The sequence below is a fragment of the Litoribrevibacter euphylliae genome (assembly GCF_042646085.1).
Lineage (GTDB): Bacteria > Pseudomonadota > Gammaproteobacteria > Pseudomonadales > Litoribrevibacteraceae > Litoribrevibacter > Litoribrevibacter euphylliae.
In genome coordinates, this window is sequence record NZ_JBHRSZ010000004.1 from 115,343 (window position 1) to 173,013 (window position 57,671).

The 57,671-nt window shown below is 46.1% G+C and carries 51 protein-coding genes, 1 tRNA gene and 2 riboswitches (2 of these 54 running past the window's edge); of the genes, 28 read left to right on the plus strand and 24 right to left on the minus strand.

Going from position 1 to position 57,671, the window contains the following annotated elements:
• From ACFOEK_RS08040 to ACFOEK_RS08090, 11 genes are all read right to left on the minus strand, one after another.
• Window positions 1-1,439: the 5' portion of a response regulator gene (locus ACFOEK_RS08040; RefSeq protein WP_386718884.1), read on the minus strand. The gene continues 919 nt to the left of window position 1, outside the view; 1,439 of the gene's 2,358 nt are visible here — the first part of the coding sequence; its start codon is at window positions 1,437-1,439; its stop codon lies beyond the left edge, outside the window.
• Complete coding sequence (locus tag ACFOEK_RS08045; RefSeq protein ID WP_386718887.1) at window positions 1,426-1,899, minus strand: chemotaxis protein CheW; 474 nt, start codon at window positions 1,897-1,899, stop codon at window positions 1,426-1,428. The genes ACFOEK_RS08040 and ACFOEK_RS08045 overlap by 14 nt, the downstream gene beginning before the upstream one ends.
• A gap of 32 nt (window positions 1,900-1,931) precedes the next feature.
• Window positions 1,932-4,214 carry a methyl-accepting chemotaxis protein gene (locus ACFOEK_RS08050; protein WP_386718890.1) on the minus strand — a complete coding sequence of 761 codons (2,283 nt, stop codon included), beginning with the start codon at window positions 4,212-4,214 and terminating at the stop codon, window positions 1,932-1,934.
• Between the two features lie 16 nt (window positions 4,215-4,230).
• Window positions 4,231-4,770: a chemotaxis protein CheW gene (locus ACFOEK_RS08055; RefSeq protein WP_386718893.1), complete on the minus strand. Its 540-nt coding sequence runs from the start codon at window positions 4,768-4,770 to the stop codon at window positions 4,231-4,233.
• Entirely contained in the window at window positions 4,757-5,404 is a 648-nt protein-coding gene (locus ACFOEK_RS08060) for a response regulator (protein ID WP_386718896.1), read from the minus strand. Before ACFOEK_RS08060 ends, ACFOEK_RS08055 begins: the two co-directional genes overlap by 14 nt.
• A gap of 35 nt (window positions 5,405-5,439) precedes the next feature.
• On the minus strand, window positions 5,440-7,251 hold the full coding sequence (locus tag ACFOEK_RS08065) for a response regulator (RefSeq protein WP_386718899.1): 1,812 nt from the start codon (window positions 7,249-7,251) through the stop codon (window positions 5,440-5,442).
• Window positions 7,248-8,288: a chemotaxis protein CheB gene (locus ACFOEK_RS08070; protein WP_386718902.1), complete on the minus strand. Its 1,041-nt coding sequence runs from the start codon at window positions 8,286-8,288 to the stop codon at window positions 7,248-7,250. Before ACFOEK_RS08070 ends, ACFOEK_RS08065 begins: the two co-directional genes overlap by 4 nt.
• Before the next feature lie 456 nt (window positions 8,289-8,744).
• Entirely contained in the window at window positions 8,745-9,947 is a 1,203-nt protein-coding gene (locus ACFOEK_RS08075; RefSeq protein WP_386718905.1) for an Hpt domain-containing protein, read from the minus strand.
• A gap of 52 nt (window positions 9,948-9,999) precedes the next feature.
• On the minus strand, window positions 10,000-11,088 hold the full coding sequence (locus tag ACFOEK_RS08080) for an HD domain-containing phosphohydrolase (RefSeq protein ID WP_386718908.1): 1,089 nt from the start codon (window positions 11,086-11,088) through the stop codon (window positions 10,000-10,002).
• Window positions 11,085-11,837, minus strand: a complete 753-nt coding sequence (locus tag ACFOEK_RS08085; protein ID WP_386718911.1) for an Hpt domain-containing protein — start codon at window positions 11,835-11,837, stop codon at window positions 11,085-11,087. The genes ACFOEK_RS08080 and ACFOEK_RS08085 overlap by 4 nt, the downstream gene beginning before the upstream one ends.
• A gap of 348 nt (window positions 11,838-12,185) precedes the next feature.
• On the minus strand, window positions 12,186-14,060 hold the full coding sequence (locus ACFOEK_RS08090) for a sigma-54-dependent transcriptional regulator (RefSeq protein WP_386718914.1): 1,875 nt from the start codon (window positions 14,058-14,060) through the stop codon (window positions 12,186-12,188).
• A 533-nt stretch (window positions 14,061-14,593) separates the two neighbouring features.
• Between ACFOEK_RS08090 and ACFOEK_RS08095 the strand changes: the two genes are divergently transcribed.
• The 3 genes from ACFOEK_RS08095 (at window position 14,594) to ACFOEK_RS08105 (ending at window position 21,833) form a co-directional block, all read left to right on the plus strand.
• Window positions 14,594-18,685 carry a response regulator gene (locus ACFOEK_RS08095; protein WP_386718916.1) on the plus strand — a complete coding sequence of 1,364 codons (4,092 nt, stop codon included), beginning with the start codon at window positions 14,594-14,596 and terminating at the stop codon, window positions 18,683-18,685.
• A gap of 18 nt (window positions 18,686-18,703) precedes the next feature.
• Entirely contained in the window at window positions 18,704-19,564 is an 861-nt protein-coding gene (locus tag ACFOEK_RS08100) for a CheR family methyltransferase (RefSeq protein WP_386718919.1), read from the plus strand.
• 91 nt (window positions 19,565-19,655) lie between these two features.
• Window positions 19,656-21,833, plus strand: coding sequence for an EAL domain-containing protein (locus tag ACFOEK_RS08105; RefSeq protein ID WP_386718922.1), 2,178 nt, complete (start codon window positions 19,656-19,658; stop codon window positions 21,831-21,833).
• A 1-nt stretch (window position 21,834) separates the two neighbouring features.
• Here ACFOEK_RS08105 and bluB read toward each other — a convergent pair whose 3' ends face one another.
• Complete coding sequence (gene bluB / locus ACFOEK_RS08110) at window positions 21,835-22,578, minus strand: 5,6-dimethylbenzimidazole synthase (protein WP_386718925.1); 744 nt, start codon at window positions 22,576-22,578, stop codon at window positions 21,835-21,837.
• 43 nt (window positions 22,579-22,621) lie between these two features.
• Window positions 22,622-22,886, minus strand: a riboswitch (cobalamin riboswitch).
• A 183-nt stretch (window positions 22,887-23,069) separates the two neighbouring features.
• On the opposite strand from bluB, the gene cobU reads away from it, so the two are divergent.
• The 5 genes from cobU to ACFOEK_RS08135 all read left to right on the plus strand — a co-directional run bounded on the left by cobU (window position 23,070) and on the right by ACFOEK_RS08135 (window position 26,603).
• Window positions 23,070-23,618: a bifunctional adenosylcobinamide kinase/adenosylcobinamide-phosphate guanylyltransferase gene (gene cobU, locus ACFOEK_RS08115; RefSeq protein WP_386718928.1), complete on the plus strand. Its 549-nt coding sequence runs from the start codon at window positions 23,070-23,072 to the stop codon at window positions 23,616-23,618.
• A gap of 44 nt (window positions 23,619-23,662) precedes the next feature.
• Window positions 23,663-24,733 carry a nicotinate-nucleotide--dimethylbenzimidazole phosphoribosyltransferase gene (gene cobT / locus ACFOEK_RS08120; protein WP_386718931.1) on the plus strand — a complete coding sequence of 357 codons (1,071 nt, stop codon included), beginning with the start codon at window positions 23,663-23,665 and terminating at the stop codon, window positions 24,731-24,733.
• Window positions 24,734-24,847: 114 nt separating this feature from the next.
• Window positions 24,848-25,480: a histidine phosphatase family protein gene (locus ACFOEK_RS08125; RefSeq protein WP_386718933.1), complete on the plus strand. Its 633-nt coding sequence runs from the start codon at window positions 24,848-24,850 to the stop codon at window positions 25,478-25,480.
• Window positions 25,481-25,522: 42 nt separating this feature from the next.
• Window positions 25,523-26,278 (plus strand): adenosylcobinamide-GDP ribazoletransferase, encoded by a 756-nt coding sequence (locus ACFOEK_RS08130; RefSeq protein WP_386718936.1) that lies wholly within the window; start codon window positions 25,523-25,525, stop codon window positions 26,276-26,278.
• Window positions 26,279-26,285: 7 nt separating this feature from the next.
• On the plus strand, window positions 26,286-26,603 hold the full coding sequence (locus ACFOEK_RS08135; protein WP_386718938.1) for a hypothetical protein: 318 nt from the start codon (window positions 26,286-26,288) through the stop codon (window positions 26,601-26,603).
• A 2-nt stretch (window positions 26,604-26,605) separates the two neighbouring features.
• Here the strand turns inward: ACFOEK_RS08135 and ACFOEK_RS08140 are convergent, their stop codons facing one another.
• Both ACFOEK_RS08140 and ACFOEK_RS08145 read right to left on the minus strand, forming a co-directional pair.
• A complete protein-coding gene (locus ACFOEK_RS08140; RefSeq protein WP_386718941.1) occupies window positions 26,606-27,142 on the minus strand; it encodes an adenylate kinase in 537 nt (178 codons plus the stop codon).
• 155 nt (window positions 27,143-27,297) lie between these two features.
• Complete coding sequence (locus ACFOEK_RS08145) at window positions 27,298-28,146, minus strand: alpha/beta fold hydrolase (protein ID WP_386718944.1); 849 nt, start codon at window positions 28,144-28,146, stop codon at window positions 27,298-27,300.
• Between the two features lie 173 nt (window positions 28,147-28,319).
• A riboswitch (cobalamin riboswitch) is annotated at window positions 28,320-28,559 on the plus strand.
• A 30-nt stretch (window positions 28,560-28,589) separates the two neighbouring features.
• Between ACFOEK_RS08145 and ACFOEK_RS08150 the strand changes: the two genes are divergently transcribed.
• From ACFOEK_RS08150 to cobM, 13 genes are all read left to right on the plus strand, one after another.
• On the plus strand, window positions 28,590-28,775 hold the full coding sequence (locus tag ACFOEK_RS08150; RefSeq protein ID WP_386718947.1) for a CbtB domain-containing protein: 186 nt from the start codon (window positions 28,590-28,592) through the stop codon (window positions 28,773-28,775).
• A 109-nt stretch (window positions 28,776-28,884) separates the two neighbouring features.
• Window positions 28,885-29,676: a CbtA family protein gene (locus ACFOEK_RS08155; protein ID WP_386718950.1), complete on the plus strand. Its 792-nt coding sequence runs from the start codon at window positions 28,885-28,887 to the stop codon at window positions 29,674-29,676.
• Complete coding sequence (locus ACFOEK_RS08160; protein WP_386718953.1) at window positions 29,657-31,447, plus strand: AAA family ATPase; 1,791 nt, start codon at window positions 29,657-29,659, stop codon at window positions 31,445-31,447. The genes ACFOEK_RS08155 and ACFOEK_RS08160 overlap by 20 nt, the downstream gene beginning before the upstream one ends.
• Before the next feature lie 3 nt (window positions 31,448-31,450).
• Entirely contained in the window at window positions 31,451-32,086 is a 636-nt protein-coding gene (cobO, locus tag ACFOEK_RS08165; protein ID WP_386718956.1) for a cob(I)yrinic acid a,c-diamide adenosyltransferase, read from the plus strand.
• A gap of 14 nt (window positions 32,087-32,100) precedes the next feature.
• Complete coding sequence (locus ACFOEK_RS08170; RefSeq protein WP_386718959.1) at window positions 32,101-33,435, plus strand: cobyrinate a,c-diamide synthase; 1,335 nt, start codon at window positions 32,101-32,103, stop codon at window positions 33,433-33,435.
• Window positions 33,436-33,470: 35 nt separating this feature from the next.
• On the plus strand, window positions 33,471-34,643 hold the full coding sequence (locus ACFOEK_RS08175; RefSeq protein WP_386718962.1) for a cobalt-precorrin-5B (C(1))-methyltransferase: 1,173 nt from the start codon (window positions 33,471-33,473) through the stop codon (window positions 34,641-34,643).
• On the plus strand, window positions 34,640-35,443 hold the full coding sequence (gene cobK, locus ACFOEK_RS08180; protein WP_386718965.1) for a precorrin-6A reductase: 804 nt from the start codon (window positions 34,640-34,642) through the stop codon (window positions 35,441-35,443). Before ACFOEK_RS08175 ends, cobK begins: the two co-directional genes overlap by 4 nt.
• A gap of 11 nt (window positions 35,444-35,454) precedes the next feature.
• Entirely contained in the window at window positions 35,455-36,096 is a 642-nt protein-coding gene (locus ACFOEK_RS08185; protein ID WP_386718968.1) for a precorrin-8X methylmutase, read from the plus strand.
• A complete protein-coding gene (cbiE, locus tag ACFOEK_RS08190; RefSeq protein ID WP_386718971.1) occupies window positions 36,096-37,466 on the plus strand; it encodes a precorrin-6y C5,15-methyltransferase (decarboxylating) subunit CbiE in 1,371 nt (456 codons plus the stop codon). Before ACFOEK_RS08185 ends, cbiE begins: the two co-directional genes overlap by 1 nt.
• Entirely contained in the window at window positions 37,466-38,197 is a 732-nt protein-coding gene (gene cobI, locus ACFOEK_RS08195) for a precorrin-2 C(20)-methyltransferase (RefSeq protein ID WP_386718974.1), read from the plus strand. Before cbiE ends, cobI begins: the two co-directional genes overlap by 1 nt.
• Window positions 38,187-38,972, plus strand: a complete 786-nt coding sequence (locus tag ACFOEK_RS08200) for a cobalt-precorrin 5A hydrolase (RefSeq protein ID WP_386718977.1) — start codon at window positions 38,187-38,189, stop codon at window positions 38,970-38,972. The genes cobI and ACFOEK_RS08200 overlap by 11 nt, the downstream gene beginning before the upstream one ends.
• A 19-nt stretch (window positions 38,973-38,991) precedes the next feature.
• The gene (gene cobJ / locus ACFOEK_RS08205) at window positions 38,992-39,771 is read left to right on the plus strand and encodes a precorrin-3B C(17)-methyltransferase (RefSeq protein WP_386718980.1); all 780 of its coding nucleotides are present in this window, start codon (window positions 38,992-38,994) and stop codon (window positions 39,769-39,771) included.
• Between the two features lie 22 nt (window positions 39,772-39,793).
• Window positions 39,794-40,615 (plus strand): precorrin-4 C(11)-methyltransferase, encoded by an 822-nt coding sequence (cobM, locus tag ACFOEK_RS08210; protein ID WP_386718984.1) that lies wholly within the window; start codon window positions 39,794-39,796, stop codon window positions 40,613-40,615.
• Window positions 40,616-40,687: 72 nt separating this feature from the next.
• Here cobM and ACFOEK_RS08215 read toward each other — a convergent pair whose 3' ends face one another.
• Window positions 40,688-41,452 carry a LamG domain-containing protein gene (locus ACFOEK_RS08215; protein WP_386718987.1) on the minus strand — a complete coding sequence of 255 codons (765 nt, stop codon included), beginning with the start codon at window positions 41,450-41,452 and terminating at the stop codon, window positions 40,688-40,690.
• 451 nt (window positions 41,453-41,903) lie between these two features.
• Here ACFOEK_RS08215 and ACFOEK_RS08220 point away from each other — a divergent pair, with 451 nt between their 5' ends.
• Together ACFOEK_RS08220 and ACFOEK_RS08225 are read left to right on the plus strand one after the other, a co-directional pair.
• Complete coding sequence (locus tag ACFOEK_RS08220) at window positions 41,904-42,422, plus strand: adenylate kinase (protein ID WP_386718989.1); 519 nt, start codon at window positions 41,904-41,906, stop codon at window positions 42,420-42,422.
• A 20-nt stretch (window positions 42,423-42,442) separates the two neighbouring features.
• The gene (locus ACFOEK_RS08225; protein ID WP_386718992.1) at window positions 42,443-42,796 is read left to right on the plus strand and encodes a hypothetical protein; all 354 of its coding nucleotides are present in this window, start codon (window positions 42,443-42,445) and stop codon (window positions 42,794-42,796) included.
• A gap of 59 nt (window positions 42,797-42,855) precedes the next feature.
• Here the strand turns inward: ACFOEK_RS08225 and ACFOEK_RS08230 are convergent, their stop codons facing one another.
• Complete coding sequence (locus ACFOEK_RS08230) at window positions 42,856-44,670, minus strand: hypothetical protein (RefSeq protein ID WP_386718995.1); 1,815 nt, start codon at window positions 44,668-44,670, stop codon at window positions 42,856-42,858.
• A gap of 190 nt (window positions 44,671-44,860) precedes the next feature.
• Between ACFOEK_RS08230 and ACFOEK_RS08235 the strand changes: the two genes are divergently transcribed.
• Complete coding sequence (locus ACFOEK_RS08235) at window positions 44,861-45,652, plus strand: alpha/beta fold hydrolase (protein WP_386718997.1); 792 nt, start codon at window positions 44,861-44,863, stop codon at window positions 45,650-45,652.
• Window positions 45,653-45,746: 94 nt separating this feature from the next.
• Here ACFOEK_RS08235 and ACFOEK_RS08240 read toward each other — a convergent pair whose 3' ends face one another.
• The 4 genes from ACFOEK_RS08240 to ACFOEK_RS08255 all read right to left on the minus strand — a co-directional run bounded on the left by ACFOEK_RS08240 (window position 45,747) and on the right by ACFOEK_RS08255 (window position 50,508).
• Entirely contained in the window at window positions 45,747-47,336 is a 1,590-nt protein-coding gene (locus ACFOEK_RS08240; protein WP_386719000.1) for a hypothetical protein, read from the minus strand.
• A gap of 397 nt (window positions 47,337-47,733) precedes the next feature.
• A complete protein-coding gene (rsgA, locus tag ACFOEK_RS08245) occupies window positions 47,734-48,813 on the minus strand; it encodes a ribosome small subunit-dependent GTPase A (RefSeq protein ID WP_386719003.1) in 1,080 nt (359 codons plus the stop codon).
• A 405-nt stretch (window positions 48,814-49,218) separates the two neighbouring features.
• Window positions 49,219-49,620, minus strand: a complete 402-nt coding sequence (locus ACFOEK_RS08250; protein ID WP_386719006.1) for a hypothetical protein — start codon at window positions 49,618-49,620, stop codon at window positions 49,219-49,221.
• A gap of 63 nt (window positions 49,621-49,683) precedes the next feature.
• Complete coding sequence (locus ACFOEK_RS08255) at window positions 49,684-50,508, minus strand: helix-turn-helix domain-containing protein (protein WP_386719008.1); 825 nt, start codon at window positions 50,506-50,508, stop codon at window positions 49,684-49,686.
• Window positions 50,509-50,702: 194 nt separating this feature from the next.
• On the opposite strand from ACFOEK_RS08255, the gene ACFOEK_RS08260 reads away from it, so the two are divergent.
• The 3 genes from ACFOEK_RS08260 (at window position 50,703) to ACFOEK_RS08270 (ending at window position 52,784) form a co-directional block, all read left to right on the plus strand.
• Entirely contained in the window at window positions 50,703-51,032 is a 330-nt protein-coding gene (locus tag ACFOEK_RS08260; protein ID WP_386719011.1) for a zinc ribbon domain-containing protein YjdM, read from the plus strand.
• Between the two features lie 291 nt (window positions 51,033-51,323).
• Window positions 51,324-52,223 (plus strand): zinc metalloprotease, encoded by a 900-nt coding sequence (locus tag ACFOEK_RS08265; protein WP_386719014.1) that lies wholly within the window; start codon window positions 51,324-51,326, stop codon window positions 52,221-52,223.
• 63 nt (window positions 52,224-52,286) lie between these two features.
• On the plus strand, window positions 52,287-52,784 hold the full coding sequence (locus ACFOEK_RS08270) for a hypothetical protein (RefSeq protein ID WP_386719017.1): 498 nt from the start codon (window positions 52,287-52,289) through the stop codon (window positions 52,782-52,784).
• A 94-nt stretch (window positions 52,785-52,878) separates the two neighbouring features.
• Here the strand turns inward: ACFOEK_RS08270 and ACFOEK_RS08275 are convergent, their stop codons facing one another.
• The 4 genes from ACFOEK_RS08275 to ACFOEK_RS08290 all read right to left on the minus strand — a co-directional run bounded on the left by ACFOEK_RS08275 (window position 52,879) and on the right by ACFOEK_RS08290 (window position 56,923).
• Window positions 52,879-54,033 carry a slipin family protein gene (locus ACFOEK_RS08275; protein WP_386719020.1) on the minus strand — a complete coding sequence of 385 codons (1,155 nt, stop codon included), beginning with the start codon at window positions 54,031-54,033 and terminating at the stop codon, window positions 52,879-52,881.
• 380 nt (window positions 54,034-54,413) lie between these two features.
• A tRNA-OTHER gene (locus ACFOEK_RS08280) sits at window positions 54,414-54,485 on the minus strand.
• Between the two features lie 176 nt (window positions 54,486-54,661).
• The gene (gene rtcA / locus ACFOEK_RS08285) at window positions 54,662-55,693 is read right to left on the minus strand and encodes an RNA 3'-terminal phosphate cyclase (protein WP_386719023.1); all 1,032 of its coding nucleotides are present in this window, start codon (window positions 55,691-55,693) and stop codon (window positions 54,662-54,664) included.
• A gap of 3 nt (window positions 55,694-55,696) precedes the next feature.
• Window positions 55,697-56,923, minus strand: coding sequence for an RtcB family protein (locus ACFOEK_RS08290; protein ID WP_386719025.1), 1,227 nt, complete (start codon window positions 56,921-56,923; stop codon window positions 55,697-55,699).
• Between the two features lie 272 nt (window positions 56,924-57,195).
• On the opposite strand from ACFOEK_RS08290, the gene rtcR reads away from it, so the two are divergent.
• Window positions 57,196-57,671, plus strand: partial view of an RNA repair transcriptional activator RtcR gene (gene rtcR, locus ACFOEK_RS08295; RefSeq protein WP_386719028.1) — the 5' end (the start) only. 1,114 nt of this gene lie beyond the right edge of the window; the window shows 476 of its 1,590 coding nt (coding positions 1-476); it begins with the start codon at window positions 57,196-57,198; its stop codon lies off the right edge, out of view.

The window sequence follows — 57,671 nt, forward strand, 5'->3', positions numbered from 1 at the left end:
ACACCGGACTGACTGTTCACTTGTATTTTTCCGCCGATGGCTTCCACTTCGGATTTTACAATGTCTAAACCAACGCCGCGGCCGGATAGGTCGGTCACTTCTTCTGCCGTAGAAAAGCCTGGTAAAAATAAGAACTGCATTAACTCTTCATCAGAAAGCTTGGCCGCTGTTTCTTCCGTGAGGTCGCCTCGTTCTACAACTTTTTGACGAATAGTTTGGGCATTAATCCCTCGTCCGTCATCTCGCATTTCGATGAAGATCTGGCCTTCCGATTGATTGGCCGACACCAGGAGCTTTCCTGTTGTCGGTTTGTTCAGTTGCTCGCGCTCATTGGGTGGTTCAATGCCATGACCCACGGCATTACGTAACAAGTGCAGCATGGGAATTCGAATCACATCCAATACGGTTTTGTCGATTTTGACATCATCACCACAGATCTCTAAATCAACGGTTTTACCGTGTTCCAAAGCGAGATCTCGCACCATGCGTGGAAATTCCCCCAGAATATCTGCCAGGGTTTTAAGACGCGCGTTGACGACTTCCTCGTCCAGATGATTGCTGGTATGGAATAACTGATTAGACAGATGTTCCATGTCCTGCATGCCGTGGTTAATGGCTTCCTGAAGGACTTTTTGGGTGTTGCGGATTTGATCCATGGTGGATTTTAAGGACAGGGCTTCTTGCCCTTCCGTAATGTTGTAATTCAATTTGTCCAGCTGCGAGTTCAATCGCATGCTTTGCTCAAGATAGCTCTTGAACTGTTTGACCAACTCATCGGACAACTGCTGTGTGACTTTAAGCTCTCCGGTTTGTCGTAACATGCGATCCAGCGCCGCTGCTTCTACCTGGAAGATCGCCGAGTTGGATTGATTGACCGGTGGTGTGGTTTCCGGTGCTGCCTTTACGTGTGGCAGGGCTGTAGTATCGGCTGCTTGTTCAGCCGCTTGTTCAGCCGCTTGTTCAGCCGCTTGTTCAGGTTGTTGCTCTGTAACCGCCGGGGATGTTTCCTCTGAAGTGATCATTGGCGTCCAGAGTTCAGGCTGATCTGGATGATCCAGAATGCTCTTTAGAACCTCTAACATATGTTCTACTTCGGGCGGTTTCTGTTGTAGGTTTTCTTTGTCTGCGTTGGTGAGCAGTGCTTGTATTAAATCGAGGGTTTTGAGAACGGGAGTAACCAATTCGGTTGTGAATATGAGCGTATCGGTTTGGGCTCGATTAAATAGATCTTCAAGCCGATGGGCCAGTTCTTTAATGCCATTGAAGCGAATTGCTCGCGCCGCGCCTTTGAGGGTGTGAGCATCTCGCATGGCGTTAGCCAGAAGAGGCATATCGGTTGGTGTTTTTTCGAGCAGTAATAAGCCATCAGTCAGCTTCTTTATTTGTTCGGAGGCTTCCTCTTTAAATATCCCAAAGACATCGAACTCAGAACTTGTCATGACTGAACTCCATCAAGTAACTTTGCTCATCATTGGAAAGCATCTTGTCGGGAATCAATATTTGAATCATGGAATCGCCATTGACCAAGACGCCTTGCAGAAACGGTGTTTTTTCTTGATTTAATACGCCGCTTTTATGATCGCCTTCAACAAAGCTATGAATATCGTGCACCTGATCAATAATCAGACCCACGGTTAGGTGATCGAGACCCACAAGCACGATCCGGGTTCGTGGTGGATACGTATTGCGTTCCAGCCCAATGCGTTTAGCTAAATCGATAATAGGGATCATGCTGCCTCGCCTATTGAGCATCCCTTCAAGGTAGTCGGGTGCATTGGGTACCCGGTGTATCCACATCATGGGTAAAATTTCCTGAATACTATGCACATCGATGGCGTAGCCTTCATCCTGGATTGTGCAGGTTAAATACTCCATATCGTTGATTGCCACCTTGTCCATATGCTTGGTCACTCGCTCTGTGAGTACATCGGTTAACTGGTTTTGAAGCGCACGACAGTCCCTCTAAGTTGTCCGACCATGCTGTTCAACTCGGCAATGGCTTTATTGATTTGCTGAGATGCGCCGGCTGACATGTCGGTTGCGGTGGAAATGTTTTGCATGGAGTCCCCGATCATTCGGGACGCTTCTGTTTGCTGACCAACGACGCGAGTCATGTCTTCGGTTTGGTTGGAGATCTGAGCAACGTTGTTAACGATTTCTCGTAAATTAGTCACCGTGTTGGTCACCGATTCGGAGCCGACTCTGATTTCCTCAGACGACTTTTGCATGCTCATGACGGCCGATTCGGAGGCTCGTTGAATATCATGCACTATGTCGTTGATGTTCTGGGCGGCTAATAAGGAGCGGTCCGCCAGTCGACGTATTTCACCTGCTACAACACTGAAGCCTTTGCCTGATTCGCCGGCTTTGGTGGATTCAATGGAGGCATTCAGTGACAGTAAGTTGGTTTGATCTGCAACTTCCGAGATCACCGTTAAGACTTTGCTGATCTCTTCGATTTTTTCGCGCAGAAGCTGAATGCGCTGGCTGGCACCTTCGTTGGCTTTAGCAATGTTATCCATGCCTTCGAGGGCGATTTGAGCCTGCTCGACGCTGTCACTGGATTTTTCCGTTGAGCTTTGAGCGAATTGACTGATGCCTTCTAAACTCTGGTTCATCTCTGTCATGGACGAGACTTGTTCATTCACCGAGGATTTGACCTGATTGACCTGGGCGGCCATTTCAGTGCTAGAGGAGCCTTGCTGGTTAGTGGAGGCCATGATCTCGTTGGAAAGAGAGGATGTATTAAGTACGGCACCAGACACCTCTGAAATCAGCGTTAATAGATTTTGACGCATTTGTTCCATCTGATCAGCGAGTGCACCCAGTTCGTCTCTGGAGTTACTGGCAATCGGCTGGGTCAGGTTGCCGCTGGCAATGGTCGAGGAGGCGGTCAGAAGCTCGCGGACGGTTGCAATGATAGGGCGGGGCACAAACACTAATACCAAAATACCAATTAAGCCACCAAGCAGCGCAATGCTTGTCACTATCCAGGTACTGCTCAGAGATAAGTCATTGAGTGTGCCTGTGCTGTTTTCAATGCGTCCCCAGGTCCGATTTCTGGTTTCTTCAAAACTTTTTAATAGCAGGTTGGCGCTTTCGATCATGGAGGCTTTTTTCTCCTTGATGAAGGCGCCATTCTCAGCAATTTCGAGTGTTCTTTGTTCTATGAGTCTGATCGATTGGTCAAGCTCTTCTACAAAACCACGGATGTCCGTTCTTACGTCCCTAAACATGAGTTGAATCCTTTCATCTTGCGTATTGGTACGCACCTGATCGATCGAGCTTATAAGTTCTTGGGCTTGCTGGCGTATGGTGTTCGCTTGCATTAGGTTATCTGAGTTTGTGTACCTCAATATATTGAACTGAATATTGGCAATGCGCTCTTCCAGACTCGTTAGCGTTTGTCCAAAGAGGATGCTTTCCGGTGGAATGACCGACGCGCGTTTTAATGTAATCCAATGGTCTTCCAGAGTGGTAGAGAGCTTGTTTCGTGAGTCTTTTAACGTCCCTAATAACAGGGTTTGAGCTGCATTGGTCTCGGTTCTGATTTGTTGATTAGATTCACGGGCGGCCTGGATGGCGTTTCCTATATCATGAACGTCGTTTATGTGATTGGTGAGTAGTTGATCCATTTCAGTAAAAAAGCTGTTCAGCTGGACGTTATTGTGCTTTTCAATGTCTTTGGCGAGTTCGGTGGCGCTGGCTAAGTAGGAATTAAGTCGTTCCAGTTCTTGAGAGGCCGCGGTTAGCTTAAATTCATTCTCGGTGTTGAGATAATCTTCTTCCAACAAAAGCGCATCATACAGGGTCAAGCTCATTTGTTCGGCAAGCTTGGTTTGTTTGACGGCGGGTGTTACGACGTTCGTCATCTGTGAGCGTATTTCTGACATGATGGAGATGGCGACGGTAGAAATAATCACAATGATCAGCGTTAATATGCCCATTCCCCCGGAAATTTTGGCCGCGATCGACAGCCCCTGACGTTGACGGCTGGGCTCTCGAAAATGGGAATCACCCAATGGCCCTGAGGAAATGGTCGTGGGTTTGGAACCTTTGGGTTGAGAGCTTGGGGCAGACGGATCACCTTGCAGTTCTCTTTGTAAGGCTTCCAAATGTTGTCCTGTTTTTTCTTCGATAGCATGGTCTAAATGCTCTGTATCTTCTTCTGTGTCATGAGCGGGCCAGGTCGTGCTTGCTTGAGATGCGTCCATAAATCCTCCTATACGTTCAAAGCTCGGCTTCAACCAATTCGCTCAAAACGTCTTCTTTTAACCAGATGATTTTTCGAGGGCTTCCTTTGATGGGAAATTCGAGCAAACACTTAATCATTTGCGTCGACTTTTCTTCGATGCTCTCTTCTTGGGATACCAGATAGCTTTCGTAGATTGCTTCGACTGTGGACAATTCATTGACTAGAAATCCATAGTTTCCATTGTCTCCTTCCATCACCACCAGTTTCTGAGACTGGTTGGGCGTTACTTTTATGGAAGGTAAGTGCAATAAATAGTGCAGGTCGATCAAGGGAATGAAGCCACTGTGTTGTTGAATTAACCCAAGAACACCCGTTTGTACTCTGGGAAGAACCACCCCGTTTTTTAAATGAGTGGTTTCGTGAATGTTGCTGGTTGGCAGACCAAACCACTGATTATCTAAGCGAAAAATAAGCAGGTAGCCCAACAGCTGCTTTGACTCTTGTTCCGTTTCAGCAAGGTAGAGCTTGGCGCGCTCTTTTAGGAGTTCTTCGGGCAGAGCTTCATTGGAATGCATGATCATTTGACTCCCTGGACTGAGGGAACTCGGATATCAAAGAAGGTAAGGCGTCCCAGGCTTTATCACCGAGTCTGTGTAAGTTACTCAGAAGTTCCTTTTGTTCTGAATTTCCATGGATTTCCAGCCAGTTAATGAACTCAAGGAACCTTTGTTTACTGACGGTTTCAACGGAACTGAGTCGTTGTTCCTGATGAGCCAAGTCGGTTAGGCATTGATTGGCCTGAAGTTGGAATTGAGTGAATTCAGCGGCTTTGGTGACCATGACTTTGAGTTGTCTTGGGTTCCAGGGTTTTGCAACAAAGCCAAAGATGTGCCCTTCATTTACGGCCTTTATTAGGTCGTCAACGTCGGTATAGCCTGTGATTAACACGCTGGTCACAAATCTGAATTTTTCCCGTACTTCACGCAATAATTCACAGCCGTTAATCCCCGGCATACGTTGGTCGCTGAGTACGATGTGCCATTCACAGTCTTTGGTTTTGATCAGTTCCAGTGCCTCTTCACCGGATTCGGCGGTTTCTATATTGAATTGGCGTCTGAACAAACCTTTTAGCGAGCTTAAAATAGCAGGTTCATCATCGACAATGAGCATATTAAGACAATCGTTTGTTTTTGATGTTGGTATGTTCATAAATGCTTACCTCCATATGATGAACACTTGGGCTTTCAAGGATTGGGTGATCTCTGTAAGCCCGCCGCTTTCTCTATAGGTAAAGTCAGACTGAATACACTGCCATGTCCTTCTTTACTGGCTATTTCGATGGATCCTTGGTGGTTTTTAATAATTCGATAGGCGATGCTTAATCCCAATCCGGTGCCTTGCCCAACAGGTTTTGTAGTAAAAAAAGGATCGAATAATTTGGATTGGAATTTTTCCGGTATACCGCAGCCGGTATCGCAAAATTCAAGGTTGATATGGTCGTCTTGTTTTCGACCGCGAATGGTGATTTCACCGTCCCCGTCAATGGCATGAATGGAATTACTGAGCAGGTTCATAAAGACCTGATTCAGTTGTCCGGGAGCGCATTCGATCTCGGGCAGATCTTCCCATTCTTTATTGATCTTAATACGACCGTTAAGTTGATGATTCAGCATTAATAATGCGTTATCGATGCCTTCGTAAAGGTTGGCGCGTTTAATTTCACCTTCGTCCAGCCGTGAGAAGTTACGCATGTTGAGCACAATCTGCTGAATACGTTCAGTGCCTTGTTCACTGTGGGTTAGGCAGTCGCCCAGTTCCTGTGTGGTGTATTCGAGATCAAGGTCTTGTTCATAGTCGTGCAATTGCTTGAGGGTGTCTTGATCCTGATGGGTTTGGCCAAAATCACGATAGTAGGTTAACAGGCCTTGTATACTTTCAACGTCTTCACGAATGGTGAATAAGTTGTTTTGAATAAAGCTTAACGGGTTGTTGATTTCATGAGCGACGCCCGCGACCAGCTGACCCAGTGACGACATCTTTTCAGCATGAACCAGTTGTGTTTGGGTGGCTTTTAATTCGTCATTGGCGGCAACCAGTTCCTGGGTTCGTTGTTGCACCAAGGATTCTACTTTTTGTTTTTCCTGCATAATTTGACGAGTGTAGCGACGATACTGTTCTTGTATCCGTAGCAGAACGTCGATTTTCTTTTCGAGCAGTTTCAAGTCGGCTTCTTTGTTGATGAAGTCATCGGCACCCATCTCAATGGCCGCGGTGACATCTTCCAAGCTGTCTTTACCACTGAGCATGATGATAGGAATCTCTCGGAAATAGGGATTTTCACGAATTTCCCTGATCAATTCCAAACCGCTCATCTCGGGCATCATCCAGTCTACGACTAGTAGATCAATCGGGTTAGCTATCGGATCGCCGCTTTGAGCTAAGTGATGTTCCCCTGTCGCTGGTGTTTCCGTTGTATTAACCGCGCCTGTTGTATTAGCACTATCCGTGGCAGAAAACGCCTGCTCTAGTAGTTGCAGTGCTTCCTGCCCGGATTGCACGGCTGATACTTTAAAGTGAGGCTTCAAGAACTGCTGAGTCGAAAGTAAAAAGGTTTTGCAATCGTCCACCAGCAAGATATGGCGTTCTTTACGAGAGGTTTTCTGGATTTCCAAGCGTTGCAGGAAGAACAGCAGTCGTTGAATGCGAACTTCCAGCAGTTCAACGCCGTCTTCTTTCGAGACAAAGTCATCACAGCCCGCATTCATGGCAGACAAGATGCATTTGCTTTCAGATTTCCCGGTCATGAGGATGATGGGAAGATCAAAATACTTCCAGTTACAGCGAAGGCAGCGAACAATGTCCAGACCGTTGTGATCCGGCATGTCCCAATCGAGAACCAGAAGATCAATGTCTTCATTGGCCAGCAGTTGCATGGTGAGTTCTTGATTAGTGGCCGTGAAGACCTGATAGCCTTTCGATTCCAAGTAGTATTGGGTGGAGGCCAGCACAGTAAGGCTGTTGTCCAGAACCAGGATAGTGGCTGGAACCCGCATCATGATCGGCCTCCTTTGATCCACTCTTCTATCGTTCGTCGAATTCCGTCCAGTGGTTGAGCGCCCTGAGCCGCGCCTATTCGTTGCGCTGATTTAGGCATCGAATCCACCACACAGGAGTCGGGTGTTTGGGCTAGCGTTATGGCACCGGCTTGCTTCATGCTGAGCAGGCCTTCTGCGCCATCGTCAGCCATTCCTGTGAGTATGACTCCCAAGGCATTGGCCCCAAATACCTTGGCGACCGAATTCATACACAGATTGATACTGGGTGAGTAATAGAGCTCTGCAGGCGTTGGAACGATCTTTATCTGTTTTTCCGGCGTAACGGTAACGGACTGTCGACCGCCAGGCGCTACATAGACGTGTTTGCTCTTTAAGGGCTGTCCGTTTTTTGCGAGACAGATGGTTAAACCGGTATGTTCTGCCAGCCATAAGCGGAACGATTCAGCGAAAATTTCATCAATGTGTTGATTCAGTACGACTGCGGTGTCTTTGAGATCTGTCAGTGCCGCAAGGATCTTTAACACGGCATTAGGGCCACCAGTGGATGCGCCAATCACAATCAGTCTTTGTGCTGGTGAGGTTGGGGCGGATGAGATAGCCAAGCGCTGAGGGCGTTGTGTTGATGACACATGAGGGACGCATGCTTTCAGAAGGGTGTCCATTTTCTGAAATAGTTGGAGGCCCGCCCGATTCATACAGTCTTGGGTCAGAATGCCTTGTCCATTCAGCGTCACAACCGGGGTTTTAATGACATCCATGGCCCCTTTGGCTTGCGCTTCAAACACTCGGGTGACATTGGAGCTCACAGTACAGGTGACAATAAGAATGCGAGTAGGGTGGCTGTTCATGATGTTCATGGTGGCAGTTACGCCATCCATGTTGGGCATATGAATGTCCATTAAAATCAAATCGGGTCGGTACTCCTGATTCATTCTTACGGCCATTAGCCCATCGCCGGCAACACCAACACACTGATAGCAACCATGCTGTTCAAGCAGGGCCAAAAGTATTTTTTGGTGAAGTATTGAATCGTTCACAATTAATATCCGAGTCATTCCGTCAGCGCATCTCAAGTTATCGAACAGTGATAAAAGCTTGCGTTTATATTCTCTTTCGGGTTCCTTTATTTTTCATAATCTGTGCCAAATGACGCTCTTATCGGTTTTTAGATACAACCGTTTGATTTTTAATGGTTTTATCATGGTGGTCTTCAAGGGGATATCGGGTAATAAAAAAGATAAAAGGCTTCAGAGAAAACGTATTCTTTTAATAAAAGAGAGTCTTTTTTTATTTCTTTTATCGTGTTGCTTGAAAATGAATCTATTGGTGGTGTGAATGGTTGCCTGTATCGCCAAAGAATATGCATTGTTGCCGTGGTACAGAGTTATCGTGATACAGAGTTGTCGTGGTACAGAGTTATCGTGATACAGAGTTGTCGTGGTACTGAGTTGACATGGTACAAATAAGCCCCAAGCAGCGAACTGGCTCAGAGGTTAGCTATGTATGCCGGTGAGCTGCTGGTGAAGCTTGGTTATGTGAGACTCGGAGGCGGATAAGTCGTGTTGCCCTGCGAGGTGCTCTAGTTCTTCGCAGGTTTCAGCCAGATGGAAAAACTGAAAGCTGGTGGCTAGCCCTTTGAACGTATGTGCTGCGCTTTCCAGAGCGTGAGCATCTTGATTGAGTACGGCGGTTTGTATGTCCATCAGTAGGGTGGTGCTTCGCTGTAAGAAATTGGGCAGTTTCTTCGCTAGAATGGATTGATATTGATAGGTCAGGCGACAATTACTGGGTGGTTCCCTGTTGTAACTTTCTTGTTCCCAGTTGTGGCTGTCCGGTTTGGTCATTTCTGCTATTTGGTCGAGTTGCTGATTCAGCTGCAAATGTCGTCGTGTAGACTTGGCTAATAATGCCGAGCTGGTTTGGATGGATGGCTTTGAAAGCTCAAACGCTTTGTTTGCCTGGTCTTCCATGTGTGGTTTGGATTGCCCGTAATTTCCTTTGATACTCTCACGTTGCATCCAGTAAACATTTCTGGACATACACTGGCTGTCATACAAGATGTTATTGACGTAGGTGAGTTGTTCTTGTGTCAGGTTGGTGGAGCTTAACTCTGACGTTGCTTCTATTAGGTTGTCGATGAACACTCGAAGGCTGGATAAACTGTTATTTATATCCTGACTCGACAGTAATGATGTCGATGTACCAGAACGGGATGGAAGCGGATCGGGATGCCGTTGCGCAGGAAAAGAATCGGTTCTCTTTCGCTGTGTATGGCGCTCAATCAATTTCTCGCAGGTATGTTTAATTAACAGCGGTGTAATTTGCTCTTTTGGCAGGCATTCATACATAGGCGAGAGGAGGCTTTTGGGGTTTTCTATAGGCCTGGCCTCTGATTGAGCATGATGAGTTAAACACATTATGCGTTGTAAGGTGTGATAGTTTTTTTTACTGGATAAAAACAGAATGGGGATGGCGGTTTGAGTATGAGTTACTCGTGAAATCAGGCCAGCATAGTTAGACAAATTTGATCGTGATAAGTCCAATAAACACAAGTCGTGGTGGCTGTGATTTAACTGCTGCAAGGTTTGTTCGCAATTATCGGTAAGATCAAAACTGGTGCCCGGAAAGGCAGACTTCACCACCTGTTTTATATGCTTAAAAGTAGCTGTGTGATGTTTGAACAGTAAAATACGCATGTGCTTATCCCGTGTTCGATACGCTCGTTGTCAGACTGAGGGGCAACCAACTTCAGGCTGATAAACGAGCTCGTCCTTTTTCTTCTGAATAGGTGGTTCTGATACGAAGCATGGCTGGTAGCTGTTCTTTAAAGACCTTCACCAGCGCAGGATCGAAGTGTTTACCCGCGTTCTTTTCGATGTACTCCACTGCATCGACCACGGACCAAGCATCCTTGTAAGGACGAGCGGTGGTGAGTGCATCAAACACGTCAGCAATGGCAACGATTCTGGCTGAGAGAGGAATTTCTTTTCCTTTTAATTGATTGGGATAGCCGGTTCCGTCCCACTTTTCATGGTGACCCAAAGCGATTTCTTTTGCTAAATGTAAGAGATCGGAACCGTCGTCATCTCCTAAGATGCTGGCTCCAAATTGTGGGTGCTTTTGCATGATTTGCCATTCATCGTTAGTTAACTTTCCGGTTTTGAGTAGGATGTGATCCGGGATTCCTATTTTGCCGATGTCGTGCATGGGCGCCGCTTGAAAGATAAGGTTGCTCCACATCGGATTTTTTGTAATGGCTTCAGCCATTAATCGTGAGTAATAGCTCATGCGAATGACATGAAAACCGGTTTCATTGTCTTTGAATTCGGCGGCTCTGCCCAACCGACGAATGATTTGTAAACGGGTTTGTTCCAGCTCTCGGGTTCGTTCAGAGACTTTGTGCTCTAACAGTCGATTTTGGTTTGCGATAAACAAGTGTGTTTGTATTCTGGCTTGAACAATGGGCGGACTGATCGGTTTGGTGATGTAGTCTACGGCGCCTGCCTCTAGGCCAACTTGCTCGTCCTCAACACTCCCTTTCGTTGTAACGAATATGATAGGAATATTCTTCGTTGATGGCATTTTCTTAAGGTATCGACACAGGGTATAACCGTCTATTTCCGGCATGACCACGTCCAGCAAAATCAGATCCGGTTGAGGGTATTCTTGGGCAATTTCCAGAGCTTTCTTACTCGAAATAGCCGCTTTAACCCGGTATTTATGCCGTAATAGATTGCTCAGGACGTGAAGATTATCCGGTTCATCATCGACAATTAAAATCAGGCTATTCGCGTTGGGCATGTTTGCCGCTTTAATGTTGGTATCGTCTGGTATCATTTGACCTGTCCTCTATTACCTGTATTGAGGCTTTTAAAAGGAAATGTACTTGGTGGTTGATGCTCAACGTGCGCTTTCTCTAGCGCTTTGGTTAGGTTCTCTGCATGTACCAGCGCGATTTCGAAATCAAAATGAGAGGCGGCTTTTTCCAGACTTTTCATCTCGGCAGCGATTTCGCTGTGCCTGAGTAGGGGGTTAAGTTTTTCTAGGGTATCAAGAACTTCGGTATCGTTCTCCTTGATGAGATAGGTCAGTTTGTAGAGGAGAGGCATCACTAGACTAAAGTCGATGTTGTCTGGAGCTTCTTCCTCACTGGGTATATGCAAGCTGGATTCCCACTCCGTTATGGCTTGTGTGACTTCCTGTAAGGTTTGTTGAACCGCATTCAGCAATTTAGGATCAATGATTTGTAGTTCCAGAGCTTCTTCTAGCGAATGTGCTGCGCTGTGGAGTTTCATTGCGCCTATGTTGCCTGCAAGCCCCTTGAGAGAATGAGCAAGCTGACTCGCAAGGTCATAATTGTGCATGTCCAATGCCATTTGAATCTTATTGAGACTGTGCTTCTGACCATCAACAAACCTAAGTAACAACTGTCCATACAGCATTTTGTTACCTCCCATACATTTCAAGCCTTTTTGCATCTCTATACCTGTAAGCCTGGGAGGAAGTGAAATGTCCTGGATGGCTGACATGGTCGTGGCTGTGTCTGGCCCATCAATCTGTGTGTCTAAGAGTGTCTGTAAGTTCATTGTTGAGTCCTTAAAAGATCCTCTGAATTTGCCTCTATTCGCTTGCCATTAGGTGATGCTTATATGCTTTCATCTGTATACGTCGAGGTCTCAGAGTAAATTCATTGACGTCAGGATCGCTATGTCGGCAAATTATTTGAGAGCAAAGCTCGTACCATCTGAATTGGTTTGGTGGGGTGACACAAGCAAGGGAATAGGCTGAAAACTGGCACCGATTGATTTATCGGAAAAATATTGGCGTTACTCTCATGTCATCACCAGAGTAAGAAGCGGTGTGGTTGCTCATTAAAAAAAGAAAAACCGAAAGAGACTCTTTTTTTGGAAGAGACTCTTCCGGGGAGGGAGGACTTATCTTTTGTAGTCGGGAAACACATCCTGGATTCGATGCAGAATAGATTGGGGATTACGTTTTAATTCGCTGGAAATACCATAAAACAGCTCGGGTTTGCTGCATAAATACGCACGGAGTGCATCGGTTCCGGTATAGCAACGGTTCTGAGCCCGTAAGCCGAGCGTTCGCAGCGCCACTTCTTCATCTACCAGCGGTGGCATAAGTTGTTGGAATACGGATTTAAGATTCGATGTTTGCTTATGATCCAGAATGTACCTAAGAACCAGAGCCTGAATAATTTTGGTGTTTGATGAGACTGCTTTGCTGTGAGGATAGAGCAGTTTGAATAAGTAGGTATCGGGTAACCCTTTCAGAACATCCTGATGCACCATATCCGGTGTATTGTTTGAGGGGGTATTTCGAGAGTAAGTGTTCACTGGGTAGAAGTGAAAGGTGAATGACTGACGTTCAATACGTTTACTGGTCGGGCATAGGTATTCAATCGGGACTTCGATGGATGCTGGTTGTGGTGCAACTAAGCGTCCTGTATGGCCTTTTTTGATGTATTGAAAGTCTTCAAACAGCCTAATCAGTTGTTGCTGTATGACGGTATCATTGAGAATGCGCCAGAGCCTGAATCCATTTTTCTCAAAATTGCTCCACAGTAAACTGTGGTTACTTTCCTGGAATGCAGGGGACGGCACCGGAGTTGAATTGGCTGCACTTGGCGCGGCCAGAAAGTCAAAATCTTCTGGCAGTAAGCGTGAATGATTGGAGAACGCCATCGCCCGGTCGATGGCATTCTTTAACTCCCGTATATTGCCGGGCCAGGGGTAACTCCTCAATTGTTTGAGTGCTTGTGGTGAAATATCTTTTGAGGTATCCATGTTTTGCATGAAATAGCGTGCCAAATCCTCAATATCGTCTTGCCGTTGTTGAAGTGTGGGCACGTAAACAGGAATAACACAGATCCTAAAGAACAGGTCTTTGCGAAACGTTTTCTGTTCCACCATGACTCGTAAATCACAGTGGGTTGCACACAACACCCGAACATTGATTGGCCTGGCCTGATGGCTACCCAAAGGCGTGACGGTTTGTACTTCAAGTACACGAAGTAGCTTAGCTTGCAGAGACAGCGGCATGTCGCCAATCTCATCGAGGAACAAGGTGCCGTTGTTTGCCTGTTCCAATAACCCCTTCTTATCTTTTATTGCCCCGGTGAACGCGCCTTTGGTATGGCCAAAAAATTCACTTTCCAATAACTCCTCGGGAACTGCTGCACAGTTAACGGCAATAAACTTTTCGTATTTTCGATCACTAAGTTCATGAATACGGCGAGCTACCAGTTCCTTACCTGTTCCTGTTTCCCCTTCGATGATGACATTCTTGTCCGATTTGGCTGCAAGATTGATGAGTTTCATCAGTGTTACATAAGCCGAAGAATGACCTATGAGTTGGTGTTGTGGCCACACATTGGAGGAGAAGGGGGATGGAAACGGATCGTCAAAGTGCTCACGCCTTTGAGAGCTTATCCGCTCTGCACGGTTTAGTACTTCATTCAAACGATGCGGGATCTCGGCTTTGGACAGATAGTCGTCGAAGTCGTGATCTCTGAGTGCTTCAATGGCGCCTTCCAGGTTTTTATCGGTGGTCAGCATAACAGTTACCAAATGCTGGGCTATACGGCGTAGTTGGCGACCTGTATCGAAGCTATTAAGACCTGGCATCCTCCGATCAATGAGAGCGACATCCGTATTAGAAATCATGTTTTCCGGTAGCCGTAAAGCGTCTTCTCCACTCACCGCACTGCTTACTATGTGTCCCTGGCTTTGTAAAAATTCTGTATATAACTCTACGTTCAGAGGGTCATGATCCACTAACAGAATGTTCATTAAGCTTCTACCCCTTGCGATTCCATGCATTTAAGTGTGCGGGTGCTTTCAATTACTTTTTGTTGAGTATAGATCAAGAAAAAGGAGCGAATCTTTTGAGTATGTTCAGAGGTTCCTTAGGTGTTATGTGCGATTTCAGGTACGACAAAGGCTACTTATTGATTCTCATATCAGAGTTCTCTAATTAACTTCTTTGTTATCCGATGAAAACCGAGTGAGATATATATTACTTTGTGTATAAGACTATCCCCCTAAAGAACCGCATCTTCTATCAAAATGAAATCTAAAGTTTCCTGTTTTTGAAACGCCAAAGCGCTGCGACCTTAGACCGCACCTGACTTTCTTAATTATTTGTTTTCCTTAAGCAAATGGGCTGCAACTTGATTGGTTGGGTTGACCTTAATTCCTAGAGAAGCATGTACCTTCTTGGCTGAGTCTATATAGAAGCCATACTTTATAGATATGGAAACCAATCTCTTTCCCGCATTGTGTTTCTTTTTATCTCTAATATGTGGCTTCGAATGAGGTAATTAATGGGCAGTCGTAGTTCCATCACGACCAAGATAACCACCAGTTATGCAGCCGTTATTATTGTTTTAGCGGTTGTGGTAATGATCATCTTATATCGAGGTGATGAGCTTAATGATTTGAGTGATGTGGTGATAGATAACTATGTTCCAAGCGTTAACTTAAGTCTGGTGACTTTAAAAGAGGTCGAGACTTCAATGGGCGCCTTACGGGGGTGGGTTGCGTCCGGTGAAGGTAAGTACATTGAACATCGCAGAGCTGCCTGGGTTGAGATAAATGAGGGGATGGATCAACTGACTGAGCGAGCACGGAGCTTGGGTAAGTTATTTATTCTTCAGGATCTCAAGGCACTTAGACGGAAATTAGATGATCTTGAAGCACGACAAGCATCGGTTGAAGCTTTGGCGCATACGTCTGGAAATAGTCCTGTTAATCAGATGTTTGAAAATCAGGTACTGCCAATTGCGGACAGCGTGTTCGAAGAGATTTCTCGGTTAATTCACATGACCTATGACACGCTGTCAGTCAGTGAACGTTATACCTTATTGGCAGGGTTAGCCGACTTTAGGTACAGCTTCAGTAAGTCCATTAGTTCGATTCGAGCTTATTTAGCGTCCAGCGATATTAAGTTACGTGAGGAATTTGAAACTAATTGGAAGTTAAATACTGAAAACTTGAAAGATATTTCTAACCTCAACGCTAAATTTCTTCCTCATCAGAAAGATGCCTTTAATCGCTTGATAAGCGCACGTCTTAAATTTATGGCTTATCCGCCAAAGCTGTTTTCTTATCGGGAAGGTACTGAGTGGAATTTGGCTAAGAACATGACTGAAAAAGAAGTCGAACCATTGGCGGTTAAAGTATCGAATGATATTCAGAGCATCGTTGATAAATTTAACAATCGTATGAGAGACGGCTTTTCTTCGATGCGAAGTGGTTTCAACATGCTCTCCAACGTTGGTATGTCTCTGTTGGGGTTAGCCATTATTTCGTTCGGTTTACTAGCTGCATTCTTATCCCGATTAATTTCACAGCCTTTAAATCGAGTCATTGAAGCTGCGCACGAAGTCGCACAAGGGGACTTTGATGTGTCCGTCAATATTGGCGGTAGTGTGGAAACAGAAAGGTTGAGTGATGCACTCACCGATATGATGACCTTTTTACGACGCATCACTGAGCATGCCGATAATCTTTCGAATGGGTTGTTAGACAAAAAGTTTGCGGTGCAAAGTGAGAAAGACCGTTTGGGCATTGCCCTTAATAAGATGACAGTCGATCTCCGCGAGCGCCAAAAGCAAAGCGATCTTCAGGCGTGGTGTAAAGGTGGCTTGGCTGAGTTAGCCGATGAAGTGTGGAATATTCATGAATTAGAGGAATTAACCGAGGCCTCCATTCGGTTCATCGCCAATTATCTCGACGCTCAATTGGCGTGCTTTTATTTATATTCTGAAGATTCGTTTCGTTGGTATTCAGGCTATTCCTTTCATCTCGACAGTCGAGCCTCGAAACACTTCGAAGAAGGGGAAGGGTTCATCGGGCAAACGGCAATTGATCAGCGTCGTCGAATCGTTCGGTGCGATGACTCAGAGCAGATGGTGTTAGACACCGGGTTAGGTCAGCTGGCCTCCAAATGTGTGGTTGCCAGCCCGGTGATTAATCGGCAGGTGCAGCCTAATGATGTGCTTGCGGTATTGGTGTTAGCTTTTACCAGAACGCTGCAAGAGCATGAACTGGATTTGTTGGACGAGTTCTGTGATGTCATTAGTGTTCGTCTGGCTTCCTGCCAGTCGCGAGATCAATTACAGCAATTGCTGCTGGACTCTCAAAAAACCTCTGAAATGTTACAACAGCAGCAGGAAGAACTGAGAGTCAATAACGAAGAATTAGAACAGCAGGCGCAAAGCCTGGCAGCTTCCGAAGAAGAGATGAAGACACAAAGTGAAGCATTAAGGGAAAGTAATCAGCACTTAGAGCACCAAAAGGCTGTTCTGGAAACCAAAAATCAAGAGTTGGATGCTGCCAAAGACGCCATCGAGCGAAAAGCTCAGGAGTTGGCTCAAATCAGTCGTTATAAGTCAGAATTTCTTGCCAACATGTCCCATGAATTAAGGACGCCACTGAACAGCTTGCTGATCTTATCGGACGCATTACGTCGTAACACACAACAAAACCTGTTAGAGGAGCAACTGGAAGACTTGTTAGTGATTAATCAGGCCGGGCATGTGTTGTTGTCTTTGATCAATGACATTCTGGACTTGTCGAAAGTTGAAGCTGGCAAACTGCAGGTTCACTTTGAAAAATTGAGCTTGCAGGCCTTGGTTGATGAGATGCGTAAGCAATTTGCGCCCATTGCGACATCGAAAAGTATTACCTTCCTTATCGATTACGATTCGAGTTGTTTCTCCTACTTTAACAGTGACCCGCAACGCTTGGCTCAGATCGTTCGGAACTTGCTGTCTAATGCCTTTAAGTTTACCGAACAGGGATCTGTAACCCTGTCTCTGACAGGGGAGAGTAAGAATGGGATTCAACAGCTGACAGTGAGTGTCAAAGACACCGGTATTGGCATTGCTAAAGAGCTACAAAGCGATATTTTTGGTGCCTTCAAGCAAGTGGATGGTTCAACCAAACGTGCTTACGGTGGATCGGGTCTTGGATTAACCATCTCGAAAGAGTTGGCCCAGATGTTAGGGGGCGATATTGAGGTGGACAGTGAAGAAGGAAAGGGCAGTTGCTTCCGGGTGGTGGTGCCCGAGCGGTTTGAAGCCGACAATGAGGAAATCGGGGAAGTGGCTCCGGATACCACCGAGGCCTTACAAGCTATTCCCATTAATGAATACACCAATCACCATAATCTCTACCGAGAGGATGATCTTTTCATTGAAGATGATCGAGACCGAATCAATCACGGTATGAAGTCGGTGTTGATCGTTGAAGATGATTTTCAGTTTGCCCAGATTTTGAGGGACTTTTCACGTCAGCATGGTTTCGCGTGTTTGATTACAAACCGTGGTCAGGATGCGCTCAAATTAGCGCATGCGTATTTGCCTAAAGCCATCATTCTGGATGTTGGATTACCTGATATTTCAGGGGTCGAGGTGCTGGAACAGCTCAAGAAAGATAAGGAGACCAGCAGTATTCCTGTTCATATCGTTTCCGGTCAGGGCGATCAACTGGATTTAATGCGACAAGGTGCGCTGGATGTATTGCAGAAACCCATCAGCTTTGATGCGTTAGAGCAGTTGTTCAGCAAGTTCTCAACCATCTCTAAATGCACTATTCAATCGATCTTATATATCGGTAAGGACGAGCAGTCTTGCGAAGGCATTGCGTCAGGGCTTAGTCATCTTGACGTTGTCATCAAAAAACTGATCTTTACATCCGGCAGTTATTCTCTGCAAGAGATGAAAGAAGCGCTGCAACAGCAAGCTTATGACTGTTGCATTATTGAACTTGATGCCAGTGACATTGCAGAAAATGCTTGGTTGGATCACCTGTCCGATGGGGCGGTGGATGTTCCCTTTCCGCCGTCGATTATCTATACCGATCAACCGTTAAGTGATGAGCAATATCGGATGCTTGCAGGTATTTCTAATCGAATCGTAATTAAGGGGGATTACGCACCAGAGCGTATTCGGGATGAAGTGGATTGTTTCCTTCACAGTATTAACGAACGTTTTCCTGTGCAGTCTTTCAATGAGCTGCTCGAAGTAGGGGATATTGATTTATCGGGCCGCAAGATTTTGTTGGTGGATGACGATCTTAGGAACACTTACGCATTATCTAAAGTGCTTCAGGATTACGGGATGAGCATCAACATCGCAGACAACGGTGCTTTGGCGTTAGAAAAATTCCGGGATGAGCCGGACTTTGACTTGGTGTTAATGGACATCATGATGCCAGTAATGGACGGCTATGAAGCAATTAAAAGCATTCGCAGCGAGTATTCAGAGACGGTGCCGATCATTGCGTTGACGGCTAAAGCCATGCCCGAAGACCGAGAGAAATGCCTTGAGGTTGGGGCCAGTGATTACTTATCAAAACCGGTTGAACTCGATCGGCTGATTTCAATGATCAAGGTGTGGGTCGATGGATAGGGATATGAAGGGTAATAGATGAAATTAGCGCCTGAAAAGATCGAACAAATTGAAGTGGATTGTCTGCTGGATGTGATCTATCAGCGTCTTGGTTATGACTTTCGTGATTACAGCCCCGACTCTCTAAGGCGTCGCTTAAATTTCTTGGTCGAGCAGGAAAGAGTCGACAGCATCGCTGAGCTTATCCCTCGTGTGATTCATGACGAGCTGTTTGCTTCGCGGCTGATTAATAGCCTGTTGGTCAACGTAACGGATATGTTTCGTGATCCCGCGTTTTATAAGTCCTTTGTCGATAATGTCTTTCCGATTCTGAAAACTTTTTCTTTTTTCAAAGTCTGGAGCGCTGGTTGTTCAACAGGCGAAGAAGCCTTCTCTCTTGCTATTTTGTTACATGAACATGGTTTACTTGAGCGGGCTCGTATCTATGCCACTGATCTCAGTCCTCAAGTGATTCGTAAGGCCAAAGAAGGTCTTTTCTCGGCAGATAAGATTGAACAGTACACCCAAGGTTATCGACAAGCGGGTGGGCAAAGAGAGTTGAGTGATTATTTTTTCTCGTGTTATGACTGCGCTAAGTTGGAAGAACGTATCAAAAAACACATAACTTTTGCCTGTCATAACTTGGTCAGTGACAGCGTCTTTACGGAAGTTGAAGTCATCATTTGTCGCAATGTGTTGATTTATTTTGATCGAAGTTTAAAACGGAAAGTCGTCAGTTTATTTACCAGCGGCCTCCACCCTGGCGGTGTGCTGTGCCTTGGAAGTCAGGAGTCGTTAAATGGTCTTTATGACGATGAATCCTATGAACCTATTTCTGTAACCAATCGAATCTATAAGCGAACCCATTCGATTGCTCAGGTGGCCAGTATTTATCACTAACTTTTATCTCTAATTTTGTATTCGTAGATGATAACAGAGACTGGATTAATCAAGGATAAAACATCATGGCAGTATCAGGGGGAAGAACACAGTGACATACAATCAATGCGAAGCTTATCCTGTGCCCTTAGCACCAAGGAAATCGGTGGTCTCCTTACCGAAAATTTTAATTGTGGATGACCGCAAAGAGAACCAGCGAGCCATTGAGGTTATTCTGGAAAATCTCGATGCCGAGTTTTATTCCGCTTTTAACGGCGAAGAAGCCTTGTCTATGTCGTTGCGGCATAACTTTGCTGTGGTGCTTATGGATGTGATGATGCCAGTGATGGATGGCTTTGAGACCGCTAATTTAATGCGGATTAACCAGAGAACTAAGCATACGCCGATCATTTTTATTACAGCAGCAGATCGTACCGACGAGTTTGAATACAAAGGCTATCAGGCCGGGGCTGTGGATTATTTGTTTAAGCCCATTAAGCCTTCAACCTTAGAGAGTAAGGTAAAAGTCTTCCTGGATTTAGAAATACAGCGCCAACAGCTCAAGGAAACTCTGGAGGACATTGAGCGCTTGAAGCGTAAAAACCAATTGTTGTTAAAATCGGTGGGAGAGGGAATTTTAGGGCTCGATAACGAAGGCTTAGTCACTTTTAGTAATCCAGCGGCACAAAAGTTATTGGGGTGTTCCGAAGCTGAATTAGAGAATCAGTCTGTGCTTGATTATCTCATTTTGGGTGACAGCAAATCCCACTCCATAGAGTGGAAAGATGCGCCCATCTATCGGGTGTGTTCTGAAGGAAAAATGTATCACGAGACCCTGGGTATCTTTCGAAAAAAAGTAGAGGGTGCCTTTCCTACGGAATACCACGCGACGCCTATTTATGACGACAATAAACTGGTCGGGGTTGTGCTGGCATTTCAAGATATTACCGAGCGTAAACGAGCCGAAGAGCAGCTCAGTCAACTGGCTCAATACGATAGTCTCACAGGTCTGAATAACCGATATTCATTTCAAAACCTGTTAGCGCAGTCCATTTCTCGGGCCAAACGAGCTGGTTCGTCTGTCGCTTTACTGTTTATGGATTTGGATAAGTTCAAGATCGTCAACGATACCATGGGACATGAGATCGGAGATTACCTGCTGCAAGATGTCGCTGTTCGTATCAGAAAATGTTTAAGGGATGGTGATGTTATTGGGCGCATTGGTGGTGATGAATTCACCGTTGTTCTGGAATCTATTCACACCGCCAGAGACATTGCTGCCATTGCCCAGAAGATTATTGAATTTTTGGGAGAGCCTTTTTATTTGCGGGATCATGAGATTCATATTGGTATTAGCATTGGTATTGCGACCTATCCTGAATCTGCCAAGGATGAAGAGGCTTTGATGAAGTGCGCTGATATTGCCATGTATAAGGTGAAAGAAAACGGTCGAAATAATTTCCGTTTCTTTACCGAGACCATGCAGCAAGAAGTGCATTATTCGTTGCAACTTGAGAATCGTCTCAGGGTTGCTCTGCAATTAAATCAGTTTCTGCTTTATTACCAACCGAAAATTGATCCTTACCAACAGAAAGTCATTGGATTTGAAGCGCTACTAAGATGGCGAGTCGGATCAGACGAGTTTATCTCGCCATCGGATTTTATTCCCAAAGCGGAAGAAATGGGGCTGATTATTTCGATCGGTCGCTGGGTCATTGAGCAAAGCTGTCGGCAATTCAGAGCGTGGTTAGACGCTGGTATTGTCGATGAATCTATGTCGATGGCGATTAATATATCCATCAAGCAGTTACAGCATCAATCCTTAAAATCCACGATCAAAGAATGCATAGAGACCTACCAACTGCCCATTGGGTGTTTGGAAATTGAAGTGACTGAAAGCATCATGATCGACAATGTAGAGCACATCATTAAGCTGTTGGCAGAGCTGCAAGAAATGGGCATAAAAATCTCCATTGATGATTTTGGTACCGGATATTCGTCATTGAATTATCTTCGTCGATTGCCTATTGATGCCTTAAAAATTGATATGTCTTTTGTACGTGCTCTGCATGAAGGAGAACAAAGCCAGGCCATTGTGAAGGCGATTGTAAGCTTGTCAGAAATTCTTGGATTGACCGTGATTGCCGAAGGTGTAGAAACCGAAGAACAGCTTGAATTCTTAAAAGGACTGGAGTGCGATTTCATCCAAGGTTATTACTACAGTAAACCCTTGGATGAAACGAAAGCTGAAGCATATTTAGTTGACTTCAAAAAGCAGTATTCAAACTAATTTAAAAATTAGTAGGAAAGCTTTCCAACGCTTGAAGGGTTTCAAGCAGTTGTTCTTGTTCGCTGGTACTGGCTTCGCCTTGCCATTGCTCAAAGTTTACGAGCTCTGAAAGGTTCATCCGGGGTAGCCAACCTTTGGTTTCCAGTTCTGGCTTGTCTTTAAAATGTTCCACGTATCCGATACACAGATAAGCGATGGGCACCACGTGTTCAGGAATATTCAGGGTGTCTTTTAGTTCTTGCTCATGCATGATACTCACCCAGCCAACACCTAAGCCCTCTGCACGGGCTGCTAACCACAGGTTTTGCACCGCACACACCGAGCTGTAGAGATCCATGGTTTTCATGTGCGTTCGACCCAACACAGGTTTGCCTGTACGGGTTCGGTCGCAGGTGATACAGAGGTTAATGGGCGACTCTAAGATTCCTTCCAGCTTTAGGCTTTTATAAGCCGTTTGTTTCTCGCCTTCAAACATTTCGGCCGCTTCACGATTGGCTTTGCTGAACAGTTGATGAACCTGTTGTTTTTTCTCTTGTGAACGAATCACCAGGAAGTTCCACGGCTGCATGAAGCCTACCGAAGGCGCATGGTGGGCAGCATAGAGCACTCGTGCTAACACCTCATCGGCCACGGGTGTCGAAGTAAATTGGCCGCGTACGTCTCGGCGGTTAAATACGGTTTTGTAAAGCGCAGCGCGTTCTGCATCGGCGAAACGATGTCGCTCTGTTAAAGCGTCGGATTCCATAGTAGTCCCCTTCAATGGAATGTACGCGTAGGGTCCAACTACAGCGTAGTTACACAATCAGGCCGGTCTACTGACTGAGGGTCATCCTTATACATCGCCTTCCCAGACGCTCAGTTGAGTTGGTCCAGTGGCTTGGTTTTTCCGATACTATTGTTTTTCGAAACCAGAGTTCTTCGAAGTCAGTGGCTTTTCGATAATAGTTCGATAGAAACCGTGACGTATAAGTCACCATCACAGGGCTGGGCGCGTTCCGGATTGTCACCGGATTCCCGATTCTCCCTTGGTGAAGCTGCGTTCATAATGATTATTTTTCATTACAGCGACTGCTTTACACCTTGGGCACCTGACGTTTTGGAAGAGGTTATAGGAGTTAATTACCAGATGGTCAAGGAGAATTCCCAGGGAATAAGTTGACCTGCTTTCCTGTCAGCCGATAAAGTGGCAGCCTCTTTATTCACTCTTCTTTATTCTTAAGGTTGTAAGGGAAGGCCGTGCTAGAACTTATTTTAGGGGGTGCTCGTTCCGGAAAAAGCCGTTTGGCCGAAGAGCGCGCGTTGGCTTCGGGCAAGCAACTTATTTATCTGGCTACCGCAGAAACCCGAGATCGAGAAATGTCCGAGCGCGTAAAACTGCATCAGCAAAGACGATCAGATGATTGGGCATTGATCGAAGAGCCGCTTCGATTGGCTGAAACCTTGAAACAGCACAGTCGAGCCGATAATTGCATTCTGGTGGATTGTTTAACCTTGTGGCTGACCAACTGTTTGTTGCAGTCAGACCAGCAATCCAAAAACATTCAACAAGACCAAGTTTGGCAATCTGAGCGAGCCAAGCTTATGGACACTCTGAATGATTTGCCTGGCGATGTAATCTTCGTTAGTAATGAAGTCGGACAAGGAGTAGTGCCGATGGGCGAGTTGTCCCGTAAATTTGTGGACGAAGCCGGTTGGTTACATCAAGATTTAGCGAAGATGTGTGACTCGGTTGTCTTCGTGGTGGCGGGCTTGCCTCAATTTCTCAAAACATCCCAAAGTTCTTAAACCAACTTTTTCACTTTCTTAATTTATTATCAAAGGATCGGATTATGACTGCCTGGTGGACACACGCGATTCAACAGCCTAACGCAGAACAACGTGAGCAAGCATCGGCTCATCAAAATCAGCTGACTAAGCCACCTGGATCATTGGGGCAGTTAGAAGACATCGCGATTCAATTAGCCGCTAATCAGAACACTTTGAATCCGAAGGTCGATAACGTCGCCATTCGTGTCTTTGCGGGCGATCACGGTGTGGTGGCAGAAGGCGTATCCGCCTTTCCACAAGCCGTGACGGTGGAAATGATTAAAAACTTCTGTGCTGGTGGCGCCGCCATCAGTGTGCTGGCGAAAGAGCAGGGTGCGGATTTTAAAGTGGTCAATGTGGGTGCAGCGTCTCCGGTTCAGGATCATCCGAAACTGATCAATCAACCTGTAGCCGCAGGAACAAAAAATTTCTGCCAGCAAGCCGCCATGAGTCAAGCACAGTTTGAAGCAGCGTTTGAACTGGGTAAGTCGATAGCGGATCAAGCTCATCAAGAAGGCATGGATCTATTCATTGGCGGTGAAATGGGTATTGGTAATACCACAGCGGCGTCTGCAATAGCGGCTTCTTTAATCGACCTTGAATCAGGTATGGAACAGCAGATCCAGGATCTGGTTGGCCGTGGCACTGGCGTTGACGATGAGGGCTTGAAGCTCAAACAACAAGCGGTATTAAACGCTCTGACCTTGCATAAACATGCTAAAGGCGATGCGATTGAGACGCTAAAAACCATGGGCGGCTTTGAAATCGTAGCCTTAGCGGGTGCGTATCTTCGTTGTGGCCAGTTAGGCGTAACCGTTTTGGTGGATGGGTTTATCTGTTCCGTCGCTGCGTTGGCGGCGCTTAGCATCAATGAGGCACTTAGACCTTGGTTGATCTTTGCGCATCAGTCCCAAGAGTCCGGGCACTGCAAAGTGCTGCAAGCGCTGGATGCTAAGCCCTTGTTAAGTTTGGGAATGCGTTTAGGTGAAGCCAGTGGCGCGGCAATGGCCTTACCTGTTTTGAAACTGGCATGTTCTCTTCATAATTCCATGGCAACCTTTGCGTCTGCAGGTGTGAGCAATTCTGGTGAGTGATTTAGCGGCTCTTGGTTTACTGGTTAAAGGGCAATGGAACTCTCAAATGTGGAATTCTCAAATTCAGCGAAACCCTGCTAATGCTTCTATGATATGGAGTGTGGAGGGTTGCTTATGACGCAAACCACAAGAGTTGATCTCTTGCGACATGGCGAATGCGAAGGTGCTCAGTCTATTTACCGCGGCATTATCGACAGCCCATTAAGTAAAAAAGGCTGGGAAACTCTGGATAATGCCATCGCGTCTGTTGAGACGGATTGGGATGTGATCATTACTTCGCCAAAACAACGGTGTAAGCGTTATGCCATGGCCCTGGCGGAAGAGTTAAAAAAGCCTTTTGAAATCGATACCGGGTTTCGGGAAATCAATTTTGGCCGTTGGGAAGGCTTAACCTTTAAGGACGTGTGGAAAGCTGAGTCAGATAACGTGACGGCCTTTTATACTCAGCCTGACAGCAATCCTCATGGTGGTGAATCTGTTGCTCAGATGACGCAGCGGGTCAACGCGGCTTGGTCAAAGATGTTGGCGCGTCATCAAGGGAAACGCATATTGCTGGTCAATCATGGTGGCATCATACGCGTGTTGTTGTCTGAGCTACTCTCGATTCCTATGTCGTCGGTATCCAAGATGGAGGTCCCATACGGCTGCCTGACACGCTTCTTAATGTTCGCCAATGACAAAGACGGTGAGCAAGAGGGGAATCAGGAATATCACCCAATGATGGCGTTTCATAACAAAGCCGGCTGAATTGGTTTTTTATTGCCGAAAATACGTAAGAAAAGGACGCATATGAACCTCAAACCTTTCTGGGTTGCACTTCAATTCTTCACTTTATTACCAACTCCACATCTCAAACAGATAGACAATAAAGACCTTGCCGACTCGGTGCTCTGGTATCCGCTGGTGGGGGCTGTCATTGGAGCGATTTTGTGGGCTTTAGCGGCCTTATTGATGCCTTGGTTTTCTTCACTGGTCGTTGCTGGAATCGTCTTGTTAGCCTGGGTGGCGATTACCGGTGCTTTGCATTTGGATGGCTTGGCTGATTGTGCCGATGCCTGGATGGGCGGTTTTGGTTCCAAAGAGCGTACTTTGGAAATCATGAAAGACCCGGTCAGTGGCCCAATCGCGGTGTGCGTGTTGATGACTTGCTTACTGCTCAAATTCGCCTTGATTGAAAGTCTGCTAAGCAGTGGTTTTGTGTTTGGCTTGATGGTGATCCCGGTCATTGGACGATTATCAGCAGTACTGTTATTGCTAACGACGGAATACGTGCGTGAAGGCGGCTTGGGGGACGCCTTGAGCCAGCAACTTGATGCCTCCAAAGCCTGGGGCATTGTCATCGTATTGGCGTTGGTGACATTGGTTATTCAACCTGTATTAGCACTGTGTTTGTTCACGGTGTCATTGGTTGTTTTTATGGCATGGCGACAGCGAATGATTCAACGCATTGATGGCTGCACCGGCGATACGTTAGGAGCCATGATTGAATTGGTGGAGCTGGCCGCGCTGTTTGGTGTGGCGCTGTTTATTGGTTTTACGGGATAACGGCATCATGAGTGATGTGTTAATCGACCATCTTTTCTCACTGTTGGTGGACAGCTCAAAACCAGACTCTTGGCAACGTATTCTTAATGATCAAGAGTCTGGTAAATCTGAAGAGGTCAAATGGGAAGATGGACTGTTTTCCTTTACTCTGAAAGGGCTCCATCAAATGGTTCAAACGATTTATGACGTTGAATTTAAAGATTTTCAGCAGCGTTTATATGCCGGTAATCTCAATGAACGACTTACTGAGGTGGGGTTGTCTGTGGTAGTGCATCAATCGACCGGGAAGGTCGCGAGCAATTGGTATCAGGTCAAAACGCTCTGATGTTAAAAGTCAGAGTTTCCCAACGCGGCTATGAACTGACTTGCCTCCTTGGGAGATTTGACTCTGACAAATCGGATATGAGCATACTCATCAGAGTTCATTATTGCTTGATACTTTTGTTTGTTCTTTTTGTAGTTTGTGATAGTCCAAAGAATAATTGAGTCTTTGGTGAAGAGTTTCTTAAAGGATTCTTTGTTACCCGTTCCTTCCCATAATTCTACTTTAGTTGTGGCACGAACTAATGCCCGTTTAAAGGCTTGCAGTAAGGTTCTTGGGTAAGAAAAATCCACCCATACAACAAGGTCAACGTGTTTCCATTTAATCGGTGTCGTTCTGGTGAAATTGCCATCTAGAACCCAGGATTCCTGAGCCAGCGCGTGTTCCAATTTGGAATTGAATTCTTCGTCGGTCGATTCAGTCCAATTAGGTTTCCAGAACAAGTAATCCATCTCGATATGAGGGATATTCAACGCGTTTGATATGTGTTTGCTTAATGTGGATTTACCACTTCCACTGGTTCCTACAACATTAATTTTCATACATCACTCTATGTATTTTTCGGGTTTATTAAAGAAGTGAGAATATGATCTTCCCATCGTCCGTTGATCTTTAGGTAGGCCGTTTAGGTTCCTATTTACTAAGATGACTTTGGTTTGTCCTGTAAAATTCCGCAATCAGTACTGTGATCAGAAATTTAACTTAAAAACTTATTTATCTTGTTAACCCATAATGCAGGACTCTCTAGATGAGCAAGGTGACCGGCATTTTCAATTATGGCTAGTTCAGAGGTTTCGAGGCGTTTGTGTAACCGACGAGCAACTGACAAAGGAAATCTCAAATCTTTCGCTCCGTGGAGTATTAGAACGTCTTTTCCTGACGCCTTGATTGTCTCAGGTGCTGAAAGTTTTGGGGCGGCCATCTTACCTGCACGATGTGCGTTTAGCCACTCAGTAGAAAAGGTTATTTTGGAAATAATGTCTTTAATCTTATTCAGTTTGGAAAGGTCATACACATCCAGTGCAATACTTTTTAAGGCGAGAGACTTACTGGGTTCGTCCTTCGTTATTGGAAAAACTTTGAATGCTTGAGAGATGAATTCTTGGAGTTCAGGCGTGCATCGCTCTTGATAATCGTTATTGAGTTCAAGTTCTTCCTGAAAATCATTAAATGCTGTTGTCGAAGCAAGGATGAGTTTATTCACCTGATGGGGTGTATTCTTCAATAGGTGTATGGAAATAACTCCGCCAAAAGAGAAACCGAGAATGTCACAGGTCGATATATTGTAGGCAGACAGAACGCATTTAATATCAGATAGAACATTGCTCATGGAGTAAGCATTCGCCGCATCAAACTTTGAAGACCTGCCACATCCTCTGAGATCAAATAATATCACTCTGCGTGTTTTTGAAAGACGGTTTGCTGCGGGCAATAAGTAGGTGTGATCCCAATCTGGGCCACCGTGAATTATCAGAAGAGGGATACCTTTATTTTCTTCACCAAGCGCTTTTGTGTAGATGTACCCATCTTTTATCTGAACATTCATGCTTTATGGATTTCCAATGGCGAACTGATCAGGCGATGATATTGGGTATTGATGAATAAATAAATTTCCATGGTTTTTTCTTCCGTATTTGATTTGAAGTTGGAAGTTGCACTTATTATCTGAATTCAGGCAAGAGCTTTAGCATCTCCCTAGCTTTCACCCGCCATATACATTACTATCCCTGCTGCTCAGGTGCCTGATGCTTCATCAAGTTTAAGCGATTGATGCAGAAGGATAATCGGGAAGTATGGTATGTACAGAGATTTTAATGCAGTACTGACTCCATCGCTGCCCCCGCAACGGTACAAGAGTTACTTGTTCGACCACTGACTTTTAGTTGGGAAGGTTAAGCAAACACAGCTTCTATAAGCTACTCTTAGAGCCCGGAGACCGGCCTGAAATTCCATACAATAACCATTGCACGGTGGGTGCAGGAGAAGAAAATGACCACTCAAGTTTCTAGTGCTCAGCACGCGAAAACTCACGTTAAAGTTTCATCGTTGGCTCAAACAGCCGCAGCCGTTATTTTCGGTGCAGTTGTTTTATTTGCGGTTGGTTTCCTTCCAACTGACGCAGCGCACAACGCAGCGCACGATACGCGTCACGCAATGGCGTTCCCTTGCCACTAAGGTTGTTGTTTTAAAACACAAATCAACACATTGTATTGTATAGATCCTAATCCTGTTCGGATTGGGCTTTTGTGCGTTCTGATTTCACTCGATCAATGAGCTTTAACCCATGTTATTTCGCAGAATTATTTTAAACGCCTTACTGGTTGGCGTCGTAGCCAGTTTCGTATTCAGCCTTCTTCAAGTTTATGTTGTTAATCCGATTATCTTTGCTTCTGAAACTTATGAAGTACCGGAAGAAGCGGCACCGGTAGCCGATCATCATCATGGAGAAGAGGCCGCTGGACACAGTCACTCCCATCATCATGATGAAGAAGCCTGGGCACCGGAAGATGGTATTGAACGAACCGCCTATACCATGTCGGCTAATGTATTTGCAGGTATTGGTTATGCTGCAATTTTGCTGGCCGTGATGAGTCAGTTGTCGTTACAAGGGCTAACGCGTGTCAGTGTATTGAAAGGTGTTGCCTGGGGCTTGGGCGGCTTTATCGTGTTCTTTGGTGCGCCAGCGATTGGCATTCCGCCAGAAATTCCTGGTATTGAAGCGGCTCCCGTGGAGCATCGTCAATTGTGGTGGATGTTGGCTGCCGGGGCGGTTGCAGTGGGCTTGTTGGTATTGGCTTTTGCGCCGCTTAAATTCAAAGCGTTGGGTTTGGTTGCCATTGCGATTCCATACCTTGTTTCCGCTCCGCATCCGGAAGGTCCGGCTTTTAGCCACCCAGATCCAGCAGCGGTTGTTGCTTTGACAGACCTTCACCAGCAGTTCATTGTAACTACGTCTGTCTCTAACTTGTTGTTCTGGTTAGTCATGGGTGTCATGAGCGCTTGGGTATTGAACCGTTGGGTGCTGACACCAAGTGTTTTGAAAGGTCTTGGTCAGGATGAAACCGCAAACGCTTAAGTTTCCTTTTACCGCAGTATCCGGGCAGGCTTCGTTCAAGCTTGCCTTGATTCTGGCGGCCATCAACCCCGCCATTGGTGGGGTGTTGATTAGCGGCCCAAGGGGTTCTGCTAAATCTACGTTAGCCAGAGGCTTGGCGGATGTCATGCCAGCCACGGCAAACAAACCGCATGAATTTATTACCCTTCCGTTAGGTGCCAGCGAAGAAATGCTGGTGGGCACTCTGGATCTCCAGAAAGTGTTAGCCGATCAGTCTGTGGCGTTTCAGCCGGGGTTATTAGCCAAGGCTGATGGTGGCGTCTTGTATGTGGATGAAGTCAATCTGCTACCCGATAACCTAGTGGATTTACTGCTCGATGTTTCCGCCAGTGGCGTTAATGTGGTGGAACGAGATGGCGTCAGCCACAGTCATTTCGCGCAGTTTATTCTGTTGGGAACGATGAATCCGGACGAAGGCGAACTTCGACCACAGCTGTTAGATCGCTTTGGTTTGTCGGTTGAGTTATCCAATCAGTACAGCGTGGAAGAGCGTGTTGAGATCGTGCGTTTACGAGACGCTTTTGATCGAAACCCGGAGGCCTTTGTTCAGTCGTATCAAGAAGCACAGGCCACATTAACCGAGAGCATTCAGTCTGCAAGAACCCTGCTGGATCAGGTGCAATGTGCTGATGAATTACGTGTTCTAATCGCTCAGAAATGTGTTGATGCTAACGTCGATGGTATGCGTGGGGATATCGTTTGGTATCGTGCCGCTGTGGCCCATGCCGCATGGCATCAACGAGATCAGGTAACGGAAGAGGATATTTTGGCCGTTGAAGACTTGGTGTTGGCTCATCGTCGTAACGGTGATAGCAATTCATCAAATCCACCAAATTCTTCAAGCTCAAATAGACAAACTCCTAACGCCTCTAACACACCTCCGAACGCGCCATTTTCTCGCCCTCAAGCATCCAGAAATGAACAACCCTATGACGGTTTAGAAGGGGACTGGGGCAGTATGTCTTCTTCGGCGCAAGAACAACAAGCCGTCGATGCGCCTTGGCATCTGAATTCATTAGATAAGAAAGCAACGAAGAACCTGCCGAAGAGCGTATCGTTGGGAAAGCCACAAACCCTTAGTTCCAGCCGTCAGAAAGGGAGCGGAAGTAAGGGTGCTCATGCATCAAAAACAGAAGATACCAAAGTTCACTGGTTTGGTTCTTTGGTTAAGAATGCAGGCAAAATGCCCCTGAAAGACTTGGTGTTTCATAAGAAACGGGAAAGTCAGCCCGTATTGCATTTGGTATTGCTCGATACCTCAGCATCAATTCTAAAGCATCAAAATTTTTCCAAAGCTAAATCTTTGGTCAGTGCCATTGCCCATCAAGCCTATTTGGCACGTGAACAAATGACATTGATGGGCTTTGGTAATCAAAAAGTAGAAACCTTATTGCCGAAGAAACGGGCACCGAAATCCTTGGTTCGATTGCTGAATACCATTCCCGCAGCGGGTGGAACGCCGTTGCGTGAGATGCTTCAGCAAGCGAAAGCCTTCCAGCAGCAACAAATTACCCAGGCGCCAAATCTGGCGATTAAGACCTATCTGATTACGGATGGTCGTACCAGTCAGACCTTTGATGATCTTGATTTACTTGGGCAAGTCACGGTGATTGATACCGAAGACAGCCAAGTAAAACGTGGCAAAGCCGTTCAAATCGCCCAGACTTTGATGGCACATTACTTGGCCTTGGCCGACCTTACTTTACCTTCACCTCAACCGATAAAGATTTAAGTCATGTCTGAAGAAAACAACCAATCTAATATACAGGTATCAGCAACGGATCAGGAAAAGCACCAAAAACGTATGGCCTCTAAGAAGGCGGTAGTGGATGCGCGTATCGCAAAAGCGACCGAAGAACGAGGTGTGCTGATTTTGCTGCGGGGTAATGGCAAGGGCAAGAGCAGTTCAGCCATGGGCACCATGGCGCGTTCGGCCGGTCACGGGATGAAGTGTGCGGTTGTTCAATTCGTTAAAGGTCGACGAGAGACGGGTGAGTACAAGTTTTTCAAAGATCATCCGTTAGTGGATTGGCATGTGATGGGCCATGGTTTCACCTGGGAAACCCAAGACAAAACCCAGGACATCGAAGCCGCTCAAAAAGCTTGGGCCTTGGCGGAAGAGCTTTTACAAGACGAAAGCTATGACATGTTGGTGTTTGATGAGCTTAGTTATATGTTCAAGTACAAATACCTTGAGGTGGAGCCTGCGGTAAAGGCGCTGCAAAACCGCCCGAAACATCAGAATGTGATTATCACCGGTCGAACTATGGCGACAGGTCTACAGGAAATCGCAGATACCATTTCAACCATTCAGGATGACAAACACGCTTTTCGTTTAGGCGTCAAAGCACAGACTGGGATTGAGTTCTAAGCATGACGAATCCTATGAATACAGTGTTAGTTGCCAATCACCCTGAGACAGTATCTTGTCCTGCGTTGTTTTTAGCCGCACCAGCCTCGGGTCAGGGAAAAACCACAGTCTCTGCGGCCTTAGCGAGAATGTTGAAGCGCCAAGGCAAGGTGGTTCGAGTCTTTAAAACCGGACCAGATTACCTCGATCCGCAGATTCTTCATCAAGCCTCTGGAGAACCGGTTGAACAATTGGATATGTGGATGGCGGGTGAAGCCTACTGTCAGGCCAAGTTGTTTGAAGCCGCACGAGATGCCGATTTGATATTGATTGAAGGGGCTATGGGCTTGTTTGATGGTGAGCCCTCAAGTGCTGATCTAGCTGCACGATTTGGGGTGCCCATTGCCTTGGTGATGGATGTAAAAGGCATGGCGCAAACTGCGGCTGCGGTGGCATCGGGTTTGGTGAATTTTCGGGATGACGTTCAGTTCGCAGGCCTGATCGCCAACAACTGTGGCTCGGAACGCCATAGGCAGTTGATCGAAGATGCCTTGCCAGAGAACCTACCGTTATTGGCGCATCTGGCGCGTTCTGAAGAGGTGGCCTTGCCGGAGCGTCACTTAGGCTTAGTACAGGCCTCCGAAGTGACCGATGAATTAGAAACACGTTTGAATAATGGTGCTGATTGGTTGGAGCAAGCGGGATTGGCCGATCTGATAGAGCGTGTTCCATCTGTGGATTTCCACATGGCAGAAACGCCTGCCGTACCTGAGTTATTGAAAGGCCAACGCATCGCTATCGCCAAAGACGAAGCCTTCAGTTTTATCTACGATGCTAATGTACGTTTGCTGGAAGAGATGGGCGCGGAGCTGAGTTTCTTCTCTCCGATTCATTCAGACAGCTTACCTGTAGCGGATGCACTCTGGTTACCCGGCGGTTATCCGGAATTACATGCTGAGAAGATGGCTAAGAACCAACCGATGATCGAGCAGATTCAAGCTTTTCATCAATCAGGCAACGCGATATTAGCTGAGTGCGGTGGTTTTCTTTATTGCTTGGAAACACTGACCGATTTGGACGAGCAGCAATACCCGATGTTGGGTATTCTTACCGGCCATGGCGCTATGCGTGGAAAACGTGGATGTCAGGGCATGCAAACCGCGCCGTTACCAGAAGGGGAAATTCGTGCCCATGCTCACCATAGATCGCGCAGTTCAGATACGGATGAACCCATAGCTCATGGGCGACGACAACGACACCCTGCACCGGGCGAAGCCATCTACCGTTCGAAGAACCTAACGGCCAGTTACCTGCATTTGTTCTTCCCGTCGAACCCGGAAGCGGTGGCGAAACTGTTCAAGCCTGAATAATCTATAGAGACAACCCCCCTTCGAGACGTAAATCCATGTGGCCAGAAAGCAGTGAACAAGCCAAACCGCTCCGCACGGGACTGACCACAGGCTCCTGTGCGACGGCGTGCAGTTTGGCGGCGGCTCGTTGCTTGTTTTCTACTGCGGAGCGGGCAAACGAAGTGTTGGAGTCTGTTTCCATTACTTTGCCCACCAAGCGCTCTCTGGCACCCAAAGAAGTGAGTTTGTCCGTGTCGGTTGAAGTCTTGTCGGAACATTCTGCAAAAGCCAGCACCATCAAAGACGCAGGCGATGATCCAGACGTCACTCACGGCGCGACCATCTTCGTGGAAGTGACGCTAATTGAAACACCGGGCATTCAGTTCAAAGCGGCTAAAGGTGTCGGCACGGTGACTCGTGAAGGCTTGGCCTTAGCGGTGGGCGAGCCAGCCATTAACCCTGTGCCACGACAAATGATCACAGATCACCTTACGAAATTGGCTCAGTTTCATGATTACCAAGGCGGCTTTGAAGTGGCGGTTGGCGTCGAAAATGGTGAGGCCATTGCCCTGAAAACCATGAACCCGAAACTGGGCATTCTTGGTGGGTTGTCGATTTTGGGGACGACGGGCATCGTTCGACCTTTTTCTTGTTCTGCCTGGATCGCTTCGATTCATCAGGGCATTGATGTGGCCATTGCTAACGGTGTGGATCACATTGCAGCCACTACAGGTAATAGCAGTGAACAAGCCATTAAAGCTCATTACGGTTTGGGTGAAATGGCACTGATTGAGATGGGCGATTTTGCCGGGGCGGTGCTGAAATACCTGAAACAGTTGGATCAAACGAACGCAGAAAAACTGACGCAAGTTACCATTTGCGGGGGCTTTGGCAAGATCACCAAACTTGCTAATGGGCATATGGATTTGAACTCCCGCGTGTCGTCCATCGACTTCCCACATATTGCTGAGGTGGCGAAGCGAGCAGGTGCCGATGAAGCACTTCAACAACAAATTCTCGACGCCAATACCACCATTCAAGCACTTAATCTGTGTACTGAAGCCAAAATCCCTTTGGCGGATGCAATGTGTCGGTTGGCCTACCAAAAAGCCAGACACTACGTGCCGGAGCACATCAAGTTGGATGTCTGGGCCATTGATCGCAAGGGCAACTTTGTAGGGTCTTTTTTGAATGATTTGAGCGACGAAAACGGAGAGGGTGAAGCATGAGCATAACGCCTCTCTCCAAAGTGTTGGTCTTAGGTGGTACCACCGAAGGTAAGGCGATGGTGAATTGCTTGCTGGATTACGGGGTACCTGTGGTGTACAGCATCGCAGGTTTGGTTCGTGTGCCTGAGTTTTCGTCTGGCACTGCATCTTGTGAGGTGATTGAAGGCGGCTTTTCATCCTACGGGGGCTTGGCCGAATACCTTAAAAACCACGACATTATTGGTGTGTGCGATGCCACGCACCCCTTTGCAAAAAACATCTCAGCCACGGCGTGGAAGACCTGCTCAGAACTGACTATTCCATACTGGCGATTCCAACGACCGGAGTGGCCGAAACAGCCGAAAGATCATTGGCAGAGCTTCACCGCTTGGCCGCAACTGCTGAACGCCCTTAACGAAAATCAAACCGTGTTTTTCTCCGCAGGCCAACTTAACGATGAGTGCTTGCAGTGGTTGCTGACCCATCCAAATCAACAAATCAAACATCTGTGGCGAACGGCGGTGGAACCCAAATCGCCCTTACCGGACAATCTGACTGCCGTGAAAGCCATTGGCCCCTTTACCTTCGAGAGCGAACGTCAATTGTTTACTGAGCATAAGACCGACGTTCTTGTGACAAAAAACAGCGGCGGTGAGGCGACCATCGCCAAAATCCAGGTCGCGCGCGAGCTTGGCTTGCCAGTGTTGATGTTGGCGCGCCCAACGCCCGTCCCTGAAAGGGTTTGTCACGACGACTTAAATAAGCTGGCACTGTTGATGATCAGCCAGTTAAAACTGAATCATATGATGCAGGTTCACTAAGGAATACATGCATGAACTTTGACTACCAAATGAACCCGCAGAAGATCGAAACGGAAAGCTTTCGACAAATTCGAGAGCTCACAAAGCTTGTTCACTTCAGCAAAGACCAACAGCAAGTGGTGATGCGAGTCGTCCACAGTTTGGGCTTACCGCATTTGGCTGAACAGGTTCGTTTTAGTGAAAATGCCTGCGAAGCTGGGCGAGAAGCGTTAGCCAAGGATTGCCCGATTCTGTGTGATGTGGAAATGGTTAAGCAGGGCATCACCAAGCGGATGATTACCCAAGAACCACTGTGTTTTCTGAATGATCCAAGCGTCGCCGAGATTGCAAAATCCAAGGGCGAAACACGTACTATGGCCGCGCTGGAATTATGGCGAAATCAGTTAAAAGGTAGTGTCGTTATTATCGGTAATGCGCCAACGGCGTTATTTCGATTGCTTGAGATGATTGATCAAGGGGCTGACAAACCGGCGTTAATTATTGGTATGCCAGTGGGCTTTGTGGGCGCAGCGGAATCCAAACAAGCGCTGTGGAATCACCATCAACAACTGGGTATTGAATGCATTACCTTGCTCGGGCGAGAAGGTGGCAGTGCTGTATCCTCAGCCACCTGTAATGCGCTGTTGCGTTGTAACCGAGGCGAGTATTACTGATGGCTGCACCTATTCGCCAACTGGACATCGTCGGGCTTGGGATTTCCCAAACTCCGGTTTTTACCGAAGCAACGCAAGCGTGCATTGCCGCTGCGGATTATGTGATTGGTTCGGAACGTCAATTGGCCTTGTTATCTGTTGAGGAGAAACCGCAACAGCAGCAATGGATTGAATTACCAAAACTGTCAGAGCTAAAAGCTTTAATTGATGATTTGGCGAGCGATAAAAGCGTGGTGGTTTTAGCGTCTGGTGATCCGCTGTTTTACGGTATCGGCCGATGGTTTAAACAGAACTTTTCTGAAGCCTTTGAGCAAGGTCGCTTGTGCTTTCACCCTGCGGTGTCGAGCATTCAGGCTGCGTGTCATCGCTTAGGATTCTCCTTGCAAGATACCGATGTGCTGAGTTTGCATGGTCGACCATTGGCGAAATTACGAACTCAACTTAAAGCTAATCGCACGTTAGCCATTCTCACAGATCAACACAGTAACCCGATGGCGTTAGCCAAAGAATGTAAAAACGCCGGGTTTGGTGACTCTCGTCTTACCGTGTGTGAGCGATTAGGGTATGACGATGAACAGTGTCGATCCTTCTCTGCAAAAGAACTGGTTGATAGCAGGGGTGATGGTAGGGTTGGTAACAAAGGTGAATTTGATCCGCTGCATGTGACCATTATTGAAGTCAAAGGCTTGGGTGGTGTTTTGCCGAGTTTCCCCGGCTTTGCTGATACCTTGTTTGAAACCGGGGCTGAACCGGGCAAGGGCATGATCAGTAAACGCGAAGTGCGTTTGTGCATTCTTTCCTATTTAGAACCAAATAACGACGATGTGATTTGGGACATCGGCGCAGGGTGTGGCGGTGTCGCTGTGGAGTTGGCTTATTGGAATGAAAAGGCCAAAGTGTATGCCATTGAACATCATTCCGAGCGGTTGAAGTACCTTGCCATTAACCGGGAGCGCTTCGGTGTGGTGTCGAACATGCACATCGTTGAAGGTCGTGCACCGGCTTGCTTAACGGATTTATCTAAGCCAACCAAAGTGTTTATTGGCGGTAGCGATGGTGCCTTGCCAGAGTTGCTTGCCCAGTGCTGGGAGTTACTGCCTGTCGGTGGTATTTTGGTGGCGAGCGCGGTGATTCAATCCACCAAAGATCAACTAAACGACTTTGCTGAATTGCTGGCGTGTTCCAATGATTCCGGCATATCAACACAAGCCATAATCGAGAGCACAGAAGTGGCTGTAAAACGGGGCCAGATGGTTGCTGGTGAGCTAGTGGGTGGTAAGCAGGCGGATGGTAAGCTGGTGTATCAATCCAAATATCCGGTTACCGTTTTTCAATATAAAAAGTTCCAATTTAAGAAGGCAGCGAAGTGATGGCTCAGTTTATTGGTGTGGGCGTAGGGCCGGGTGACCCGGAGTTAATTACCCTCAAAGCTGCGCGATTAATCAAGCAAGCCGATGTCATCAGTTATCTGCAAGGCGAGAGCGGCGAAGCGCAAGCTCGTAAAATCGCGGCCGACGTGATCGCTGAAAGAACCACTATTGCCGAAGAAATTGCTGTTCCTATGCCGATGTCGGAAGATCGCAGTCTCGCGAATCAAGCCTACGATCAGGCGGCGAAGTCTATTGAAATGGCGATTTCAGAAGGCAAAACCGTGGTGTTTCTGTGTGAAGGCGATCCGCTGTTTTTTGGCTCCTTTGCCTATTTATTAGAACGTCTCGAAGGTAAGGTGGCTTGCCAAGTGGTGCCGGGGATTTCTTCCGTACATGCCGCAGCCTCCGAGCTACAGATGCCATTAACCATGTTGAAGGAATCTTTCGCTGTGATCAGTGGTCGACACTCCGACCAACAATTGATGGACGCTCTGCAGCAACACGATTCTGTGGTGATCATGAAAGCCGGGCGCTCGCGCCAGCGCATCCTAAATGCCTTGGCAGAAACCAACCGAGTGCAAGATGCCAGCTATTTAGAATACATCTCTCGCGATAATCAAAAAGTTGTGTTGGATGTCAGCACTTTGGCGGGTGAAGCTGGGCCGTATTTTTCCTTGTTTGTGGTTGTTCCTGATAGAGATGCAGACAGAGACGTTAGCCGTGAAAGATAACTCATCTGTTAAAATCATCTCGCTGACCGAAGCGGGTTTACGGTTAGCCGAACGTCTTCAAGTTCAGCTAAAAAACAGTGAGGTTTGGTATAAGCCCAAGCCTTTTGCAGAGAAAGTACAGAACGCCTTCCAAGCAGGCGAGCCGCTGATTATGATCTGCGCCACAGGCATTGTGGTGCGCACTTTAGCGCCTGTGTTAGCAAGCAAACTGCAAGACCCGCCTGTGTTGGTGTTGGATGAGTTGGGGCAGTTTGTGATCCCACTGGTGTCGGGGCATGAAGGGGGCGCGAATGAGTGGGGTCGACAAATCGCTGAACTGTTGAACAGTCAATTGGTGATGACCACCGCCAACCCTTATTTAAAACCCAAGTATGCAGTGGGCATGGGTTGTGAACGTCACTGCCCGAAAGAAGAATTAGAACGTTTGTTGATGGACTGCTTAGCCCAAGCGAACTTAACGCTCGATCAGATCGGTTCCATCAACAGCATTGATATCAAAGCCGATGAAGTAGGCTTGATCGAACTGGCCGAGTGTTTAGACAAACCATTTAACACCTTTGATGCGGCCGAGTTATCCACAATGGAGCACTTGCTCAGCACAAAATCCGATTATGTATTCAAGACCGTCGGCGTCTATGGCGTTGCGGAATCAGCGGCGTTGGTTGGCGCGTCTCAACTAACGAACGCTGACAGTGAACTGATTTTAAATAAGCACAAAACGGCCAAGGCCACCTGTGCCATTGCGAGAGCGTATCCTAGTGACGCTCGACGCTAGTCTTAACGAAGAGAACCAAATGACCAAATTGTATGTAGTAGGAACCGGCCCAGGCGATATTGATCTGGTTGCCCCAAAAGCCATGGCGGCCATCAAAGCCAGTAGTGATCTTGTAGCCTATGGCCTGTATTTGGAATTATTGGGCGAGGTGTGTGAGGGTAAAACTCACCATGATTTGCCATTAGGTGAAGAGATTGGCCGTGCACGTTTGGCGCTGGATTTAGCGGCCAGTGGTAAAACCGCGGCATTGATTTCCAGTGGTGACATTGGCATCTATGCGATGGCCACCTTGGTGTTTGAGTTGTTGGATCAACAACTGCAAGGCAAAGAGAATCACCCGGAATGGTTGGATGTGGATATCGAGGTTGTGCCGGGTATTTCCGCCATGCAAGCTGGCGCCAGTCGAGTCGGGGCCATGCTAGGCCATGACTTCTGCACTATTTCCCTGTCGGATTTATTGACCCCGTGGGAAACCATCGAGAAGCGCTTACATGCCTGTGGCGAAGGGGACTTTGTCGTTTCCTTCTACAACCCGCGTTCTAAAAAGCGTGATTGGCAGATCAACACCGCCCGCGACATTCTGTTGCAATACCGCCCAGGTTCGACGCCTGTGTTACTCGGTCGTCAACTTACCCGCAGCGATGAAGGCATTACCTTAACCACGCTGGATCAACTCGATGCGAAAGACGTGGACATGTTCACCCTGGTTTCTGTCGGCAACAGCGAATCTCGCCACATTGTGAATGGCAACAAAGAGTGGATTTACACTCCGCGTGGCTACAAGAAGAAACTGGTGTAAGGCTGCAAAAAAGGAATCAAACATGACCGTGTATTTTATTGGCGCAGGCCCAGGTGATCCGGAACTCATTACCGTCAAAGCGCAGCGTTTAATTAACGAATGCCCAGTGATTCTATACGCAGGTTCGCTGGTACCGCGAGCTGTGTTTAAAGATGTCGAAGACATCGCCGAGCAGATCATCGACACCGCCTCGTTGGACTTGGATCAAATCATTGAACACATCAAACAGGCTCATAAGGAAGGCAAAGACGTTGCCCGTGTTCACTCCGGCGACCCATCCCTTTACGGTGCCATTGGTGAACAAATCCGCAGATTAGACGCACTCGATATCGACTTTGAAATCATCCCTGGTGTTACCGCGACCTCGGCATCGGCCGCTTGGTTGGGCAAAGAACTGACTCTTTCCGGTGTATCGCAAACCATCATCTTGACTCGATACGAAGGCAAGACTCCATTCCCGGAACGGGAGCGTTTACCGGCACTTGCTGCCAGCGGCGCGACCTTGGCAATTCATTTGGGCGTAACTCGCATCCACAAAATTGTGGAAGAACTGATTCCTCATTACGGTGAAGACTGCCCCGTCGCTGTGTGCTATCGCACCAGCTGGCCAGATCAAGACAAAGTCACTGGCACACTCAAAGACATCGTAGAAAAGGTGAGAGAGAAGAAATTCACCCGCACTTCACTGATCCTTGTCGGGCATGTACTTGGTACGGATGAATTCCGCGATTCTTACCTTTACGACGAAGACCAAGCCCACGTATACAGGCCAAAGAGTAAGACGGCCAAGCCGAGGACGGTGGAGAGTAAGATGGTGCATCCCAAGGGGGCGAGATTGGGTTGATGAATTGAGGGGCTAGGTGTCTGTGCCTTGCCCCTTCCTCAATGAATAAAAGCTCTTTAATGGGGCTTTGTTTTATTGGATTAACGAATCTAAGTATTCCAAAATTTCTGTCTGTGATCGAACCCCTTGAAGTAGCTTGAATTCGTCAATGGCCCCTGGAAAGGAATCTGTATTTCCATTAGGGGGAACTCCACCTAAAAATAGGTCGTTATATGCTCTGGATACAGGTGTGATTATTGCGTTTGAAGTGTTTTCAATGCCGTCAATGTACAAGCGAGCAATATCGCCATCATATGTAATAGAAACATAGTACCAAACATCTTTTTCGAATTCGTAATCACTTTCAATTACATCAACAGAATTATCTGAATACCCATCTTTGAATAGTGTTAGCTTAAAGTTTCCATTATAAAAAACTAAATCAAAGGGGTTTAATCCATTATTTCTACTTCCGAGTACGTAATATTCGTCGGCATTATTGAAATCCGATAATTTATACCAGCCTTCAATTGAGATTTGATTGTCTGGGAAATCAATTATTAATTCTTCATTAATATTGTCTGAGAGTATATTAAGCTCTACATAACTTGGATTATTTGATTCAAAGCTTAGAGCCTTACCGACCTTACCTTCTACGCGAATAGCTCCAACTATTGTTCCATGCATCTTATCAAAGGAACTATTAATGGCTGTAGTACCATTTCCCTCAAACTTGTAGATGGCTTCTGTTCCAAGATCAGAAATAGAATCGTCAGAACTATTACCACCACTGCCACCTCCACATCCTGTAAGCATGGAAGTTAAAATAATTGACGCACAAACTACTAAATATTTCATGTATTTTTCCATTGACTGATACAACTCCTTTATTTCATGACGTGTGGTTAAAGTTACAACCTGATAACCGAGGCGTGATTGTACAAATTGAGCAATAAAACTCATAGCTGAAAGATAAAGTATTGCTACTTAATACTGGGAGGCTTGATAAGCAATACTAGATGAGGGTGTTGAGGTTTAAGCCTCTTCCTAAATTCAAAATTCGCTAGTCTTTCTGATTCTAGGTGCATTTCTTTATAGAAATACTTCTACCCATTGACTCAAACCCCAACATCAACCAAGATAACCGAATGAACATACAACGTACGCAAACCACTGGTCGAGTTATTATCATCATTCCTTAGGAGTGGTGGGATTTGTGATGCGTTAATAATTTCTAGAACCCGCCCAAGAGGCGGGTTTTCTGTTTCTGCCTCTGGGTATTAATTTATGAGAATAGGACAGAGGTAGCATGAACAAAGTCGCCGTTTTTGGTAAACCGGGTAGTGGTAAGTCCACATTAAGTAAACGTTTAGCATCAGCAACTGGAATACAGTTACATGCGCTGGATTCTATTTTGTTTAATCAGGATGGTAGTCAGGTTGATAGGGAAACCTACGATCAGGCGCATGAGTCCATACTGGAATCAGATCGCTGGATCATCGACGGCTTAGGGCCAATCGGCTCGTTTTACCAACGGTTAGAAGCGGCGGACACTCTGATCTATATCGACTTGCCGTATCCTACCAGTTATTGGTTAGTCACCAAACGAATGCTGAAAGGAATGCTTGTAAAGCCGGAAGGCTGGCCGGATGGCAGCTCAGTGTTTAAAGGCTCGTTGGAAAGTTATAAGTTCTTAAAACTTAGCCCTAAGTTTTGGAATGGTGATTTTATGCAGCGGCTGGAACAGGCATCGGTAGGTAAATCTTTGCATGTGATTCGGTCGGTTTCTGAGTTGAGTCGGTTTGTGGATGAGAAGGTTAAGTGTTGAAGTAGCAATGTGGGTGACTTATGACTCTTTATGAGTTTATTCAAAATGTAATTTGGTTAGCTCCAATACTGATCTTGGTGGCAACGTTCATTTATCTTCTTCGTTTTAAATGGTATTGGCGTCTTGTGGTTATTGTTTTGCTCGGGTGGGTGGTTGTCGCTGGGGCAACCTTGTTGTTTTGGAGCTATTCATTTCATTACGCGCCTACAGACGAAATCAAGATGGATTTAGCGTTACGGGATGGTGCGCCCAAGGTATTTGCAACCCTATTTGGTTGGATCTATGCGTTTGTGCTTTTGATGTTTTTTGAGGCAATTAGATTCATTTATTTAGGGTTAAGGGCTTTGATAGAAAGGCTGGGTCAAAGAAATTAATAAAAGTTAAACCCAACACCGCACATCAAACTGTGCGGTGTTGGTGTATGAGATGTTTCTTAACGTGTTTGTTTTACTTCAATGGTTACTTCCGGTTGAGGCAGTGGGTTGGCATTAAGAAAGCCCCAGATGAAGTCCGTTTGAAGAACCTTCAGTGAGAACGAAGGATCGTCGTTGTAGAACCAATCGTGCTTTGGTATGCCATCGTGGGATTGTTCATAACCAAACTCACTTAATACGGATTCAAATACCCCAAGTTGAAGGAAGTTAGCGGTTTCATTTTTAAGAAGTGCGGTTGCTTTCAGGTGGTCGCTGATGTCGTAAGTGATTTTGCCCTCAATTGCGCTGAGTTTCATAGCAACACCAGCACGAGAATGGCAGCCAATACAGCTGGATTGACTCATAAATCCGGCCTCTGTGATTGAGTTACCCAGATGCGTGGCTCGTCCTTGGTGATCTGTAAAATCAACTTGTGACCCTTTAAGGCGGTAGTTAACCCAGGCTTTGTCTGACGGGTTAGGGTATAAACCGTTGCGGTCAGAAGTAGCAATTCCGTAGGCAGTAAGCAGTTGCGTTAACGCTTCGCTTTGGTTGCCCAGTGGATATTGTAAGTCTGGATCAAAGACAATGCTGCTTTCTGAGAGATTGTCGTTCTTCTGGTTAGGCACAATGTAGTTACTTGGCGCATCATCCACAGTTACCGAGTGTCCAAAACTGTCGTTACAGCCGGTATAGTCGCAACGTCCCGGATTGTTCATGTGCTCGAAGGTAGTCCATACCCATTGAGGAACGTCTTTTGAGGAAATATGGAAGGCCATCAGGTAGTGGGTGTCGCTTACATTACACTTGCCTTTACTGGTATTTAGGATGGTGATAGCAGGCTTAGTAATGTAGTCGTTCGCTTTGCCGAAATGAACGTATTGTTTCGGGTATTTGTTTTTAATGGCATCAATGACTTTCTCACTTACCCAGTTACTCTTGATCATGATGGCATCTGGCGGAAGATCCACTGTGCTTAATTTACCCGGGGTGTTCGGTGTTCCTGACTGATTAGACTGATGGTAAGGTGCATTCTTGGTTTGGTTATTGGCGTTTTGGCGGTAGACATCTAAAACCCCATCTGCATTATACAGGTTGTTGTTAAACAGATAGTCATGGAATGTCTTGTTGCGAATGGTGATTTCGGCATTGGTCTGACGAAGGATTCGCCCGATGCTTTGTGGATCAGCAGGCAGCACAGAATCGATCTGGCTGGAAGTACATTCTGGATTGTCTTGAGTATCCGCTAGGTTAACGGCTCCACGTTTCCCTTTTTGGCGAGCTGTACCGACTCGAACTATATCAGAATGCTTTTGAAAGAATGTTGAAATCGCGTTCCGTTGATTTTTTGCCCCTCGAATGATTTTGTTATCGTTAGTGAAAGACTCTGCTTTTTTGAGTGACTGGGCCAATTCATCACCCGGATAAACAGGACAATGCTCCAAGTTGTTGTTATTGCTTGCTGGGTTACAGCAGTTCGTTGTGATGGATTCACTGCACATGGGCCAAGGTTCTTTCGGCCAGTTTTGGCTTTCGTCGGCCCAGTTTTTCCAGAATTCATCGGCAATCACTTCTGCAAATAAGTTCCAAGAGAAGGCATCCGGACAGGTCATTGCAGGGTTGGTTACCTTGTTGCCGTAATTGGCGACCTTATTGGTGATTGAGAATTGGCAATATTCTGCATCTCGAATATCTGCATCAAAATACATAATCCTATCAATGTTTGTGGGGGCATCATCGGATGATGCCGCATGGGCATGGTGTACTGTGACGCACAGGGTGAGTAGGGCGCTGATCAGCGCAGTTCTAAGTCCTTGAATCCTATTAACTCTCATCACTCTATTCTCGCTTGGTTAGTGGTTATGTTAGTTGTTATGGGAGTTTTAAATTTAGATTCAGGTGAGATGCCCAGCTATTACGTTGGATTACACCGCGCATTCATTTTAAGAGGCGAGTTCTTGATATTCGTTACTTGAATACCTTATGGTTCGGTCTTTACGGTAAACATAAACAAGCGGAGAAAAAGTGAAGTATTTAAAAGGATTTATACTCGTTACTTTATCGTGGGTAAGTAGTGTTTGGATAAGTAGTATTTGGATAAGTAGCGTCTGGGCTGGTGGCATTAATGCGGAAACCGTATTTGATGAAGCGCGTGATAGAACGATACCGATCGACATTTCTTACCCTGTTGATGCGGAGCGATGCTCTGCTTCGTCCAAATGCCCGGTTGCATTTTTAAGTGCCGGTTACGGTGTATCCCATTTAGAGTATCAGTTCTTATCTAAGCAGCTTAACCAGCTTGGGTATTTGGTGGTGGCTGTTGGGCATGAATTACCGGGTGATCCGCCTCTGTCGGTGTCGGGTAATTTGTTTGAGACGCGCAGTGAAAATTGGATGCGTGGGGCACAAACTCTGGATTTCCTTAGGAGCACGTTGGTTGCTCGTTTAGATGCGTATGATTTGGATGACCTTTTCCTTGTGGGTCATTCAAATGGCGGAGATATTTCTGCTTGGTTAGCGAATGAACATACAGGCTATGTTCGAGGTGTTATTACACTGGATCATAGGCGAGTACCTTTGCCTCGAAATGCGGGTATTCAAGTTTTGTCTATTCGAGCGGGTGATTTTCCGGCAGATGAAGGTGTGCTTCCATCATCAGGTGAACAAAAACAATACGGAAGTTGCATCATTACTATTCCTGAAGCCAAGCATAATGACATTGCTGACTTCGGCCCGGTTTGGTTGAAAGAAAAGATAAACGCAGTGGTTCGAAGTTATCTGATAGGGCACTCTTGTAGTGATTTACAAAGCATTTAAAAGCGCTGACTTATCTTAAACGGGCACCTATCCAACGGTCTTGCAGCTGGATAGGCGCCCGTTTCGTCTATCAAAAAATCAAGATGGAACTCACTTACTCAGCACAGTCATCAAAACAGATATCGCTGATTTCCACAGAGAAAGGTTCGGATTGAGAGTTAAAGAGGCTCAAGCCTCGGTTGATTGATGCTTGATAAGCACCAGGTTCGTAGATATCGAACGTTTTGGTTACCCATTGGTTGCCAGTACCTGGAAGTGAATAAGATGGTGCTAGTACCATTCCATCACCATGCAAGCCCATGCGTCGCATGTTTAAGCTCATTAACCATTGATTGCTGCCCGTGGCTCGATAAGTAACTGTGACGCTTTTGGGGTCCATTAAGTACTTATTTCGTATCAACGTTGGCATCTCTACATAGGTGCTTTTGAAGGTAATGTGCCCATAAGGATTATTACCTGCTTGTGACCAGCCTTGCGCATTCCATTGAGATTGGTGATCTCCTCTGAGCTGGTAGTCAGCCGTAGCATTAGAAACCAAGTAAGTTCCTGAAGGCTTGCCATTGATACCAAGCGTTAGTAGGTCTTTTTGTTTGATCGGAACAATAGGCTTTCCATACACTTGGATTTCACAGCTATCACCAGGATTTAAGGTTTGGCAGTCGTTGTGAATTACATTGAAGTAATCACCGAGTAAGAAATCCGGTTTTGAGATGTCGAAACGCTGATCAGCGGATTGGTTTTGAAGTGTGATATTTACGTTTGTCTTCTCAGAAAGTGGATGACTGCCTAGATCATAAGCTGTGGCAATGCTAAGCCCTTGTTGTTTGGCATGGGTTAGGTTTAGCCAGTTGATGTATCGACTGGATGCAGCCCAATATTGGCAACCTTCAACAAAGTTGGTGTTCTTCCGTTTATAACCCAGTAAATATTTTTGGCTACCTGAGTCGTAGACGATAGGAGCACCGGTGGATTTGTTCGACGCATCAATCGTGCAGGAAGGGAATGGATCATCTATTGAACCAACGAGGCATAGACGTTTTGCTAAAGGGTCGCTGGTGAAGGTGGTGCACACGTCTTGTGGTGCAACTCGAAAGGTTTTCACCGTAATGTCGTCAGTAACGGTATCGTAATATCGACCGACCACATTAACGTCAATTCTTCCATCCTGTTCAAGTTTTGATATCAGAGCGTCCGGAGCAAGTTCCAACGACTCAACGCCTTCGGGTACAGCATCGACTTTGGCGATTACCTGATCACCACTGTAAGGGTGGGTTTTAGTTTGGATTATCTGTTGGGGTAGGGTTTGACTACCATCTGCCAATGTAAAGGATACTTGAGTGGGGTAGCCTGGAATTGGAATAGGATTCGGAATAATGCTATTCCCTTCTTGATCAACGATAACGCCTTCTGATGTCACTAAGTTTCCGTTTTGAGACATGTTCTCTTGAGTCGGGATAGGGATAGGCGAGGGAAAGATTATGGAGTCGTTTCTACAATGTGGCGAAAGTAACACTTGGTTGTCGCCAATATAACTGCCATTACATAAGTGTTCGCCAGTGGAGTCCTGTACAGATACCAAATAGGCGTAACTGTCTTCTTGAGCGTGGGCCAAGTTTAATGATCCCAGCATTAGTAAGCCTACCGCTAAAGGCTCTATGTTATTTTTATTCTTAAATAGCTTCATGATTAACATCCTGTTTAATTTTTAATTAGCCTGCGGACTTGCAGGTACTTTACAAATAGCAAGGCGAAGGCCAGAGAGAACAAGATTTACCTAAAAAAAGCTGATTAATTTATCAGTTATTTAGAGTTGAATAATTATGGATACCTAAAAGTACAATGCTTAATGAATAAGTTTGATGAGAATTAGCATGAGGAAAGGAATGTTTATAGGTCTGTTCTGTGCAGGGGATTTCTGGGAAAAACAGTGCCGCTTTTTATGGGGCAATGCATTGCCATACGGAGAAAGCATGAGTTACTGAGTTGAATAAGAAGGTACTGTATAGAAGCATTAAGATAGTAAAATCAAGCGGCCAAAAGGCCGCTTGATGAGTGAGGACTACGTACTGATTTTGTTACCTCTACCACCGTTCTTTTGTCTTGGCTTTCACCATTTTGGAAAACGAACGTTGGTGTTCCCGTTCTGCGTGGCTCCCCAACTCTCGGCGTTTTGCATATTCATCTTCCTTCAATAATTTTTGGTAGTTAATGAAGTCGGATGGATCTACTGAGCCCTTTTCAAGCGCTTCACGAACCTTACAACCTGGCTCTTGCTCATGACGGCAATCTCCAAATCGACACCGTTGAGCAAGCGAGTGGATGTCCGCAAAGGTTTCTTCGATGCCTTGCTGGCTGTTGAAGAGTTGTAACTCTCGCATTCCAGGGGTATCAATCACTGCTACTTTTCCGTGGTTTTTTTCATCTGCACTGGCAATGAAAAACAGCTGACGCGCTGTGGTGGTGTGCTTACCTTTCCCGTCATCTTCTCGGATGCCTGCTACCTCTTGTTGAGTGCCAGCGAGGGCGTTCAATAAGCTGGATTTCCCTACGCCGGATGAACCGACCAAGGCAATGCTGATGCCGCTGTGAAGATACGGTTTTAAGCTATCTAGCCCGGTGCCTTCCAGTGAACTGATGGCATGGATCAGCTTGCAGTTCAGTTGTTGTAGTTGAGCTAGGTATTCCTCCAATTCCACCTCAGAACATAAATCGCTTTTAGTCAGGATCACCACAGGTTCAATATCTGCCTCTAGCGCGAGCGCTAAATAACGCTGTAAACGCTTGAGATTAAAGTCCTGGTTAGCACTAGTTACGATCCATAAGTAATCGAGATTGGCTGCGATCAGTTGAGGCCTGTCGCCTGAGAGGCGTTGTAACCGGCTCTTGGGTTCGACGATCAACTTAATGCGCCAATGCTCTTCCACACGTTCGGCCATGATCCAATCACCAACGGCCAGAAATTGGCTGGTGGGGCGAAATTCAGGCGGACACAGTAAGTCAGTACTTGTTAAATAAGAGCGTCCTAATTCACCGATGGCTTGGATTCGGTCTCGATGAATGGCGGTAATACGAAACATGGCATAAGGTTGCTCTGTTGTTTCGTCATCACTGTGCAAAGCCGATAATTCATCAAAGGAAAGCTGTGCACTCAGTTGTTGCATGAAATAGTTAGTCCAGCCGATGGACTGTAGATGTGTAAAATTCAATGTCATTGCTCCGGCAAAATCATAAACACGCCGGACGGACGACCTGAGGACTCAGGACATATCAGATGGGATCAAGATAGGTATGAAAGGGGGTTAAGCCCTAAACATTCGCCGCCGGCAATAAAACCAGTACAACGTTTGAAACAATCATAAAAAAGCTCCTTTCCGAGTTCTCTTGACAGAGTTCGGATTAACAATAAATTAACCCCGCATTGGGCAGCGTTATGATGAGGTAAGTTCAATATTTAATCAATAAAATTGTTAGTTATCGGTTTGTATAGGCGGTTTCCTAAATATTTTACTTACGTAGGAATATGTACTGGTTAAACCAGTACATTCCAAAATCTGTTGCTTTTGAAACTAGATGGAAGCAGAGGCAGAGACGGTGCTTTGAGAAGGCTTTTTCAATCGACTTCCTACAATCAGCAGTGTTAAGAACTCCAGAATCAGAAAGGTAATCTGAACGTCGGTTGTTCCTGTATCAAAGATCATTCCTTCTAGTCGTCCAACAAAAAGTCCGCCAACCAAGAACAGAATTGCCAGTAAGCCTATTCGAGCATGTTCTTTTGCAATAACTGCGAGGAATATTCCTGCGCCCAAAATTAGTCCTCCATACGCTGCGATGAATTCCATTTTTGCTCCTGGTTGTGAAAGGCTGAAACGTAATGCTTCAGCAAAGAACTCCGTGGCAAAAAAAGCGGGTAGCGAGAAGAGGACAAAGAGCGCGGCAAAGCTTTGTACGATGAGGGTATCTGCTTTCATTTTGGTATCCTGACTAATTATGGGTTTAATTAGTAAGGTAGGAAGGTTGCTTCAGATTAACTATTACCTCTGAGGTAATTGATTTGAATTGCTATGCTGAATTTCTTCACAAAACTGCTGGGTAGCCTCATCAGCAGGGAAGAAGCTTTCAATTCGAACGTCCTGAATAGCAACGTCTCTTGGAGTACCAAAAGTAGTAAAGGTTGAGAAAAACGTTAGGTGAGTACCATCTTTACAGAAGTGAAAGTTGAATATGGCGTTGTTGTCTTCCTCTTTCTGAGAGGTCTTCCGCCAATTCGGGGGCAATTGATACTCTCGTTCCAGCCGTGTGATGAGATCATAGCCGGGCTCACCCGGAGGAATAGCCAACACTTCCTGTTGCAGGTGTTGCAGTATTGCCCGACTGGTTTCTTCCCAATTGACGATATAGGGGCGGAAGCCCAACTCTGAAAAGTAAATTTCGTACGCATTTTGGGTGTGTTTAATAAGTTCAGGGTTGACCATAAATTGTATCAATTTAATGGCGCCATCATTCATCATTAAGAAATTGCCACTTGGGTCCGTCACGATGGCGGGGAAGGGGTTGTGCTGATCGATGATTCGTTGAATGGCATGGCGGGTAAAAGCAAGTTCTTCTGAGAATAAATTGCTGGTTCGGTATTCGGGTGAAAAGCCAGCTGCGTCCAGCATTCCATTGGTGTTTTTAAAAGAAAGGTCTAAGGCCTGCGCAAGCTGTAACACGGTTTGGCGTGTTGGTTTGGCTTTACCATTTTCCAACTGATTTAGGTGTTTAGGGGACAGATTACAAGCTAATGCCAGATCCATTTGGCTGAGTTTGGACAAGGCTCTCCAATAGCGAAGATGCTTTGGAAAATTTAAGTCGGGCATGTTGTCATTCGCTCTTATGTTGTGTCGCGTCCATTCGGGGTTGTTAATGGATGATAACAATCCAGGGGGTATCGCGTGGCATAAAATCCGGTGAATGTCGTAATTTGTGAGATATCGCAAGTTGTTGGATAATACGCGCTTTCCGACGTGCTTCCAGAGTGCGTTGCTGTATTGATGTAAACAAGAGATACCCCATGCCCAATTGCCCAAAGTGCGATTCAGAATACCCTTATGAAGATGGTCCGAGCTATATCTGTCCGGAATGTGCCTACGAGTGGCCAATCAATCAAGAGGAAGAAGAACGCTTGATCGTCAAGGATTCTGTGGGGAACATTCTGAGTGATGGTGACAGTGTTAATGTCATTAAAGATCTTAAGGTGAAAGGCTCTTCATCGGTGGTGAAAGTGGGTACCAAGATCAAGAACATTCGTTTGGTTGAGAGCTCAGATAATCATAATATTGATTGCAAAGTGGAGGGTGTTGGTGCAATCAAGATTACACCTAAGTACGTGAAAAAAGCCTAGTACCAAAATTTCTTGGATTCTTATTTTTCTATGTTGCAAAGTTACAGATGTGGCTTTGCGTCGTCTCTTGTTTACAACCGGCTCTCTTGTTCATAATTCACTCTCTTCTCCAAAACCCCTTCTTTGATTAATTATTCCTAGTCTCCTCATGCTTAAGTTCTATTGATAAGTTTGTTTATATCTGCAAGTTTGTGTTTTCATTCTATATCTTTGATTTACATTGGTTTTGTTGGTCTTTGGCTAGGCCTTCGCAACGTGTTTTTGCAACTGAACATAAGGGACTTATAAAAAATGAACAAAGGATTGGGTTATCTTCTAATGGTGTCAGGCCTTGTCGCTTGCGGTGGTGGAGGCGGAGGGGGCAACAGCGGTACGCCGTTAAATCCTGATCCAACAGAACCTTCCAGCGTCTTAACTATTCCTGTGGTGGTGCACGTTCTTTACGAAGATGAATACCCTGACTCTAATCTCTCCGATGAGAAAATTTTGTCTCAGATTGCAGTGTTGAATAAAGACTTTAGGGCTTTGAACGAAGACCTAAACACGGTTCCCGAAGAGTTTCAGCCCTTTGTTGCGGATGTGGGTATCGAATTTAAAATGGCCGAAATCAACCCTGATGGCTTACCTACTAATGGTATTACCCGCACAGAACGAAGCTTTGTAGATTTAGACGGCGTACATTTCACCAATGCCGGTGGAAGAGATGCCTGGCCAACTGACCAATACTTAAACATTTGGCTCTATGACACCGCAGATCGTAACGGCAATGTGGGGGCCGTGGGCAGGGCTCAGTCACCTGGAGGTAACCCATTAACGGACGGTGTGGTTTTGGATTATCGGGCAATAGGAACTGTGCCACCTTTTTATGGCGCGCATACTAAGGGTAGAACCGCAACCCATGAAATAGGCCATTGGCTCGATCTGCGTCATATTTTTGCTACTAATGGCTCGTGCGAAGCATCAGATTTGGTCGACGATACACCGACGGCTTTGAATCAATATGAAGGGAAACCAACTCATCCTTCAAGTTCTTGCGGCAGCAATGATATGTTCATGAACTTTATGGATTACTCGGACGATGACGTTTTGGTGATGTTTACCAAAGGCCAGAAAGAGCGGATGCGAGCGGTATTTGAACCTGGTGGTGGTCGTTACGACCTCTATCTAAATATCACTGCAGATAATGATTAACCTGAGCGCAGACAACGGTAAAGCGCTCGCCCCCGAATCGGTAAATTAGAAGAAGTATTAACTATGGACGATGTAACCATTAACCAGATCAACTTCGATCAAACATTAATTCTTAGCAAACGTGACTTCAGTATCGTGGAGCAAGATGAAGACGGTATCGAGCTGCTTTATAAGGGCGAAACTCGTTGCCAGCCGTATGTGTACTTTAAGCCGCTGCTCAATAGGGACGATCGAACCCAATACGATTATGAGATGCTGTTGTTTGAATGCTACGAAGACTTTGCGGTACTGCTTGAGCAAAATGTCGAGGAGCATTCGGATCACTTTGTGGTTCACAGTCGTTTTGCTCTGCGACAGGAAGACACAGAAACCCTATCCGGAATGGAATTCTCCTATCCTGAAGAGGAGGGGGTCTATCAATACCACATTCAAAACTCGATCGTGCCAGTGGATGATTCTCGGATTTCTACCAATCCTTTGGATATAGACGTTGAAGGGTGTTTGAAGGTGGAGAGAGTTGAAGTGCCATTGGTTGGCTCGTATTTGTGTCCGACGACATAAATGCGCTTGAATAATAAATTGTTTTAGCAGCTTCTTTTGATGGGGGCGCCTCCGTACCTCCCTGATCTTTGTACGAGGTGAGGTACGGTCGGCGCTAAGAAGCTTTACCTGGTCGGAGTTTAACTAAGTCCGTTAGTACCGCATCCAGACCGCCATAGACGGAGATGTTGTTGATGCGTGCAGTCACTCTTTCCAACGCTTCCAGTTCTTTTAGTCTTAGTAATGTTGGGTTGTTTTCCATCATTTTCGCGGTGTTGTGAAGAGAGCGCATGGCTTGAGTCTCTTCTCGGCGCTTGATCAGGTTCGCTTCGGACTCTTTTTGAGCTTCCACCACCTGATTCAAGATTTGCTTCATATCACCGGGTAATATGATGTCTTTTACCCCAATACTAGCTACATGAATTCCGTATTCAGCAGCTTTCTCCTGAATGCCAGTTTCAATTAAACCGTTCAGACTGTTTTTATCTTCAAGCAATGTATCCAAGGTTTGGGTACCTACCGCTTCTCGCAACCTAAGCTGCAATTCTCGATACAAGAAGCTGGAATAGTCATTGAGTTTGGTTGCGACAATGTTTGGATCTACGATTTTGTAGCTGCCACTTAAATTGATTCGCAAACTCACTCTGTCTTTAGTCAGGATCTCCTGCCCACTGACCTCAATGCCTTGAAGCCTCATATCCAGCTGTTTCACTGAAATTGAGCGGTTGTATTTCCAATACCCATAACTGCCTGAAGGCAAAATCTGTTCGAGTTTTCCGTTAACGGAAAGAAGGCCAACGTGTTCGTCTGCGATTTCAGTGTAATAAATTGCAGATAGCACCTGAGGGCTTCGGCTGAGGGTATGCCCTCGGGCCAGCAATCCAAGGTGCTGATCACTCAAGCGATAGTCCTGATTGATGTTCACGCGCTCTACTCGATGGTTTTCAATGCCTTTCCACGCAGCCAGGAAGGTCCCAGGCTTTAATATATCCACTAAGTGACCGTCGCGGTAAAAGAGTCCGATTTGATCGTCTGTCATTTCGAACGTTTCTACATAGGCTTCGAAGGCCTTGCCATGAGTGGCTAATAAAAATTTGGCCTGTGCGTTATCGAATATCACATCAGTGATGTCGTATTTTTCAATGCGAACATTACCGGCCGTTACCCATATTTTATGGCGGCCAGGATTTAAGATTCTTTCAAATCTATTCCTCTTAAAGAGTAAGGCTCGCTCGTTATCTGCTATGTCTATTGTTTTCCATGGAAGCATGGTTTTTACCTTTAATCTTTATGCTCGTTACAAGCGATTGTTTAAGAGTGAGGCCCACCTGACAAACTAGGGGCTGATCGCTTGAATTAAGCAGGGAGAACAACAAGCGGTCATAGGTACTTCGGGTAAAAATTGTCTACCCAAAAGTTACGTTGGACGTTGCTGAACGCCGTGCCTAACTGCCCACCATCAGCGGCTAGTTGGTTAGCGCTTTCACTGTCTAACCGATTTTGCAGAAACTGATCTCTTTACGGCGATCACTTCTTTGAAAACAGAAAAACAGTGGCAGCTATGAGCCTCGTTTTTTTACAGGATGGAATTCCTGGTGGGGACTCGAACCCCAAGGCATTTGCCTCTACCAAACGTCAGTGAAAGTGACGGGACTTGCACAGGATTCGAACCTGTGACCTCTCGATGGTTGTCGAGCGCTCTACCCATTGAGCTAGCAAGTCGGTGTTCAGGCCATTAGTCAAATTGGTACACATCACATTACTTATGCTTGTGCCGGGCTGACATTCAGAATCAGCACCACAAATTTGAGGTCTTCCTAAACTCTGTTGAAACACACCGTTTTTTCGGTGGGTTTGCATTCGTGATCACTTGGTGATGAACTTTTATTTCTGTATCTCTATTTCCGAACCTTCACACACCAAGTGTTTGTATCTGTTTGCTCTAAGGTTATGTTGATATCTGTAAAGCTCTCAATCACATCAATGTTGGTTAATAGGTGTTGGGTTGGTTTCAGCGTGGTAAATTGACCGCCAGCACCTAACACCATTGGCAGCAAGAGTTGATCTGCCAAGTGCTTTCCAACAGGTACATCGGTTGTCAGATAGTCTCGCAGTTCTTCAATTGCCTGATGTGCTACCTTTTCTGCGCTGACGCGTTTTTCGCCGACCACTTCAATAACTTCAACAAGGTGCTGGCTTTTCACACGCAGCGACAGGATGTTCCCCGGGCCTTGTGACGACACCATTTGTTGTTGCAGCGCCTCATCGGGCCATGCGCATTTTTTCTTTACCTGTGTTAATTCCCGTTCATTGACGCTTCTGGGAATGCGCGACGATGTTGCCATTGCCATGCGTTCCAGTATTTCCCCTCGATGCATCATCTCAAGCGGTTGAAGCCCATTGGTTGGCTGAACTCTTGTTGGCTGAATTCTTACTCGCCATGCACCGCCACCGGCAGGGTAGAAACCGTATTGTTCCAGTTTGACCTCTGCTCGGTATCCCAGTTGATTGATCACCGGCAGGAAGCTTTGCTCAATAAAGTCAAAGCTGGGGGCAGAACCGTTATGGGTGCCGCCTTCCAGGGTTATTTCACTGGTTCCGTCAGAAAAGCACAGTGGCAAAAAGACGGTTTGGAAGACCAAACTGGTACTGCCTGCTGAGCCAATCGCGAACCGGTAGTCTCCCGATTCAATCTTTCCTGGTTTGAAGGTTACGTCCGTCGAACCAAGTTCTGCGCCTGAAACCTCTGCACCACAAATGGCTTGTGCGGCTTTTAGGCACGTTAAATGCTGCCGTAATAAACCGGGCTTTGAGCGGCCTGCCCGGATGTTGTAGATCCGAACCGGTTTGCCAAGGTGCATTGATAACGTCAGTGAGGTGCGGAAGATTTGTCCGCCGCCTTCACCGAGTTGTCCGTTAATTTCGATCATGCTTTATCCTTTTACACAGACCACTTGTTTTAGCGTATAGACGATTTCAACCAAGTCTTTCTGTGCTTCCATTACTTTCTCAATGGGCTTATACGCTGATGGTGTTTCATCAATCACGCCTGCATCTTTTCGGCATTCCACATCGGCTGTGGCCTGACGGTGCTCTTCCAAAGAGACCAGTTTCTTGGCTTTGGTTCGAGACATCACTCGACCCGCACCGTGGCTGCAACTGCAGAAACTTTCTTCATTTCCCAAGCCTCGGACGATGAAGGATTTAGCGCCCATGCTTCCGGGGATGATCCCCAGTTCATTTTTACGCGCTCGAACTGCGCCTTTACGTGTCACCAGCACATCTTTCCCGTAGTGATGTTCTCTCGATACATAGTTATGGTGGCAGTTCACCGCTTCCATTCGTGCTTCAAAGTCGATACCTAATGCCTTTCTTACCGCCAGAATGACTCGGTTCATCATTACTTCGCGGTTAGTTCGAGCGAAGTCCTGCGCCCATTCAACCGCTTCCACGTATTGTTCAAAATGATCCGATCCTTCCGGTAGATAGGCCAGGTCGGAATCGGGCAAATGGATATGCCAACGCTCCATATCCTTTTTAGCCAGTTCAATAAAGTGTGTACCGATGCGGTTTCCCACACCTCTAGACCCACTATGCAGCATCAGCCACACACTACCGTGCTCATCCAGACACATTTCAATGAAGTGGTTACCTGTGCCCAAGGTTCCCAAATGGTTTAAGTTGTTGGTGTTTTTCAACACCGGGTGTTTTTCCTTTAATACATCGAACTGAGTGGCCAACGGTGCCCAGGCTGTCATTACGTCGTTAGGTGCATCATTCCAGGCACCTTTATCTCGTCCACCTCGGGCTCGTGCTGATCGTCCGTGAGGCACCGCTTGTTCAATGGCTGAACGCACGCCCGATAAATTATCCGGGAGTTGCGAAGCGTGCATGCTGGTTCGAACCGCCATCATGCCGCAACCGATGTCCACGCCCACGGCGGCGGGAATAACGGCGCCTAGTGTCGGGACCACGCTTCCGATGGTTGCGCCTTTCCCAAGGTGTACGTCTGGCATGGCGGCCACCCACTTATGGATAAAGGGCATCCTTGAGATGTTCTTCAACTGTTCTTTGGCTTCAGACTCAAAAGGTACGCCCTTCGTCCAGGACTTGATTGGCACGCCGCCATCTTGCATTACTTCATAAGGTTGATGAGTCATCGCTGTATTCCTTGTTTTCAATTACTGCTCTTAATGTCGTTCTTTATTTAGTGATATTTGTTTTTGAATTAGATATAGCGAGTAGGGTGCCAACTTTTGAAATTAACGGGAAAATAATTTTTAACCGATTGATTTTAAACGGTAAAAATATTTTTTTGTGTATTTTTATTCTCTTGGAGTTAACTGTGTGTCTTGTGTATAGCTATCTAAAAAGATAGTTATATAATATATTTGATAGATATATTGATGTTTGTTTTGTGTGTTTGATGGTTATGAAGACAGTTGCTATTAGTATTTTAGGCACCACGATGGATAGGCGTGGTCGAGGTGAGAAGCGATGGGATAAGTGGCGTCCTACCGTATCCATGTGTCAGCACGATGATCTGTTGATTGATCGTCTTGAATTGCTCTTCGACAATCACTCATTAAGCTTGGCTGAGCAGGTGAAAGAAGACATCGCCAGAGTTTCTCCTGAGACAGAGGTGGTCTTTCATCGTGTGAATTTCAGTGATCCTTGGGACTTTGAAAGCGTTTACAGTCAGTTGCTGGATTTTGTACGTGCCTACTCTTTCAAACCTGGTAAAGAGAATTATCTGACCCACATTACCACCGGCACGCACGTTGCGCAGATTTGTTTGTATTTGTTGACGGAAGCGGGCTACTTGCCAGGCAAGTTATTGCAAACGTCTCCGGCTAATCGAAACAGCAATCTTCCGGGGCAATATCAGATCATTGATCTCGATTTGTC

Bases quoted from the DNA above. Each gene is read 5' to 3' on its own strand.
- ACFOEK_RS08255 (WP_386719008.1), bottom strand. From the start codon at position 50,508: ATGCCCGACTTAAATTTTCCAAAGCATCTTCGCTATTGGAGAGCCTTG.
- ACFOEK_RS08175 (WP_386718962.1), top strand. From the start codon at position 33,471: ATGTGGCCAGAAAGCAGTGAACAAGCCAAACCGCTCCGCACGGGACTG.
- ACFOEK_RS08240 (WP_386719000.1), bottom strand. From the start codon at position 47,336: ATGAAGCTATTTAAGAATAAAAATAACATAGAGCCTTTAGCGGTAGGC.
- ACFOEK_RS08125 (WP_386718933.1), top strand. From the start codon at position 24,848: ATGACGCAAACCACAAGAGTTGATCTCTTGCGACATGGCGAATGCGAA.
- rtcA (WP_386719023.1), bottom strand. From the start codon at position 55,693: ATGATCGAAATTAACGGACAACTCGGTGAAGGCGGCGGACAAATCTTC.
- ACFOEK_RS08160 (WP_386718953.1), top strand. From the start codon at position 29,657: ATGAAACCGCAAACGCTTAAGTTTCCTTTTACCGCAGTATCCGGGCAG.
- ACFOEK_RS08065 (WP_386718899.1), bottom strand. From the start codon at position 7,251: ATGATGCGGGTTCCAGCCACTATCCTGGTTCTGGACAACAGCCTTACT.
- cobT (WP_386718931.1), top strand. From the start codon at position 23,663: ATGACTGCCTGGTGGACACACGCGATTCAACAGCCTAACGCAGAACAA.
- ACFOEK_RS08080 (WP_386718908.1), bottom strand. From the start codon at position 11,088: ATGATACCAGACGATACCAACATTAAAGCGGCAAACATGCCCAACGCG.
- cbiE (WP_386718971.1), top strand. From the start codon at position 36,096: ATGGCTGCACCTATTCGCCAACTGGACATCGTCGGGCTTGGGATTTCC.
- ACFOEK_RS08135 (WP_386718938.1), top strand. From the start codon at position 26,286: ATGAGTGATGTGTTAATCGACCATCTTTTCTCACTGTTGGTGGACAGC.
- ACFOEK_RS08150 (WP_386718947.1), top strand. From the start codon at position 28,590: ATGACCACTCAAGTTTCTAGTGCTCAGCACGCGAAAACTCACGTTAAA.
- ACFOEK_RS08090 (WP_386718914.1), bottom strand. From the start codon at position 14,060: ATGAACATTCTGTTAGTGGATCATGACCCTCTGAACGTAGAGTTATAT.
- ACFOEK_RS08085 (WP_386718911.1), bottom strand. From the start codon at position 11,837: ATGAACTTACAGACACTCTTAGACACACAGATTGATGGGCCAGACACA.
- ACFOEK_RS08170 (WP_386718959.1), top strand. From the start codon at position 32,101: ATGAATACAGTGTTAGTTGCCAATCACCCTGAGACAGTATCTTGTCCT.
- ACFOEK_RS08055 (WP_386718893.1), bottom strand. From the start codon at position 4,770: ATGCATTCCAATGAAGCTCTGCCCGAAGAACTCCTAAAAGAGCGCGCC.
- ACFOEK_RS08185 (WP_386718968.1), top strand. From the start codon at position 35,455: ATGAACTTTGACTACCAAATGAACCCGCAGAAGATCGAAACGGAAAGC.
- ACFOEK_RS08250 (WP_386719006.1), bottom strand. From the start codon at position 49,620: ATGAAAGCAGATACCCTCATCGTACAAAGCTTTGCCGCGCTCTTTGTC.
- ACFOEK_RS08215 (WP_386718987.1), bottom strand. From the start codon at position 41,452: ATGAAATATTTAGTAGTTTGTGCGTCAATTATTTTAACTTCCATGCTT.
- ACFOEK_RS08045 (WP_386718887.1), bottom strand. From the start codon at position 1,899: ATGGACAAGGTGGCAATCAACGATATGGAGTATTTAACCTGCACAATC.
- ACFOEK_RS08230 (WP_386718995.1), bottom strand. From the start codon at position 44,670: ATGAGAGTTAATAGGATTCAAGGACTTAGAACTGCGCTGATCAGCGCC.
- ACFOEK_RS08275 (WP_386719020.1), bottom strand. From the start codon at position 54,033: ATGCTTCCATGGAAAACAATAGACATAGCAGATAACGAGCGAGCCTTA.
- ACFOEK_RS08075 (WP_386718905.1), bottom strand. From the start codon at position 9,947: ATGCGTATTTTACTGTTCAAACATCACACAGCTACTTTTAAGCATATA.
- ACFOEK_RS08290 (WP_386719025.1), bottom strand. From the start codon at position 56,923: ATGACTCATCAACCTTATGAAGTAATGCAAGATGGCGGCGTGCCAATC.
- ACFOEK_RS08140 (WP_386718941.1), bottom strand. From the start codon at position 27,142: ATGAAAATTAATGTTGTAGGAACCAGTGGAAGTGGTAAATCCACATTA.
- ACFOEK_RS08050 (WP_386718890.1), bottom strand. From the start codon at position 4,214: ATGGACGCATCTCAAGCAAGCACGACCTGGCCCGCTCATGACACAGAA.
- rsgA (WP_386719003.1), bottom strand. From the start codon at position 48,813: ATGCAACAACTGAGTGCACAGCTTTCCTTTGATGAATTATCGGCTTTG.
- ACFOEK_RS08225 (WP_386718992.1), top strand. From the start codon at position 42,443: ATGACTCTTTATGAGTTTATTCAAAATGTAATTTGGTTAGCTCCAATA.
- ACFOEK_RS08100 (WP_386718919.1), top strand. From the start codon at position 18,704: ATGAAATTAGCGCCTGAAAAGATCGAACAAATTGAAGTGGATTGTCTG.
- cobJ (WP_386718980.1), top strand. From the start codon at position 38,992: ATGACCAAATTGTATGTAGTAGGAACCGGCCCAGGCGATATTGATCTG.
- ACFOEK_RS08130 (WP_386718936.1), top strand. From the start codon at position 25,523: ATGAACCTCAAACCTTTCTGGGTTGCACTTCAATTCTTCACTTTATTA.
- ACFOEK_RS08060 (WP_386718896.1), bottom strand. From the start codon at position 5,404: ATGAACATACCAACATCAAAAACAAACGATTGTCTTAATATGCTCATT.
- bluB (WP_386718925.1), bottom strand. From the start codon at position 22,578: ATGGAATCCGACGCTTTAACAGAGCGACATCGTTTCGCCGATGCAGAA.
- cobM (WP_386718984.1), top strand. From the start codon at position 39,794: ATGACCGTGTATTTTATTGGCGCAGGCCCAGGTGATCCGGAACTCATT.
- ACFOEK_RS08145 (WP_386718944.1), bottom strand. From the start codon at position 28,146: ATGAATGTTCAGATAAAAGATGGGTACATCTACACAAAAGCGCTTGGT.
- cobI (WP_386718974.1), top strand. From the start codon at position 37,466: ATGGCTCAGTTTATTGGTGTGGGCGTAGGGCCGGGTGACCCGGAGTTA.
- ACFOEK_RS08260 (WP_386719011.1), top strand. From the start codon at position 50,703: ATGCCCAATTGCCCAAAGTGCGATTCAGAATACCCTTATGAAGATGGT.
- ACFOEK_RS08265 (WP_386719014.1), top strand. From the start codon at position 51,324: ATGAACAAAGGATTGGGTTATCTTCTAATGGTGTCAGGCCTTGTCGCT.
- ACFOEK_RS08270 (WP_386719017.1), top strand. From the start codon at position 52,287: ATGGACGATGTAACCATTAACCAGATCAACTTCGATCAAACATTAATT.
- cobK (WP_386718965.1), top strand. From the start codon at position 34,640: ATGAGCATAACGCCTCTCTCCAAAGTGTTGGTCTTAGGTGGTACCACC.
- ACFOEK_RS08220 (WP_386718989.1), top strand. From the start codon at position 41,904: ATGAACAAAGTCGCCGTTTTTGGTAAACCGGGTAGTGGTAAGTCCACA.
- ACFOEK_RS08095 (WP_386718916.1), top strand. From the start codon at position 14,594: ATGGGCAGTCGTAGTTCCATCACGACCAAGATAACCACCAGTTATGCA.
- cobO (WP_386718956.1), top strand. From the start codon at position 31,451: ATGTCTGAAGAAAACAACCAATCTAATATACAGGTATCAGCAACGGAT.
- ACFOEK_RS08155 (WP_386718950.1), top strand. From the start codon at position 28,885: ATGTTATTTCGCAGAATTATTTTAAACGCCTTACTGGTTGGCGTCGTA.